This is a genomic window from Fischerella thermalis PCC 7521 (assembly GCF_000317225.1).
GTDB lineage: Bacteria > Cyanobacteriota > Cyanobacteriia > Cyanobacteriales > Nostocaceae > Fischerella > Fischerella thermalis.
In genome coordinates, this window is the sequence record NZ_AJLL01000039.1 from 1 (window position 1) to 57,671 (window position 57,671).

The 57,671-nt window shown below is 41.1% G+C and carries 48 protein-coding genes and 2 pseudogenes (1 of these 50 running past the window's edge); 17 read left to right on the plus strand and 33 right to left on the minus strand.

What is annotated here, in order from left to right; translation table 11 throughout:
• From UYK_RS0109690 to UYK_RS0109700, 3 genes and pseudogenes are all read right to left on the minus strand, one after another.
• Positions 1 to 697 (minus strand): IS701 family transposase (locus UYK_RS0109690; RefSeq protein WP_016871328.1); only part of this gene is annotated, 697 nt, incomplete at its 3' end.
• Between the two features lie 76 nt (positions 698 to 773).
• Positions 774 to 995: pseudogene (cas1, locus tag UYK_RS0109695) on the minus strand (CRISPR-associated endonuclease Cas1); the annotation flags it as partial.
• 398 nt (positions 996 to 1,393) lie between these two features.
• Positions 1,394 to 2,479 (minus strand): YheT family hydrolase, encoded by a 1,086-nt coding sequence (locus UYK_RS0109700; protein WP_009455834.1) that lies wholly within the window; start codon positions 2,477 to 2,479, stop codon positions 1,394 to 1,396.
• Between the two features lie 158 nt (positions 2,480 to 2,637).
• Here UYK_RS0109700 and UYK_RS0109705 point away from each other — a divergent pair, with 158 nt between their 5' ends.
• The gene (locus UYK_RS0109705; RefSeq protein ID WP_009455833.1) at positions 2,638 to 3,381 is read left to right on the plus strand and encodes a response regulator transcription factor; all 744 of its coding nucleotides are present in this window, start codon (positions 2,638 to 2,640) and stop codon (positions 3,379 to 3,381) included.
• 275 nt (positions 3,382 to 3,656) lie between these two features.
• Here the strand turns inward: UYK_RS0109705 and UYK_RS0109710 are convergent, their stop codons facing one another.
• From UYK_RS0109710 to UYK_RS0109745, 8 genes are all read right to left on the minus strand, one after another.
• Positions 3,657 to 4,388 carry an alpha/beta fold hydrolase gene (locus UYK_RS0109710; protein ID WP_009455832.1) on the minus strand — a complete coding sequence of 244 codons (732 nt, stop codon included), beginning with the start codon at positions 4,386 to 4,388 and terminating at the stop codon, positions 3,657 to 3,659.
• Between the two features lie 104 nt (positions 4,389 to 4,492).
• Positions 4,493 to 5,005, minus strand: a complete 513-nt coding sequence (fldA, locus tag UYK_RS0109715) for a flavodoxin FldA (protein ID WP_009455831.1) — start codon at positions 5,003 to 5,005, stop codon at positions 4,493 to 4,495.
• A gap of 122 nt (positions 5,006 to 5,127) precedes the next feature.
• Complete coding sequence (locus UYK_RS0109720; protein WP_016871329.1) at positions 5,128 to 6,636, minus strand: chlorophyll a/b binding light-harvesting protein; 1,509 nt, start codon at positions 6,634 to 6,636, stop codon at positions 5,128 to 5,130.
• Between the two features lie 82 nt (positions 6,637 to 6,718).
• On the minus strand, positions 6,719 to 7,777 hold the full coding sequence (locus UYK_RS0109725) for a chlorophyll a/b binding light-harvesting protein (RefSeq protein ID WP_009455829.1): 1,059 nt from the start codon (positions 7,775 to 7,777) through the stop codon (positions 6,719 to 6,721).
• 626 nt (positions 7,778 to 8,403) lie between these two features.
• Positions 8,404 to 8,898 carry a cupin domain-containing protein gene (locus UYK_RS0109730; RefSeq protein ID WP_009455828.1) on the minus strand — a complete coding sequence of 165 codons (495 nt, stop codon included), beginning with the start codon at positions 8,896 to 8,898 and terminating at the stop codon, positions 8,404 to 8,406.
• A 123-nt stretch (positions 8,899 to 9,021) separates the two neighbouring features.
• Positions 9,022 to 10,611, minus strand: coding sequence for a glucose-6-phosphate isomerase (locus tag UYK_RS0109735; protein ID WP_009455827.1), 1,590 nt, complete (start codon positions 10,609 to 10,611; stop codon positions 9,022 to 9,024).
• A 105-nt stretch (positions 10,612 to 10,716) separates the two neighbouring features.
• Positions 10,717 to 10,968: a hypothetical protein gene (locus tag UYK_RS0109740; RefSeq protein WP_009455826.1), complete on the minus strand. Its 252-nt coding sequence runs from the start codon at positions 10,966 to 10,968 to the stop codon at positions 10,717 to 10,719.
• Positions 10,969 to 11,076: 108 nt separating this feature from the next.
• Positions 11,077 to 11,274 carry a hypothetical protein gene (locus tag UYK_RS0109745; RefSeq protein WP_009455825.1) on the minus strand — a complete coding sequence of 66 codons (198 nt, stop codon included), beginning with the start codon at positions 11,272 to 11,274 and terminating at the stop codon, positions 11,077 to 11,079.
• A gap of 196 nt (positions 11,275 to 11,470) precedes the next feature.
• Between UYK_RS0109745 and UYK_RS0109750 the strand changes: the two genes are divergently transcribed.
• From UYK_RS0109750 to UYK_RS0109760, 3 genes are all read left to right on the plus strand, one after another.
• The gene (locus UYK_RS0109750; RefSeq protein WP_009455824.1) at positions 11,471 to 12,592 is read left to right on the plus strand and encodes a branched-chain amino acid ABC transporter permease; all 1,122 of its coding nucleotides are present in this window, start codon (positions 11,471 to 11,473) and stop codon (positions 12,590 to 12,592) included.
• 40 nt (positions 12,593 to 12,632) lie between these two features.
• Positions 12,633 to 13,364: an ABC transporter ATP-binding protein gene (locus UYK_RS0109755; protein ID WP_373278404.1), complete on the plus strand. Its 732-nt coding sequence runs from the start codon at positions 12,633 to 12,635 to the stop codon at positions 13,362 to 13,364.
• Between the two features lie 71 nt (positions 13,365 to 13,435).
• Positions 13,436 to 14,338 (plus strand): DNA adenine methylase, encoded by a 903-nt coding sequence (locus UYK_RS0109760; RefSeq protein ID WP_009455822.1) that lies wholly within the window; start codon positions 13,436 to 13,438, stop codon positions 14,336 to 14,338.
• Positions 14,339 to 14,392: 54 nt separating this feature from the next.
• Here UYK_RS0109760 and UYK_RS0109765 read toward each other — a convergent pair whose 3' ends face one another.
• The 3 genes from UYK_RS0109765 to UYK_RS0109775 form a co-directional block, all read right to left on the minus strand.
• Positions 14,393 to 14,971, minus strand: coding sequence for a DUF2087 domain-containing protein (locus UYK_RS0109765; RefSeq protein WP_009455821.1), 579 nt, complete (start codon positions 14,969 to 14,971; stop codon positions 14,393 to 14,395).
• Positions 14,972 to 15,545: 574 nt separating this feature from the next.
• Positions 15,546 to 16,580 (minus strand): glutathione S-transferase family protein, encoded by a 1,035-nt coding sequence (locus UYK_RS0109770; RefSeq protein WP_009455819.1) that lies wholly within the window; start codon positions 16,578 to 16,580, stop codon positions 15,546 to 15,548.
• A 4-nt stretch (positions 16,581 to 16,584) separates the two neighbouring features.
• Positions 16,585 to 17,265, minus strand: a complete 681-nt coding sequence (locus UYK_RS0109775) for a Uma2 family endonuclease (RefSeq protein WP_009455818.1) — start codon at positions 17,263 to 17,265, stop codon at positions 16,585 to 16,587.
• Between the two features lie 261 nt (positions 17,266 to 17,526).
• Between UYK_RS0109775 and UYK_RS0109785 the strand changes: the two genes are divergently transcribed.
• Entirely contained in the window at positions 17,527 to 18,768 is a 1,242-nt protein-coding gene (locus UYK_RS0109785) for a class I SAM-dependent methyltransferase (RefSeq protein ID WP_009455817.1), read from the plus strand.
• Between the two features lie 220 nt (positions 18,769 to 18,988).
• On the opposite strand, the gene UYK_RS26960 is transcribed toward UYK_RS0109785, so the two are convergent.
• Positions 18,989 to 19,132 (minus strand): hypothetical protein, encoded by a 144-nt coding sequence (locus UYK_RS26960; protein WP_200860992.1) that lies wholly within the window; start codon positions 19,130 to 19,132, stop codon positions 18,989 to 18,991.
• 59 nt (positions 19,133 to 19,191) lie between these two features.
• Between UYK_RS26960 and UYK_RS0109790 the strand changes: the two genes are divergently transcribed.
• A complete protein-coding gene (locus tag UYK_RS0109790; RefSeq protein ID WP_009455815.1) occupies positions 19,192 to 20,058 on the plus strand; it encodes an NAD(P)-dependent oxidoreductase in 867 nt (288 codons plus the stop codon).
• A 236-nt stretch (positions 20,059 to 20,294) separates the two neighbouring features.
• Here UYK_RS0109790 and UYK_RS0109795 read toward each other — a convergent pair whose 3' ends face one another.
• From UYK_RS0109795 to UYK_RS24125, 6 genes and pseudogenes are all read right to left on the minus strand, one after another.
• A complete protein-coding gene (locus tag UYK_RS0109795; RefSeq protein WP_009455814.1) occupies positions 20,295 to 21,203 on the minus strand; it encodes a DNA-methyltransferase in 909 nt (302 codons plus the stop codon).
• Between the two features lie 44 nt (positions 21,204 to 21,247).
• Positions 21,248 to 23,434: a tetratricopeptide repeat protein gene (locus UYK_RS0109800; RefSeq protein WP_009455813.1), complete on the minus strand. Its 2,187-nt coding sequence runs from the start codon at positions 23,432 to 23,434 to the stop codon at positions 21,248 to 21,250.
• Between the two features lie 295 nt (positions 23,435 to 23,729).
• Positions 23,730 to 23,909 (minus strand): photosystem II assembly protein Psb34, encoded by a 180-nt coding sequence (gene psb34 / locus UYK_RS0109810; RefSeq protein ID WP_009455811.1) that lies wholly within the window; start codon positions 23,907 to 23,909, stop codon positions 23,730 to 23,732.
• Positions 23,910 to 24,049: 140 nt separating this feature from the next.
• A complete protein-coding gene (gene thiO / locus UYK_RS27645) occupies positions 24,050 to 26,068 on the minus strand; it encodes a glycine oxidase ThiO (RefSeq protein WP_009455810.1) in 2,019 nt (672 codons plus the stop codon).
• Positions 26,069 to 26,236: 168 nt separating this feature from the next.
• Complete coding sequence (locus UYK_RS0109820; RefSeq protein WP_009455809.1) at positions 26,237 to 26,581, minus strand: hypothetical protein; 345 nt, start codon at positions 26,579 to 26,581, stop codon at positions 26,237 to 26,239.
• A gap of 14 nt (positions 26,582 to 26,595) precedes the next feature.
• Positions 26,596 to 26,929: pseudogene (locus UYK_RS24125) on the minus strand (hypothetical protein).
• 411 nt (positions 26,930 to 27,340) lie between these two features.
• Between UYK_RS24125 and cimA the strand changes: the two are divergent.
• A complete protein-coding gene (cimA, locus tag UYK_RS0109830; RefSeq protein ID WP_009455807.1) occupies positions 27,341 to 28,957 on the plus strand; it encodes a citramalate synthase in 1,617 nt (538 codons plus the stop codon).
• Between the two features lie 644 nt (positions 28,958 to 29,601).
• Here cimA and UYK_RS0109835 read toward each other — a convergent pair.
• Positions 29,602 to 29,835 carry a hypothetical protein gene (locus UYK_RS0109835; RefSeq protein ID WP_009455806.1) on the minus strand — a complete coding sequence of 78 codons (234 nt, stop codon included), beginning with the start codon at positions 29,833 to 29,835 and terminating at the stop codon, positions 29,602 to 29,604.
• Between the two features lie 162 nt (positions 29,836 to 29,997).
• Between UYK_RS0109835 and UYK_RS0109840 the strand changes: the two genes are divergently transcribed.
• Positions 29,998 to 32,190 carry an NAD(P)/FAD-dependent oxidoreductase gene (locus UYK_RS0109840; protein ID WP_009455805.1) on the plus strand — a complete coding sequence of 731 codons (2,193 nt, stop codon included), beginning with the start codon at positions 29,998 to 30,000 and terminating at the stop codon, positions 32,188 to 32,190.
• A gap of 63 nt (positions 32,191 to 32,253) precedes the next feature.
• On the opposite strand, the gene UYK_RS0109845 is transcribed toward UYK_RS0109840, so the two are convergent.
• The 8 genes from UYK_RS0109845 to UYK_RS0109890 form a co-directional block, all read right to left on the minus strand.
• A complete protein-coding gene (locus tag UYK_RS0109845; protein ID WP_009455804.1) occupies positions 32,254 to 33,786 on the minus strand; it encodes a hypothetical protein in 1,533 nt (510 codons plus the stop codon).
• Positions 33,787 to 34,033: 247 nt separating this feature from the next.
• Positions 34,034 to 35,587, minus strand: a complete 1,554-nt coding sequence (locus UYK_RS0109855) for a TolB-like translocation protein (RefSeq protein ID WP_009455803.1) — start codon at positions 35,585 to 35,587, stop codon at positions 34,034 to 34,036.
• Between the two features lie 79 nt (positions 35,588 to 35,666).
• Entirely contained in the window at positions 35,667 to 36,440 is a 774-nt protein-coding gene (locus UYK_RS0109860; protein ID WP_009455802.1) for a TIGR03943 family putative permease subunit, read from the minus strand.
• 52 nt (positions 36,441 to 36,492) lie between these two features.
• The gene (locus tag UYK_RS0109865) at positions 36,493 to 37,539 is read right to left on the minus strand and encodes a permease (RefSeq protein ID WP_009455801.1); all 1,047 of its coding nucleotides are present in this window, start codon (positions 37,537 to 37,539) and stop codon (positions 36,493 to 36,495) included.
• Positions 37,540 to 38,129: 590 nt separating this feature from the next.
• Entirely contained in the window at positions 38,130 to 39,698 is a 1,569-nt protein-coding gene (gene ndhD1 / locus UYK_RS0109870; protein ID WP_009455800.1) for a photosynthetic/respiratory NAD(P)H-quinone oxidoreductase subunit D1, read from the minus strand.
• Positions 39,699 to 39,944: 246 nt separating this feature from the next.
• Positions 39,945 to 42,041, minus strand: coding sequence for an NAD(P)H-quinone oxidoreductase subunit 5 (locus tag UYK_RS0109875; RefSeq protein WP_016871332.1), 2,097 nt, complete (start codon positions 42,039 to 42,041; stop codon positions 39,945 to 39,947).
• Positions 42,042 to 42,459: 418 nt separating this feature from the next.
• Positions 42,460 to 42,846 carry a thioredoxin family protein gene (locus UYK_RS0109885; RefSeq protein ID WP_009455798.1) on the minus strand — a complete coding sequence of 129 codons (387 nt, stop codon included), beginning with the start codon at positions 42,844 to 42,846 and terminating at the stop codon, positions 42,460 to 42,462.
• A 669-nt stretch (positions 42,847 to 43,515) separates the two neighbouring features.
• A complete protein-coding gene (locus UYK_RS0109890; RefSeq protein ID WP_009455797.1) occupies positions 43,516 to 44,232 on the minus strand; it encodes an NnrU family protein in 717 nt (238 codons plus the stop codon).
• Between the two features lie 213 nt (positions 44,233 to 44,445).
• On the opposite strand from UYK_RS0109890, the gene UYK_RS0109895 reads away from it, so the two are divergent.
• From UYK_RS0109895 to UYK_RS0109915, 5 genes are all read left to right on the plus strand, one after another.
• Complete coding sequence (locus UYK_RS0109895; RefSeq protein WP_009455796.1) at positions 44,446 to 45,465, plus strand: LysR family transcriptional regulator; 1,020 nt, start codon at positions 44,446 to 44,448, stop codon at positions 45,463 to 45,465.
• A gap of 104 nt (positions 45,466 to 45,569) precedes the next feature.
• Entirely contained in the window at positions 45,570 to 46,952 is a 1,383-nt protein-coding gene (locus UYK_RS0109900; protein ID WP_009455795.1) for a serine/threonine-protein kinase, read from the plus strand.
• 379 nt (positions 46,953 to 47,331) lie between these two features.
• The gene (locus UYK_RS0109905) at positions 47,332 to 47,637 is read left to right on the plus strand and encodes a hypothetical protein (protein ID WP_235182317.1); all 306 of its coding nucleotides are present in this window, start codon (positions 47,332 to 47,334) and stop codon (positions 47,635 to 47,637) included.
• A gap of 39 nt (positions 47,638 to 47,676) precedes the next feature.
• Complete coding sequence (locus UYK_RS26055) at positions 47,677 to 47,832, plus strand: hypothetical protein (protein ID WP_016871335.1); 156 nt, start codon at positions 47,677 to 47,679, stop codon at positions 47,830 to 47,832.
• 132 nt (positions 47,833 to 47,964) lie between these two features.
• Entirely contained in the window at positions 47,965 to 49,020 is a 1,056-nt protein-coding gene (locus tag UYK_RS0109915; RefSeq protein ID WP_016871336.1) for a PstS family phosphate ABC transporter substrate-binding protein, read from the plus strand.
• A 184-nt stretch (positions 49,021 to 49,204) separates the two neighbouring features.
• On the opposite strand, the gene UYK_RS0109920 is transcribed toward UYK_RS0109915, so the two are convergent.
• Positions 49,205 to 49,963 carry a Crp/Fnr family transcriptional regulator gene (locus tag UYK_RS0109920; protein WP_009455792.1) on the minus strand — a complete coding sequence of 253 codons (759 nt, stop codon included), beginning with the start codon at positions 49,961 to 49,963 and terminating at the stop codon, positions 49,205 to 49,207.
• A gap of 265 nt (positions 49,964 to 50,228) precedes the next feature.
• On the opposite strand from UYK_RS0109920, the gene UYK_RS0109925 reads away from it, so the two are divergent.
• On the plus strand, positions 50,229 to 51,098 hold the full coding sequence (locus UYK_RS0109925; protein WP_009455791.1) for a DALR anticodon-binding domain-containing protein: 870 nt from the start codon (positions 50,229 to 50,231) through the stop codon (positions 51,096 to 51,098).
• Between the two features lie 230 nt (positions 51,099 to 51,328).
• On the opposite strand, the gene UYK_RS0109930 is transcribed toward UYK_RS0109925, so the two are convergent.
• On the minus strand, positions 51,329 to 52,210 hold the full coding sequence (locus UYK_RS0109930) for a Cof-type HAD-IIB family hydrolase (protein ID WP_009455790.1): 882 nt from the start codon (positions 52,208 to 52,210) through the stop codon (positions 51,329 to 51,331).
• 122 nt (positions 52,211 to 52,332) lie between these two features.
• On the opposite strand from UYK_RS0109930, the gene polA reads away from it, so the two are divergent.
• The 3 genes from polA (at position 52,333) to UYK_RS0109945 (ending at position 57,230) form a co-directional block, all read left to right on the plus strand.
• Complete coding sequence (gene polA / locus UYK_RS0109935; protein ID WP_016871337.1) at positions 52,333 to 55,278, plus strand: DNA polymerase I; 2,946 nt, start codon at positions 52,333 to 52,335, stop codon at positions 55,276 to 55,278.
• Between the two features lie 477 nt (positions 55,279 to 55,755).
• A complete protein-coding gene (locus tag UYK_RS0109940; RefSeq protein WP_009455788.1) occupies positions 55,756 to 56,793 on the plus strand; it encodes an AI-2E family transporter in 1,038 nt (345 codons plus the stop codon).
• A 134-nt stretch (positions 56,794 to 56,927) separates the two neighbouring features.
• Entirely contained in the window at positions 56,928 to 57,230 is a 303-nt protein-coding gene (locus UYK_RS0109945) for a DUF2288 domain-containing protein (RefSeq protein WP_009455787.1), read from the plus strand.
• Positions 57,231 to 57,368: 138 nt separating this feature from the next.
• Here UYK_RS0109945 and UYK_RS0109950 read toward each other — a convergent pair whose 3' ends face one another.
• Positions 57,369 to 57,671, minus strand: the 3' portion of a protein-coding gene (locus UYK_RS0109950) for a WD40 domain-containing protein (RefSeq protein ID WP_016871338.1). Its footprint extends 1,773 nt past the window's final position; the window shows 303 of its 2,076 coding nt (coding positions 1,774-2,076); its start codon lies off the right edge, out of view — the gene reads right to left on this strand; the stop codon is at positions 57,369 to 57,371.

Sequence of the window (57,671 nt, forward strand, 5' to 3'; positions counted from 1 at the left end):
CATCACCTTCAGTACTAATAGTTACTTTTCGATTCTTAGCTAATCCTCCTAAATATTTTAATTGACGCTTCTCTAGTTCTAATAGAAAGGATGTATTGTTGCCATAGCCAGCATCTATAATTACTATTCCCGGTTGATATCCCCTGGCTCGACTTTGGTCTATTAACTTAATAGCTAATTCAGTTTTTTTCTCAAATTCTGGATCTTGTTTTCCTTCTGGTAAGGAATCAGCGTGCTGATATAACTCTATATCTAATGGTAAACTTTTTCGTCCATCATAAAGATGAGTTGTTACCACTACTATGCCATTATCTGTTTTACCTATTTCTCCGATGTACTGTCTTCCCACTCCACTAGTAAAGTTGCCACTTTTTCTATGACCAGAATCATCTATTATCAAGCTGAAACCTCTGCTTATTCTCGTTTGGCTACACTTGTTCATGATATGCAAACGACGTTCATTGATCTTTGAGCTAGACCAAGGTGCTTCGGTTAAAAAATGGTGTAAACGATGGTAAGTTACCCCTACAGCGTTATCAGCCATCTGAGATAGGTTCTTTCTTTCGCTTTCCCCCAATAATCCCCCTAAATAATGCCTAAACTCCCTTTTTTGGGCTTTCGTTTTGAATAGATCGTCAAAACGTTTGCACCATCTATCGAAGCAAGGAGGCATTGCTGCGGGAGTTGTCTCTCTCATTGGTCAATTACCAACCTGAAATATAGACTATTTAATGATTTTAAACATATTTAGCTACTTTTTTCGTTTAAGTCCCGATAAACGAGAAAACATTTTGGCTGAGTAATGTATATCCTAAACTTAAAAGGCTATTAACTGGGTCAGTCGGTGGACGCTTGGTACGCTTCTCAAATTTAAACACACTAGAAAATAGACTTCCCAATGCTTGAAAATAAACTGTCGCTGCTCTTCCTTCATACCCTCGCAATGCATCCATACTTTCTGCAAAAGGTAATTTATCCATCAAAGTATCTAAATCTTTTATTTCTTCTCCCCTTAGCGGGGACGGAAATTTTTGTAGAGACGTAGCATTGCTACGTCTCTACATGTTTTTATTCAATCCCCCCAGGGGGACGAAAACCTTAACCTTGGTTGTCTTTGAAATCTCAACTGATATCTTGCACCTACACCATATCCCGCCAATAAATAAATTCCAAGGCTAATAGCACAAGTCCATTGGAAACGGACTCATATCAAGTTCGGCTAATTGGTTACAATGTTATGCTTCTTTGTTGGGTATTGGGCATTAGGCATCGGGCATGGAAAAATCATCAGTATCTTAATTACCCATTACCCATTACCAATTACCCATTACCCATTACCATGTTTCTCCAAAAGCAAGAAATTGCGTTAGCAATTAACGGTGAGAGTGTCAACCTAACCCACACTACCACTCAGCCATTCTAAAATTCGGTTCCATGCCCACCAAGGATCAGGGTCTTGTGCTTGGCGTTGACACGCTTTGCTGCTGATGTGACCCACATGACCACCAAAACGAGTTAGTAATAAATCTATCATTGGATTAGCCGCACAAGCCAATTGTAAATCTGGTACGATCGCCGGATCAAAAAGAGGATCATCTTCGGCATAAATAATCAAAGTCGGTTTTTGCAGATTTGGTAGTAATTGCAAAGCGCTACTGGCATCGTAATAAGCTTCCACCGAAGAAAAACCCAAGGGTTTAATGACTAATTCTTCATCAAAGCTCCAGATACTATTTACTCGTGCGATCGCTTCTGGGTCAATACTGTTGGGATGAGCTGCATAAATTCGCCACGCCAGTTTTTTGAGATTACGTGTGATCGCCTTTTCCATATAGCGACCAAAGGGTTGCTTAACTAAATAGGCAAGCGATCGCTTAGAATCAAGACTTGGACAAATTACCGCCGCACCACCAATATCTTCCTCCTCTAAACCCAGAACCTCTAATGACGGAGTGATAGTGTCTCCCCACCTCCCCACCTCCCAATCTCCCCACCTTAAACTCACCGCCCACAACGCCAACTGTCCCCCTAAAGAATATCCCGTAAACCAAAATTTCCCTGGACATCCCATAGCCTTAGCCGCCGCGGCGATGCGGATAAAATCTTCACCTTCGTACAAACCATCGCTGGTCAATGTCGGCGATAATTGGGCTGTCCTACCATGACCACGCCAATCAAATAATACGACTGCAAACCCTTGGGCGTAGGCTTTACGTCCTAGCAGTTTGAGAAACCATTGATTATCCAACTCACCTGTAATACCATAAGTTCCTACAATCGTACCGCAAGGATTTTCAGGAATAGCTACCCAACCAAAAATCGGTACACTTTGCCCACCGATAAAAATATGTTCTTGATAGGGAGGTTCTGGGCATTTCGTTGTTCGTTCCCAATTGCGACTGGCCCAAATTGCGGTGTAGAGGGTTATTGCTACACCGTTTCGCAAAAAATGTGGCGGATTGTATGACCAATAACACATTAGTTATAGGATTTAGTATACTTTGAACTTATTTTTTCAATCTTTGAATTTTAATCTTTATGTTAGATTTAAAATATTTTTTATAATCTAATGAAGCAATCTTTGTATTTCCCAAAGGTTCTTATTTATCCTTAATAAGTAGTAATAATTTTTTAATAATGCCGAGGATTCTAGTCATAGACGATGACCCAGCAATTTCAGAGTTAGTTGCCGTCAACTTAGAGATGGCTGGCTACGACGTCAGCCAAGCAGAAGATGGGATCAAGGGACAAGCCCTGGCTCTACAGCTTCAGCCAGACTTAATTATGCTCGATCTGATGTTGCCCAGGGTAGACGGGTTCACTGTTTGTCAGCGCTTGCGCCGAGATGAACGTACAGCTGAAATTCCCGTATTGATGTTAACAGCGCTCTCGCAGACTCAAGATAAAGTAGAAGGCTTTAATGCAGGTGCAGACGACTACCTAACTAAACCATTTGAAGTTGAAGAAATGCTGGCGCGGGTGCGCGCTTTATTGCGGCGTACCGACCGTATTCCCCAAGCTGCTAAACACAGTGAAATTCTCAACTATGGACCTTTGACTCTGGTTCCTGAACGGTTTGAGGCAATATGGTTCAATCAAACAGTTAAACTGACTCATCTAGAGTTTGAGTTACTTCACTGCTTACTCCAGCGACACGGTCAGACCGTTTCCCCTAGTGAAATTCTCCGGGAAGTGTGGGGGTACGATCCAGATGATGATATTGAAACCATTCGAGTCCACATTCGTCACCTACGAACCAAGCTAGAACCAGACCCTCGTCACCCCCGTTACATCAAAACAGTATATGGTGCTGGATACTGTCTAGAGTTGCCCAGTGTTCCCCAATCAAGCGAAGGTATCCCTACATCAAAAGTTGATTGATTTTATTTGGACTGTTGCATAAATGTTGTTAAATTAGTTTTTAAATTGGCACTCGTTATTTTGTCATCAATTCAAGAGTGCCAATAAAGTTTTGTATTTATGATTGCGTACACAAAGCGATCGCTTTTCTTAGTGGGCCATAGCTCGATTTCTATGATATTAAGCTTGGGCATTGGGCATGGGAAAATCATCAGTATCTTAATTACCAATTACCAATTACCCATTACCCATTACCGACCCCAAAGGAAAATATAAGCATTCAAGCGAACATAATATTATTTCACGAGGCTAGAAAAAACTAATTTCGAGTGATGCAGAGATTGCCAAAAGTCAAGAATCTGTTCTGCTAGCAAATTCGGGTAGAAGAAGTGAAAAAAGTGCCGTCCTTTTTGACATTCCCAATAGCGATCGCCCTCCATCAAAAAAGGTCGCCATCCTTGCAAAGACTCAGGTTCTACAATCATGTCATCGGTACTACCACAAACCATAAAGGGTACAGGAACCGGAGCAGGAGGTACACTTAGTCGTTTCATTAAGGAGTGAGGTGAAAGCGAACAATTTTTATCTTCCTCCAAAATCCTCTCTAGAAGCTTGACAGTTTTTTCATTCTGATAGCCAAATAGATTGTATACCATAGCATTGAGAATCTTTTGCCTACTCAAGTAAGGCAGATGAGCATAATAATGAGCTTGCCAGTCAAGCGCAGCATCAGCACCCACAGCTAGTAGAGTCAAAGATTTAACTTTTTCTGGATATCGACGCGTATATAGTAACCCTAGTAAGCCTCCTGTGCTGTGACCAATCAGATGTACAGGTTGATTAATGGATTGGAGATAATTATCTAGCAGCAGTATCGCAACATCTAAGGAACTTGCTTCATCCTGAGTTTGGCTATATTCCCACCGAGCAATAGTTACATCACGTGACAGTTCACGCAAAAGTGGTTGAGCAAAACATAACAAACTAGGGCTTGTATTCAACCAAATAGCATCTGGCTCAGGAGACATAAATTTATCCTACTATGAATTAAAATTTTAAAATTCTAGTTAAAACTGTTAATAGCTAACAGCAATCAAGGCAATTAGCTATTAACTATTAGCGATGATTTAAGCTACACACCAAACTCTTTTTTAAGTTGAGCTACCCAGGCTTTAATACGCTCGTCAGTTAAGTCAGATTGGTTATCTTCATCAAGAGCCAAACCGACAAATTTCCCATTTTTCACAGCTTTAGATTCATTAAAATCATAGCCATCCGTGGGCCAGTAACCCACTGTAGTACCGCCGAGTTCGGTGATTTTCTCTTCTAAAATGCCCATTGCATCTTGAAAGTTATCGGCATAACCAATCTGGTCTCCAGTACCAAAATAGGCGACCTTTTTACCCTTGAAATCAATATTATCTAACTGTGGGAAAAAACCCTCCCAGTCACTTTGTAGCTCACCAATATTCCAGGTAGGACAGCCAATAATCAGATATTGATAATCTGCGAAATCATCCTCGTCTGCATCCATGATGTTGTGCAATGTCACTACATCGTCACCACCAAATTCTTTCTGAATTGTCTCTGTTACCAACTCAGTTTTACCTGTTGTAGAACCGAAAAATAGACCTATTTTTGACATATTTTGCGCTCTTTTTCACTTCATGCTTATTTGTCATCAGAGGTTTGTAGCCAATGACCGCTGGCGGCTACGAACTTTCACAATTCAGCCTTCCTTTTAGGAAGGCTGGGACGTAAAAGACGCTATACAAACGCAGCAAACACAGCAGCACTACTCAAAAGCAAATAGGCGAAGATTGCTCCACCAATTCCACCAATCAGAAAGCCCTCAGTAAATTGGCTCCATCCTTCGGTAGTATTGACAGTCTGTGGCACACTGGGAACTGTTGCAACCATTGCTGGTGGTACGGTTTCTAGTTGTCTTTCAAAGCTGGTGGTGCCGTAAATCGAAAAACCAATCGTCAAGATGACAATCAAACTACCTGTGGCTATTAAACCAACCAAGTTTCCCAGATTAGAATTACCCAATGAACCGAATGAAGCTAAGGTGACAAACGGGCCAACTAACCAGTAACCATGAGCCATGCCAATTTCCAACCCCCGTCCCAGAGGAGATACGCCAGGGCGATAGATTGGCAGATATTTCAGAAACTTCAGCGTCATGTCGGAAGAAGCGATCGCAGTGGCTTGATTAGCTGTTTGGGGGTTTATCTGGGGCGGTTGAACCATGTCACCATTTTTAAAATCAAATCCAGCTGCAATGGCACGGGCGCGCAGTGCGTGCCAAATATGACCTAACAGGAATATGACTGCCAAGACAAAATGGAAACTGACCAACCAACCACGGGCAGAAACTATACCAGCAGAAGTTTCTATAGCTTTCACCGGGCCATAGAAAACTTCCGGATAGACAGTGTTATTGACTGATGCAAAGTATGCCGCCAAAAAGCCCATGTATGCGACACCACCAATGCTGTAAGAAAGATATGCTTCTCCTGAGTAAATCAAAACTCGGCGCGCCCAGGTAAATGGCTTAGTCAAAATATGGAAAATACCACCACCAATTAACATCAATCCAACCCAGATGTGACCGCCAACAACATCTTCCAAGTTATCAACAGCTGCCATTCCTTCTGGGCCCCAAACTCCAAACAGATAGCCAAAAATCCGAAGTGGATTGAGTGTTGGATGATTGATTACCCTGACGTTTCCACCGCCACCTACCCAAGGATCAAACAGTCCACCCCAAAACATTGCCTTCGCAACCAAAAGCCAAGCACCCACGCCTAAAATCACTAGGTGAATGCCTAAGATTGTGGTCATCTTATCTTTGTCTTTCCAGTCATAACCAAAAAAGCCAGCTAATGTAGGATTGTCTTCTAACACCTCTGGCCCTAGTAGGGAATGGTAAATACCACCGGCTGCTAGAATCACCGAAGGTATCAGATGCAAGACACTGATGACGAAGTAGGGATAGGTGCTAACGACTTGCCCACCAGCACCGACACCAAAACCCAGAGTTGCTAGATGAGGCAGCAAGATTAACCCTTGCTCATACATTGGCACATTCGGATTGAAGCGCGACAACTCAAACAGCGTCATCCCGCCAGCCCATAACAAAATCAATGCAGCGTGAGCAACATGAGCGCCCAATAATTTACCTGATAGATTGGTAAGACGAAAATTACCAGCCCACCAGCCAACATTAGGTATTTGTTGCTTGTATGGGCTATCTGCAATTACTGCTGTCATTTCTAATCATCCTTGAGAATTTTTGGCAATTTATTTGAAATATTTGCAGGGATTACTTGCAAACGATTTTCATTAAATTACTCTAGCTAATCGCTTGTGGAATTACTGCCTTTTGACTCACCCTACCTTTACGAAAATCGAACCCACGTGCCCGTAAGGCGTGCCAGATATGGCCTTGGAGAAAGAAGAAAGCTAACCAAAAGTGAGCATTGGCTAACCAAGTTCGGGAGCTAACAAGGTCAGGATCAACTGACGAAAAGTACGGCACGACATTCTGCCTCACCACGAGCGCCGGACCATAAAAAACTTCAGGATAAACAGTCGTGTTCACCGATACGAAGAGAGTGGCAATAAAGCCCATCAGTGCCAAAGCACCCAGACTGTAACAGAGGTAAGCTTCTCCAGACCAAACAAATAATGGATGCGTCCAACTAAAGGGTTTAGTCACAATGTGGAAAATTCCACCGAAAAGTAACATTCCACCAACCCAAATGTGACCACCAACTACGTCTTCTAGATTGTCAACGCCAGCGATCCAGAATTTAGCGATCGCACCAAATAGATAGCCAAAGATAGCACCTGGATTCAGTGTCGGATTTGTAATTACCCTGACATTTTCAATGTTTGGATCGTACAAACCACCAAAGTACATTGCTTTAGCAACTAACAAAAATGCACCACAACCGAGTAACACCAAGTGAATACCAAGGATTGTGGTCATTTTGTCGGTATCCTTCCAGTCGTAGCCAAACAAAGGAAACCTACCTTCTAGGGTTTCTGGACCACGCAGGGAGTGAAAGATTCCTCCCAAACCCAGAAAGGCTGAGGAAATTAAATGCAAAGCACCAATGACGAAATAGGGATAAGTATCCACAACTGCACCTTCTGCACCTATACCCCAACCAAGAGCAGCTAGGTGAGGTAGCAAAATCAAGCCTTGCTCGTACATTGGTTGTGCCGAATTGAAATGGGCTAGCTCAAATAAAGTCATCGCTCCTGCCCAAAAAACAATCAAACCAGCATGAGCGACGTGAGCGCCTAATAATTTCCCTGATAAGTTCGTGAGCCTTGCGTTTCCAGCCCACCAAGGGGAGTCGGCGAGATCCTGCTCCACCGACAGCGGACTTGTAGAGGTTGCCATGTTCCACCTATGAAATTGTTGATAATATTATTCAACAAGTTAAAAAGAAGCTTACACTAAATTTCAAATTAATGCAATTAACTCTCATTTATCTAATATGAGATGCTAAATACGAAAGTAATTATTACGTTTTGTAAAATATCTTGATTATTAAAATATTTTCTCAATAAACTAGATTTGATTTTACAGACCATTTAAATTCAAGAGATTCAGGGTGTAACTTGACTTACGGAATTATGGGTGGCAAAAGTTAGCCATAGGCTGATTTTCCTCTGACAGTGTGCAAGCAATGTCCAAACAACAAACTTGCTTGTAGATAAGATTTACAAGCAAGTATTTTTTACAAGGATTGAAAAGTTTATTGAATATTAATAGCAATAACTAACACAGATGCACATAGATAATCTAAGTACTCAAGCAGAATTAATTACGCACTCTATGAATTCTTGGCGTTCTCGGCGTCTTGGTGAGACCAGCCCCGCAAAAAGGCGGTCTCCGTCACGTAGACGCAACAACGTCTTTCCGTAAGGGTAGCCGGAGGGCGGTTTGATAAAGTAAGCTTTTTGGCAACTTTTGCGTAATTCCCGTTTACTTTAAGCGTAAATTAGGAATCAATTTAACAGTTATCAGTTATTGCTTACTGTGGGTTGATAGCTGTTCACTGATTTCAGTTTACTTGCGGTCGAGTTTTGAATTGTATTTTGTATATTCTTCAATGCCTGATTTGCTGCTTCTAAATCGTAAGGAAATGGTCGTCCACGAGTCACATAATCGCGCTCTTGCACTGGTCGATGACGCAATACAGCATTGACGACAACACAGGTTTCGGAACTCAAATTGATCGCTCCGTGCATGACTCCTGGTGGGATTGTCAGTACTACGGGATAGTCTTCACTTAAAGCAATATATTGATATTTCTTATCAATTAAAGTTACAATGACAAACTCGCCTTTGACTACCAGTAATTGGTCGGTTTGTGATTTGTGAACAAATAAATCATCGATTGTATGAGGTGGAATCTGCACGAGCATTGTTTCGTGACTAGCTTGGGGGGTGAAAAACTCAGCCATTCCCCCTTTAATTGATTCCAACTGCCGAATTTTGATTCCTCTTGCACTCATAAAAATATCCTAAAAAAGCATCCTAAAAATTGAAGTAATAAGCTTCAATTTAAGATGCTTGATTATGAAATATTGTTACAAGTGAACAATATTACACAAATTATGATATGGAAATTACTAAATCTATCCGCCGATAGAAAACTTTAAACTGCTGGGTTGACCAAGATTACCTTGCAATGTTATGCCGCGTCCATTGGCATGAAGGTGTCGCAGAATTAGATAAATTGACTCGATTTTTTCTGTAGCACCTATTTTTTGAGCAACTTCCTCTAAAGTGAGCGGTGTTTTTTCTTTTCGCAAAACTTCTACTACTTGTTTTTGCAATTCCAAAATTTCAGCAGCAGCTTTTTTACCAGCTTCTACCCCTGGTTGATGGTAGGCGTTGATGTTGATTAAGCTGGCATATAAACCAACAGCACGATCATATAAAGCAATTAATGCTCCGACAGTCCGGGAATTAACTTGGGGGATGGTAACTGTAACTGAATCGCGGTGATTTTCATACAGTGCTTGTCTGGTTCCTTGCAGAAAACCGGAAAGATAATCGCCTGATGTGATTCCTGGTTCAATTTCTGGGGATGGATTTTGGCGATCTTCTAAAACTTCGATGAAGGTGGCAAAGAAATTTGGTACACCCTCGCGTAACTGCTGGACGTATGCGTGTTGGTCGGTAGAGCCTTTGTTACCGTAGACAGCAATACCCTGATGAACTATATTGCCTGTCTTATCTTTTTCCTTACCTAAGGATTCCATGACCAACTGTTGTAGGTAACGGCTAAATAAAAGTAGGCTGTCTTTGTATGGTAGGACAACCATGTCTTTTTCGCCTTTGCCGTTGCCAGCATAATACCAAGACAGGGCTAACAAAGCAGCTGGGTTATTTTTGATATCGGGAACGCGGGTAGCATCATCCATTTCTTTTGCACCTTCAAGCATGGCGCGGATATCAATACCCTGTAAAGCAGCTGGCACTAGTCCCACAGCAGAGAATTCCGAAGTGCGTCCGCCTACCCAATCAAACATGGGAAACCTAGCCAACCAGCCTTCAGATTTTGCTTGTTCATCGAGCTTACTACCAGGCATAGTAATAGCGATCGCATAATTAGCAAAATCTAAATTATGTCCAGCGTAAGCTTTTTTCACTTCCGCCATGCCATTACGGGGTTCTGGTGTACCTCCAGATTTGGAAATCACTAAAACCAAAGTGCTGCTCAGACGATTTCGCACTTGAGTCAAAACCCGATCAATACCTGCGGGGTCGGTGTTGTCGATAAAATGAATCGCCAGTGGTGGAAAATCCGGGGCTAATGCTGCTGCAACAAATTGCGGCCCAAGGGCAGAACCACCAATGCCAATCGAGATAATATCGGTGAAACGCGGTGCTTTTGGGGGATGAATCGCACCTGTGTGGACTTTTTCGGCGAATACTTCAATTTGCTCTATGGTGCTGACGATTTCTTGTGTCAGTTCCGGAGTAGGAGCCAAATCAGGATTTCGCAGCCAATAATGTCCAACCATGCGGTTTTCGTCCGGGTTGGCGATCGCTCCCTGCTCAAGTTCCGCCATATCCGCAAAAGCCTGCTCAAACTTTGGCTGCAACCTCTCCACAAAGGCATCATCAAAGCGCATTCGGCTCACGTCTAGGTACAATCCTATTCCTTCATGGAAATATAGCCATTTCTGGTATCGTTGCCAAAGTGCCGTAGCGTCCATAGGGAAATCTCAAGTAAAGTGATTTTCATTCAACAAGTTTAAGCCAAGGATAGAGCCAAGCTTTGTCCCTCTTATACAGTTTTAAGTCTTTACGTGACCCAGACTCTACACATCCGGCATTGGTATGACTCGCAGAAATTTCACAATTTCACCTCTTAATTCAATACCAATTAAGTAATTCTCCAGAGTCAAGCGGTAAAAAATGCCCTCTCTATCTAGTTGTCGTAAATCTGGTAAATAATGCAGTTGTCTTTTATCTGCAAACTCAATAAACACAAAATCATACACCAGCTGATAGGCAGCAGGTTCTAAATTTTTCAGGTCTACTAAAAAAGACCGTGCATAGCGTACTTCCATGGTGAGGATGGGGAGGTGGGGTGGTGGGGAACTCGGGGCCCCCACTGGGAATTAGGGGCAGTGGGGAGTAAACAACTAACTACTAACTACTAATCAACAACCAAAATATTATGAAAAAGTTAACAATTGCACGGCTTCTTCATGGGTTAAGGTATCCCAAGGTTGCTGCGATCGCTTGACTTCTTGTATGGCTTTGTGCATATAAAAATCACAGTGTAAGTCGTAGACGGCGTTCCAAACTTTTTCTAGTTCTTCGTCGGCTAACTGTTCAATTAAATGATGGATTCTGATTCGCAGCAAGTTCATGTACTATCAATCAAAAATAACCAACATCTAGTGTTCCCATAAAATGGGGGAAAAGTTTGATGGGGAGGTGGGGCAATGAATGGGGAGGCAGAGAGATGGGGTGTGAGGGGTGTGAGGGGTGTGAGGAGAATAGATAGTAACCACTAACTTTTGACTATTGACAATTGACCAATGACCAATGACAAATAACTAGCATATGGCTGAATATCTAATTTTTTTAGCAATTTCTACTTCTATTTTTGCTTTGTTCGCTTTAGGGCTAAATTTGCAGTGGGGTTTTACAGGCTTAATTAACTTTGGTCATGTGGCATTCATGACCCTGGGAGCCTATACGACTGTATTATTGAGCCTTAAGGGTGTTCCTGTGCTGCTGGCGGCGGTGATTGGGGCTGTTGTTGCAGCTTTGTTGGGTTTGTTAATCGGTTTTTCGACTCTGCGTTTGCGGGAAGATTACTTAGCGATCGTGACTATCGGTGTGGGGGAACTAGTTCGGCTGATACTCAATAACCAGGATTTACCTGTGGGTGACACCTGGATTTCTGGGGCGTTTGGTGTACAAAGTTACCCTATTCCGTTAGTGAATTTGCAACCGAATTTGTTTGTCAGACTGGTGATGATTGCGGTACTGACTTTAGTCGCTGGTATAACTTTTTATTGGTTGTGGCGCTGGACTCGCCCGACCTATGGGGCTAAACGGGTAGGTACAAAGCAAGAATTTGTATCCCGTTTAGTGGTAGCAAGTTTGCTGGGACTGCTGTCAGCAGCGATTTATATTTCTGGGGTGATTGGCTTATATAATTACAACCCGAAAGCAGGTTTGATGCTGTTGTCGTTGGTGGTACTGGCGTTCGTTTTTTGGCGCTTAGAAGTTTTGGTGCGATCGCCTTGGGGACGAGTCCTCAAAGCTATCCGTGAAGATGAAGAAGTCCCGAAAGCGTTAGGAAAAAACGTTTTTTGGTACAAGTTACAATCTCTGATGTTGGGAGGTGCGATCGCTGGGATTGCTGGTGCTTTCTTTGCTTGGCAACTCAGTGCTATTTATACTGATAATTTCCAACCACAGCTAACATTCGACGCTTGGATTATGGTGATATTAGGAGGTTCTGGTAATAATGTCGGCACGATTTTAGGGGCAGTAATTTACTTTGCTTACGATACCCTGACTCGTGAATTCCTACCCAGAATTTTTACTAACCTTACCTCTGATCAATTGGGCGCATTTCGCATCATGATCATCGGACTGATTTTGATGGTACTGATGATTTGGCGTCCTCAAGGTATCTTAGGTAAAAAGGAGGAACTTACCCTTGGTAAATAATCATTCTTCTTCCCAGGTTCCCTTATTAGCCGCTAGTGGAATGTCTAAAAGCTTTGGCGGGATCAAGGCTGTTGATAATGCCGAAATTCAGGTTGCAACGGGGAGTATCACAGGTTTAATTGGCCCCAATGGTGCTGGTAAAACAACTTTATTTAACTTACTCTCCAACTTTATCCGTCCCGACAAAGGAAAAGTGGTTTTTGACGGCGAACCGATTCACCACTTGCCATCCTATCAAATTGCCCAACAAGGTTTAGTACGGACATTTCAGGTGGCGCGCGCCCTCTCGAAGTTGTCGGTACTAGAAAATATGCTATTGGCGGCGCAAAAGCAAACTGGCGAAAATTTTTGGCAGTTGCAATTTCAACCCCATGTGGTTGCTAAAGAAGAAAAGCAGCTGGAACAACAGGCACTAGCCATACTAGAATCGGTAGGTTTAGCTCATAAAGCTGATGATTACGCTGGTGGTTTATCTGGTGGACAACGCAAGTTGTTAGAAATGGGACGGGCGTTGATGACTAATCCCAAGTTGATTTTGTTAGATGAACCAGCAGCAGGTGTGAATCCGAGACTAATTGATGAGATTTGCGATCGCATTGTCCAATGGAATCGCAAAGGTATGACTTTTTTGATTATTGAACACAATATGGATGTGATTATGTCGTTGTGCGATCGTGTCTGGGTACTTGCTGAAGGTAGAAACTTAGCAGACGGTGTTCCTGAAGAAATTCAGCGCAACCCTAAAGTTTTAGAAGCATATTTGGGAAAATAACGGAATTATGAAGGGTGAAGGGTGAAGGTAAAACTATTATCAAGTAGCAAATGACCAATAACAAATGACAAATGACAAAACCGTTTTTGAAGTGGGCTGGTGGAAAAGGTCAACTTATTGAACAGATTGAAAAATTTTTGCCAGATGAGTTAGGAAGTGGTTCTATCAAAAGATACATTGAACCTTTCATTGGTGGAGGTGCTTTATTTTTATATATCGCGAATACATATGAAATAGAAGAATTTGTCATTTCGGATATTAATTCTGAACTAGTAATAGCATATGAAACTATTCAAAAAAATGTAGAAAAATTAATAGAAACATTACAAGAAATTCAAAAAAAATATTTATCACTAGACAATGACGAAAGAAATTTATATTTTTATCAAATTAGGTCACAATTCAACTGGCGGCGTCACCAGATAAACTTTCAATTTTATAGTCAGGAATGGATAGAGAGAACTGCTCAAATTATCTTTCTGAACCGTACTTGCTTCAATGGATTATTTCGAGTTAATTCTAAAGGAGATTTTAACGTTCCGGTTGGTAGATATAAAAATCCAACTATATGTGACCCAGATAATCTAAGAGTAGTGGCTCAAATTCTACAAAAAACTCAAATTCTCCACGGTGATTTTACTCAGTGTGAAGAATTAGTTGATAATAAAACTCTTGTTTATTTTGATCCTCCCTATAGACCTATCAGCCAAACTGCTAATTTTACTTCTTATTCACAACATACCTTTGATGATGCTGAACAATTAAGATTACGAGATTTTTTCAGAGTACTTGATAAGAAAGGAGCAAAGTTAATATTGAGTAATTCTGATCCAAAAAATGAAGATTTAAATGACAATTTTTTTGAGCTAGCCTATGAAGGTTATAGAATCGAAAGACTGAAGGCAAAAAGAAATATTAATAGTAATGCTTCTAAACGCCAACAAATTAATGAATTACTAATTATGAACTATTAATTGCTCAAATTCTAGAATATTAGAACTATAGACAAGCGTAATTACTAAAAGATATTAATTATTTCCTTTCCTACTATCCACAACATAGTAAAGTCCATCTTTTTTCTGGAGAAGATTGTAACTAATCAACTCACGCCTAAGATTAGCAAAATCAGGATGATAGCGCTTCAAAATTTCATCAATAGCACTTTCTGAATACTGAACACCCACTTCAAATTTATTTGCTAACCATCTGAGAATTACTAAGCGTTTTTTCCGACTAGAAGGAATTTCTTTGAGGCGTTCTCCTTCTGTGTAGGTTTGAATTATCTTTATTTCCCATGCTTCTGTGTCTATGTCTTCAACCCAAGAAGCTATCTTCCCTGGTGTCAAGATTTCTTTGCTGACACTCTCTAAAGTTCCACTCTCTAATTGATAAAGGTGGGTATTACCCTCAGGGCGCATAGTAACTAAATTTACTTCTCTTAATTTAGCTAAATGATGAGATACCGTTGGTTCCTTGAGTTGTAACAATACAGCTAATTCTTCTACACTACATTCTTGGTTAGCTAGAAAACTCAAAATCTTTAGCCGACTTTCGTCCGCTAAAGCTTTGAAAAAACGTAGCACGATCTGAAATTGTTCCGTTTTCATAACCTGTTATAATCTAATTAGATGAAAATCTAATTAGTGTTCCGTCCAAACTGAGTTGTGCAACATCCCTCCTACACAGCCGATATACTGTGTAGGTGAGTTTTGTCTTTATGTGATTTTGTAACGTTTTTGTAAGAAAAGTTAATTTTCTTAAGTAGTTTTTTATATTTCGCCATGCTTAGCCGCTTATCTAATTACAAAAGACAAAGACCCGGTTTTCTGAAGCGAGGTATCTCTCTTGTACAAGCAGCAAAATTTTTAAATGTAAACCAAGCCAACCTTTATATGGCTCTACAAAGAGGAGAAATTCCTATGTGTAGAAGTAACGGAAGGACTATGGTCAGCGCAGGAGCTTTATTAGATTATCAAGCAAGAAAAAGGTCAAATTGATTAGTATTTCCTAATTAACAAATAAGGAAATATTTAGGGTGGTGGGGTGTGAGGAGTGTGTAGACGCGCAAGCGGCTTTCCGTAGGGTGGAGTGTGAGGAGTGTGAGGAGTGTGGGGGGAATTAATACTAAACAAATGACCAATGACAAATGACAAAAAACTACTAACTACCAACAAACAACAATCAACAACCAACTCTTTGACGATTATGTGGTTTTAACAGATAACTTACATCGGGTCCACAGGGGATGATACCACCAGGATTGAGTGGAAAGAGGTTGCCGTAGTAGTCTCGCTTGACGCTATCTAAATCACAGGTGTCAGAAACTCCTGGTAGCTGATATAAATCGCGTAGGTAAGGTCCTAAATTTTCATAGTCTTGAATTCTGTGGCGATCGCACTTAAATAATCCGTAGTAGACTACATCAAAACGGAACAAGGTAGTGAACAAACGCACATCTGCCAGCGTTACTTTATTTCCACACAGGTAACGACTGTTTGCCAATGCGACGTCAATTTCGTCGAGAGTGGTGAACAACTCGTGACAGGCTTTGTCGTAGGCTTGTTGAGTTTGGGCAAAACCACAGCGATAGACACCATTGTTTACCGCATGATAAATTTTCTCGTTCCAACGGTCAATTTGCTCACGCAGTTCTTCTGGATAAAGATCAAGTTGGGGATTTTTGGCAAACTCGTTAAACTGGGAATTCAACATCACGATAATCTCTGCACTTTCATTATTAACTATCGTCTTGGTTTGCGTATCCCAGAGTACGGGAACAGTACAACGTCCTTGATAACCAGGTACAGCTAAATTGTAGAGTTGGGGAAGGGTGCGACAACCTTCTTGTTGTTGGTTAAGAACCCAGATACCTTCGTTTGGTGAGGGAGATACAATCGAAACTAGTATGGCATCTTCTAAACCTTTGAGCGATCGCACAACTAAAGTTCTATGGGCCCAAGGACATCCTAAACCCACAAAAAGGCGATAGCGTCCCGCTTGGGGTTGATAAGGATTGTCTGCTTGTGTACCAATAAAATTGCGAAACTGACTAGCTGGACGGATGTATTCTCCTGACTGGTTACGAGGAGCCAAATTCGACATCATCAAATGCCACATAGTTGTCCAGACAAACTTTCCCAACCGGATGATAATACCAGAAGGCAGTGACTTACCTTGCTTTTTGATTTTTTCGTTGTTTGGCTTCTTGTCCTGCACAACACTAACTCCTTAGTCTCTCCACAAATGCTTGATGTTCGGCTGTTTGCAACCCCTGTTGAAGAACTGCTAAAACCTCAGCCATACTACCTTCTCGCAAAGCATTAACCGCCAACCATAATCCAGGAAAAATCTGACTGCGAATTATTCCATCTGTATCTGGTTCTCGCAAAACATATCGTCCTTGTTCTAAGTTGAACCAATCTAGGCGATTCTCGTAACTTTGCCAGACAATATACTCTTGTACTCCATTGCGACGATAGGCATTAAGCTTGTCATTCAGATCATAAGCAGCACTACTAGCAGCAATTTCTACGATTAATTCTGGTGTACCTTCAATATAATCATCATCACTAATACGGGAATTGCCACCTACTTCTGGTTCAATTCGTAATAGGGCGTCGGGTTGAGGTTCATTGTCAGCATCTAGGCGGACTGTGGCGTTATCTTGTAAATCAACTCCGGGTGTTGCAGCAGCGTAGGTTCCCAACCAAGTCATAATTTTCGCATGAGGTCTGCCATGACCTCTTGCACGCACAGGTGAAGCCAAATATACAACTCCTTCGATTAATTCTGCTTTTATATTCTGCGGCATTGCTTGATAGCGGCGTTCAAATTCGTAACGAGTCAGGCGATCGCCACTTTCTAAAGGAGGAAGGTTAGTACTAGTAGATATAGCTGACATAGGAGGCAACAAACCTTTATTTTTACATAGATATGCACATGCATATTAATATTAAAATCTATTAGGTAGTAACTTGGTAAATACTATTAATCAAAAGCAGAAACATAATCATCCATATAACTAATGAAATGCCAATTATTTTCTGAAAAATTATCGATTCTAGAAGAAGAAAAATACCAAGATAAGGGGTTGCAGCGGGATATTTTCTAGCGAAAGGTAATACAATTGAGGCTGAAGTTTTAATTTGAAATTTCCAAGTTTATGGATTCTCATCCAGTGCTGTGTGCTGCCATAGCCGATCGCATTGCTAATAGTCCTAATCAGCGAATTACTTTTGCCACCTACATGGATATGGCATTGTATCACCCTGACTACGGTTACTATTCTACCCAAGCTGTAAATATCGGTAAGCGGGGTGACTTTTTTACCTCTGTCCATCTTGGCCCAGATTTTGGTGAATTGCTAGCTGAACAATTTGTCCAGATGTGGGAAATTTTAGGACAACCAGTGCCTTTTTCCCTAGTAGAAATGGGTGCAGGACAAGGGCATTTAGCACTCGATATTTTAAATTACTTAAAATTGCGCTATCCAAATTTTTTTGCTGCCCTAGAATATATGATTGTAGAAAAGTCCCCGATTCTCAGGCAAGAACAACAGCAACGCTTACAAGAATTTACAGTTCAAATCAAGAGTAGTTTAGAAGAAATACTTAGTAATTCCATTATTGGCTGCTTTTTTTCAAACGAATTGGTGGATGCTCTACCAGTGCATCAATTTATTTTAGAACAAGGGCAACTGCGAGAAATTTATGTAACTCTACAGCAAGAGTCTATCGTCAATCATCAAGAGCTACTCACTTCCCCCACACCCCCATCTCCCCTCATCCCCACTCCCTTTACAGAAATCACAGCCGAACCTTCCACACCAAAACTAGCTGAATATTTTGATTTAGTTAGCATTCAGTTCCCAGAAAATGTTTATCCAGAAGGGTATCGCAGTGAGGTAAATCTAGCAGCGCTGGATTGGTTAAGTGTAGTAGCAGACCGTTTGCAGCGGGGGTATGTGTTAACTATAGATTATGGCTATCCAGCAAGTCGTTACTATAATCCCAGGCGATCGCAAGGCACACTACAGTGTTACTGGCGTCATCAGCGCCATAATAACCCCTACATCAATATCGGGCGACAAGACATCACAGCCCATGTTGACTTTACCGCTTTAGAACGATGGGGTGAACGCTGCGGATTAGCTAAAGTTGGTTTGACGCAGCAAGAATTATTTTTGATGGCATTGGGATTAGGCGATCGCATTGCTGCGCTATCTTATACAAATCAACCCATCTCTGATTTACTGCGTCGCCGGGATGCATTACGTCAGCTTTTAGATCCCTTTGGATTAGGTGGATTTAGTATCTTGGCACAAAGTAAAGGACTCAAGGAAACAGAAACATTTCAACCACTCAAAGGATTTACTGTACCAGAACTAGCACCAACGTCCATTTAAAAAGTTAAAACTATATTAATCTCACTTGGGTGATAGGTAATTTATGATTAAAGGCTGAAGTATAGAAGTATAAAGGCTAAAGTAAATATTTTTAACCTTTATTCTTTTTTAGTCAAAAGGTAATAATTATGACCACCCATGACTTATTAATGCTAATCGTACTACTCGTTCCTGGCATTTTACTGTCAGTAATGATTATGGTTACTTTTGCCGCAGGTGGCTAAAAAAAGTAGTTAGTGGTTGGTAGATGGTAGTTGGTAGGGGAGGTGGGGAGATGAGGAGTATGAGGAGTATGAGGAGTGTGAGGAGTGTGAGGAGTGTGAGGAGTGTGAGGAGTGTGAGGAGTATTAAAACAACTAACCACTAACTACTAACCACTAACTACTAACTACTAACTTAACGCTCTACCAGAGGAACGTAAAAATGAAAGTAGCATTTCTGGGGACTGGATTAATGGGACTGCCAATGGCGCAAAAATTGTTAGAAGCAAGAGTCCAGCTAATAGCATATAACCGCACCCCAGAAAAGTTAGAACCGTTAAAAGAAATTGGTGCGGAAATAGCAGAAAAACCTTACCAAGCAATTAATGCAGCTGACTGTGTAATTCTCATGCTGACGAATGCAGCAGCAATCTATAGTGTCCTACTTTCAGATCGATCCTCACAAGCTGTAGCAGGAAAAAGCGTCATCCAAATGGGAACTATTACCCCTACCGAAAGCAGAGAAATTAGAGATGCAGTAGTTGCCGCAGGTGGAGAGTATTTAGAAGCACCCGTACTAGGTAGCATCCCAGAAGCACAAGCTGGTAATTTAATTGTGATGGTAGGCGCGCATCAAGAACAATACAAACGTCACTTAGAGTTATTAAAACACTTTGGCCCAGAACCTATCTTAGTTGGATCAGTGGGAACAGCTGCGGCACTGAAACTCGCTTTAAATCAATTAATTGCTTCCCTAACAGCAAGCTTTGCTTTGAGTCTTAGTTTTGTCCAGCGTTATGGCATTGACGAAGACTTGTTTATGTACATTCTACGCCAAAGCGCCCTTTACGCCCCAACTTTCGATAAAAAATTGCCAAGAATGTTGGATAGTAATTATACTAATCCCAACTTCCCCACCAAACACTTGATGAAAGATACTGATTTCTTTATTGAAGAAGCAAAAGCCGCAAGTTTAAATGTTAGCAGTATTGAAGGTGTAAGGAAAATCTTGGAAATGGCAATGAAGATGTCATTTGCTCACGAAGACTATTCATCTATATTTTCTGTAATTAAATCAGGAGAAAATTAAGATAACTATTCAAAATTCATCTCACTACTGAGTACAAAATTAAATAAACTCATAGCGAAACTCCTCTCACAAAACTCTGCGTCCCTTTGCGTTATCCTTAGCACTCCTGTGCGTTTAAATAATATTAAGTTTGACTAATTGCTTACGATATAAAGCTTGGTTATTGGCTTTTTCCAATTACCGATTACCCATTACCGACCTCAACGAATCATACAAGTGTTCAGGGGGATATTATATTACCTAAATTTCTTCCTACGTTCTTCATTCTTGCGATCGCACCAAAACCATTCCTCGTCTGACATATACTTTACAGATTTGATACGTTCCACCGCCCATACTGCATATTCAGGAATAATCTCACAGCCTAGCCATCTTCTACCAAGTTGTTCAGCAACAACCAGCGTTGTTCCTGAACCAAAAAATGGATCAAGCACAATATCTCCTCTTGAAGATGAAGAAAGTATAAACTTTCTCACCAACTCCTCTGGCTTTTGAGTTGGATGTTTAGTTTTTTCATCCATCCCATTACATATAGTTGGTATTTCTATCACATCTCTGGGTTTTGCACCCTGGGGATGGGGACGCCAAATTCTCCTATCATTTTTACCATTGTTGCCATATTGACTTGTTTTTGCTTGGGGATGTTGTGGATATTTTAAAGTGTGTTCGCCATAAGGTATGCGTATATTATCTGGATTAAAATAAAAATTGTTGGTCTTTCTAAAATGTAATATACTCTCATGAGAACGTCCCCAATCATTTGAGAGATTGGCTTTATTTTTATAATGCCAAATCAACCACCTACACCCACTAAAAAATTTCAATGCAGGCAGTTTTATATCAGCAATAATTTCTGAAAAACCACAAATATATAGTGAACCTGTTGATTTTAATATCCGAGAAACTTCTTCAATCCATGTTAAAGACCAATTCACATAAGCTGCTTGAGATTCAAAATTGTCCCAAGCAGCTTTTTTTATATTATAAGGAGGATCTGCAAATACTAAATCTACAGATTCAGAAGCCAGATTTTTGAGCCATTGAATTGAATCACCAATCCATAATTCTCCATGAGGATGGCAATAAAAAGCTTGAGGTTTTTGTGAATCATATTTTTTGATGTTGAAATTTTTTTCTGGAATCACAAAACATAACTGAGTAATTACTAAAAAAAATTTATACCTGCTAATTACAACTTCGGCAGAATTTCTGGTAGTAATTGTCCAGGCACTTTAGATAGAGCTAAATTTTGTCCTTGTATTCCTAATTCATTGTGAAAAGCGCGAATCGTTTTTACTAAATAATTAAATGTAGTTTGGTAAGCTTCAGGTTTATTGCTTAATCCATTTAATGCTTGCAGATGGTTATCCAATGCTAATTCTAAATGTTGAGAACGTGCGGTTTTATCGCCATTTAAATACTGATCTGTTGCTAGTTGATAGTGCGCTAATCCTAAGTTGTTGTGAGTGGCAAAAATATCAAAACTTAAATTAGTATTCTTCAGTGAGTGAGCAAGATTTAGAGATTCTTGATAAGCATTGATGCACATTTTTAGAAAATTCTGTTGTTCTTCTTTGTTGATTTGTGATTGGTTGGCTAAGTGCCAATAAGCAGTACCAAGATTATTTTGTGTGGCAGCACAAGCGGCCGGAACATGTGCTGGTGTACGATATTTTAAAGCTTCCCCATAGGCTTCCACAGCAAGTCGCAGATTCTCTGCTGGATTTTCGTACTGTGCTAGATTCCAATGAGCAGTACCAATATTGTTTTGAATCATGCCATATTTCAGTGGTTCCTGCTCGGGGTTGTAGTAGGCTAAGGCAAGACTGTAAGCTACGATCGCATTCTTTAAATGCTCCATCGGTTGACTGTACTGGGCTAAATGCCAGTAAGCAGTACCCAAGTTATTCTGAGTTGCAGCATACTTCAATGGTTCCATCTCGGCGGTACGGAAGCAGAGTGCTTCTCGATAAGCTGCAACCGCTTTTTGCCAGTTTTCGGCTGGATTAGAAAAACGTGCTAAGTCCCCATAAGCAGTCCCCAGATTATTCTGCACCCGTGCATAAGTTTCTGGATGGGTTTCAAGTGAAATTAGTTTTAAAGCTAACTGATAAAACTCTATTCCCTGTTCTATATAAGATTGTCCTTCTTCCGAATTGGGCGGTGTGCGGTATAGCATCCAATAAAGTGTACCTAAGTCATTCAAAATATCTGGCACTTGCGGCGAAGTTTCATCGTAGGTAATAGCCTCTTGGTATGCCAAAATAGCCACCATCAAGTTTTCTAAGTTAGCTTGTCCTTGTTCAATGCGGAGGCGATATAAGTTACCCAGGCGATGATAAGCTGCTGCTAGTGTTTCTGGTGAAGCTTTTGTGGCATGTAGAGAGTCAATTTCTTCTAGAAGTTGTTGTACTTGTATACTCTCATCTTGATCATGAGCGATCGCAGTGTTAATGGTTGCTAGTACTAATTCTGTTAACTCTTTACTAATGTGCGATAAACGCGGTGGCGATGAAGTCTCGCTGATACGGACTTTTTCGTTAGTTTCTTGCTGAAATGTTTCTGGAACAAATAATTCTGACTTGATTGGTGAAGGTTCTTGCGGTTTGTGTCCACGATTGACAGGTGTATTGATTGCAAAATCAACATCTTCCACAGGAAAATCGTCACCAGAGACAGTTTCTTCCCAGATTACCTGTTCAATATTTCCTAAATCTAAGCTTCTAGAACCAGAAAAGCGTTCTGGTGAGTTTTTAGTACGAGTTGTCGGTGTCGGTTCTCCAGCAAACACAAACACACCAGTACGACAACGCCAAAACTGTGGTGCTGACTGCTGTATGGCGTACAACCAAGGACGTGGCGTCCACAGTAATAAACTTGATTCCAGAAAACGACTGGATTCTGGACTTGATAAATGCTGTTCAGTTAAACGGAGATAGTGCAAAAATAAACGCTGTATCGCCACTGGTTGTTTAGTCAGCTGCTCAACACCTACAATCTGAAAAGCTGGTATTGGCAATGACCGTCCAGGATTATCTTTAGATACGCCAACAATTGGTGGTGGATAATTCACCAACCATTGATTTATCTGTGCGATGGGGTTAGGGTCACTTAAATTCAACCTCAAGGTAACTAGCCGTGGATAGGCTGGTGTACTAGCTTCCTGTGTATTTGATGGTTGATACAGCACTTGACCAACTGGATAAGCCAAAGTTGAATGCAAACGTGCTGCTACCTGATTTCTCAAGTTTAAATCATCACATACCGCTACAAAAATTTGTCGCCGCAAACCAAGACTAAGTGCAAGTTTTAGACGGTGGTATACTTGGCGATTCCACGCAAATTTATCCGAATGTGCAGTATCATTCACGCTCATGGTGGCTAAGGAGCCAAAACGCAGTGTACATCCCTTTTAAGGGCATATGCAAGCAATCTGTAAATTATGATTATGACTTCGATTTTCAAGTACTGATTGCTCTGCTCAGGATAAATCAAGGTTTCAAATAAGAATAGAGGAAGCGTATATTATTATACTTATATTTTGCACTTATTTTCTTGCACGATAGAGATCTTCTGTCTTATCTTCAGAGTAGACAAAAAAACCAGGTTCCCATAAAGTGTAGAAACCTGAATAAATATCAAATAAAATTGATTTATTAAAGTAATTTTGATTAACTGACATTAGAAACAGAGAAGGCCACAAAAATCAAACCACTGACCAAAATTATTGCCACAACTCCCAAAATCACATAATTGCGCTTTTGCTGGGCTGTCGGAGGTTCTGCTTGATAAACTTTGGGTTCACGGGCAAAATTATTGAGGCGACCGCCTTCTTCTGTCGTGTAGGGCATGGACTAATTCCTTACTCTGCTTTTTGATTTCATGTTACATAAATGCAATAGACTACTTTTGTAATTAGAGATAATTCGTTACAAATGACATAGTGTTGATAGTTGATTGTTGCAAACAACCATCAACAACCAACAAACATCTAACTTGTAATTGTTCCAGTCACTGGTGAAGAGGCGCTGGCATAGTCTTTAATGGGCATTCTACCAGCCAGATAGGCTATGCGACCAGCAACAGCAGCCATATTCATGGCACGTGCCATCAGGGGTGGGTTTTTTGCTAAAGCGATCGCGCTGTTAATTAACAAAGCATCAGCACCCATTTCCATCGCCTGTGCTGCTTCGGATGGTGAACCAATGCCAGCATCTACTACTACGGGTACATTGGCATTTTCGATGATAATTTGAATGTTAGCAGTTGTTTTCAAACCCTGGCCAGAGCCAATCGGTGAAGCTAAAGGCATGACTGTGGCACAGCCTACTTCTTCCAAACGCTTAGCTAGCATCGGATCAGCATTAATATAGGGTAAAACAGCAAAGCCTTCTTTGACCAATTGTTCTGCTGCTTGGAGAGTGCCAATCGGATCTGGAAGTAAATATTTCGGATCAGGAATTACTTCTAACTTAACAAAATTATTATCTTCCTGTCCCAGGAGTTTTGCCATTTCCCTTCCCAAACGGGCAACCCGAATCGCTTCTTCGGCGGTTTGACAGCCAGCAGTATTCGGTAGCATCCAAATTTTTGTCCAGTCTAGCGCTTCGGCTAAACCTTCGTGTCCGGGGGCTTTAGTTTGTACTCGTCGCACAGCCACAGTCACAATTTGACAACCACTCTCCACCACACTTTGCTGCATTTCCTCGATGCTGCGATATTTACCAGTTCCCGTCATCAAGCGGGAGGTAAAAGTTTTGCCAGCAATGATAAGTGGTGTGTCTGGATTGGGTGCAAAGCTTTTTTCCGGAAATGCTTCACTTTTAAGGGTAAGGGAATTGACTTGCCCCTGATCTGGAAAAGCGGGGAGAGGATGAGTCAGCATAACAGAGGAGGTAGATGATTTGTTCTGGAAGCGCGAGTAATGAAAATGGGACAGGAGGGGGTCAGATTTTTGCTCCCAAATCAAATCAGCAATTAGTGTTGCTGTTACGGGTGCAAGCAGAATCCCATTGCGGTAGTGTCCAGTAGCCAAGGTGAGATTTTGACAGGGACTATTCCCCAGAATTGGTAATTCATCGGGGGTCGCAGGACGGAATCCCCACCACAATTCTTCTATGGGATAATCTTGGATTTGAGGATATAGACGGATGGCTGCTTGTAGTAAAGTTTGAACGCCTGCTGGGGTGTTTTGCGGAGTAAAGCCAACATCTTCGATTGTAGCGCCAATGATAATTCGCCGATTGCGTTTTGGCACAATGTAAACATCCTGCCCAAATAAAATTCGTGTTAAGGGCAATTGTGTGATCGCTTCTGGTACACGCACGCTCAACATTTGTCCTTTGGCGGGACGTACGGGTAAGGGAAACAATTGATTTGTCCAAGCACCTGTGGCTAAAACATAGTGTTCGGCGCGTAAAATTCCAGCATTGGTTTGTACACCTACAACTTGCCTTTGCTGCTGCAAAATGCCTTCTACTGCGATTCCTTCTTTGAGTTCCACACCCAATGATTGCGCCGCACTCAGTAGCGCTTTTGCTAAAGCTCGATTGTCTACTTGGGCGTCTTCAGGGTACCACCAACCGCCAGTTACCTCTTGTCCTAAACTTGGTTGATATTGGTGAATAGTTTCTTTGTCTAACCAGTAGGTAGTAGAAGAGGATGGAGTGATGGGGTGGTGGGGAGAAATATTTCTCCCTATTTCCCTCTCTTCTTCAGAAAAGACTGGCGCTAAAATTCCACAAGGCCAGTAACCAGTGTTGCAGCCAGTGAGTTGTTCTAATTTGTGTGTCCAGTCAGCATAAATAGAACGCGATCGCCAACACAAATCTTGCATTGCTTGATTTGAGATGTTTTCCGCATCTGGAGCCAACATCCCAGCAGCAGCATGTGTAGCGGCGGCGTGGAAATCACGACTAGTTACAATAACTTTCGCACCACGCAGTTTCAGTTCAACAGCGATCGCCAAACCGATGACGCCGCCACCGATAATCAAAACATCGTTAGTCATTAGTCAAGAGTCCAAAATTCATAGTCAAGAGTCAATAGTCAAGAGTCCTTAGTCAAGAGTTCATAGTCAAGAGTAATGACTATCAACAATTGACAATTGACAATCGACTATATAACTCCTAACTCATAATTAAGTAACTCATAACTGTTAACCGCTGATAGGCAAGCACTACCACAAAGCTCGAATTGGTTCGTTATCCTGATTAGTATCACTTGATTGAGTATCGTCTGTGGTGCCTGTATCCTGAGCAGTTGTTGTTGTGTCAGTCATGGTTTCAGTCAAAGTGTCATCAGCAGCGTTATTCTGGGCAACATTAGTTCTGTTGGTTCTAGTGTTATTTGTGCCAGCCGCAGTGCTATTGACATTAATATTGGCAGGGAGAACTTTTGATGTTTTTCCTCCTGGGGCTTGAGCAGTATTTTGTCGGCCCATCGGAAAGCTAATCCCCAGCAATGTACCTAGTAAAATAGCCAAACCTCCAGCCATCAAAATGAGTGGTGTCCATCTACCCATGTTTTTTCTCCTTTTTAACCTTTTGGTGTCCAGACTACTTGAGAACCTTCTCCCCAAAATCCATCAAAATTGGTGACTTTTACATCTCCCATAAGCTGAGTTTGACAAGCCGAAACCCAGATTTTTTATCGGAGAATGAGGAGGTAGTGAGAGCTGCCCTTCACGCCAATTAGCCTTTGAAGCTTTACCTTCTGCTTGCAATTGCACAGAACAGCTGCCGATTAAGCGACAGTTTATTACCTTAGCACCGCTATTGTAGAGGTCAATACCATTTTGCAGCAAAATTTTCTGCCGATTTGCTCTACGCATACACTCACTTGTTTTATCTTGAGCTAACACCTTGGGCATTGCAGATCACTACACAAGTTTTAGGTTGTATTGTAACAATTTATTTTTGGTATAAAAACTATTTCATAATTGGATTTAAGTTATGAAACAATCACAGGAACATCCTTAAGGATTAGTTCATAAATCATTTAATCTTGTCATATTATTATGGTCTTGAAAAATAGTGAAGCGGTGTTAATGCTGGCAATACAGACCCTATTAATGTCTATATTTTCTAGAATTTGAAAATGGTATAAACTCACTATTTATCAGCAGATTTTCATCAGTGTAGTGTTGTCACAAACCACCTTGAAATGTAGTTGTTATGAATTCCAAGCAAAACCAAGGGTATAAACTCTTGACTCCGATTACAATTTTATATCCTGACAGATCTTTTTTTATTCTCTATAGTTCTGACCAATTGCTCATCTTATGACTGTTAACAGTTCACCTCAACTTTGGATATATGACACTACACTTCGAGATGGTACTCAGCGCGAAGGGCTATCTGTTTCCATAGAAGATAAGTTACGCATTGCCAGAAGGCTGGATCAACTGGGTATTCCCTTCATTGAAGGTGGTTGGCCTGGAGCTAATCCCAAAGATGTGCAGTTTTTCTGGCAGTTGCAGGAAGAACCCCTCAAACAAGCTGAAGTTGTGGCTTTTTGTTCAACTCGACGCCCAAATACAAATGTGGCCTCTGAGCCAATACTACAAGCTATTCTTGCTGCTGGAACCCGTTGGGTGACTATTTTTGGTAAGTCTTGGGATTTGCATGTGACTGAAGGACTCAAGACCACTTTGCCTGAAAATTTGGCGATGATCCGCGATACGATTGAGTACTTACGCACTCAAGGGCGTCGCGTTATCTACGATGCTGAACATTGGTTTGATGGCTATAAGCACAATCGGGATTATGCTTTACAAACATTAGAGACTGCGATCGCTGCTGGTGCTGAATGGTTAGTGTTTTGTGATACTAATGGCGGCACGTTACCCCATGAAATTACGCAAATTATTACTGAAATAGTTAAAGTTATTCCTAGCGACACTAAATTAGGCATTCACACTCATAACGATTCAGATACAGCAGTTGCCAATGCTCTCGCTGCCGTCATGACGGGCGTCAGGATGGTACAAGGCACAATCAATGGTTACGGCGAACGTTGTGGTAATGCCAATCTTTGTTCGTTAATTCCTAATTTACAACTCAAGCTAGGATTTAAATGTATAGAAGAGAACCAACTCTCGCAATTGACGGACACCAGTCGCTTTGTCAGCGAAGTAGTTAATCTTGCTCCAGATGAACATGCACCATTTGTAGGTAGGTCAGCATTTGCTCACAAAGGCGGGATTCATGTATCAGCAGTAGAACGTAATCCCCTGACTTACGAACACATTCAACCAGAACAAATTGGCAACCGTCGTCGAATCGTCATTTCCGAACAATCAGGAGTCAGTAATGTTCTAGCAAAAGCCCGTTCATTTGGGATTGAATTAGATAAACATGACCCCACAACCCGAAAAATTCTCGAACGCTTGAAAGATTTGGAGAGTGATGGATATCAATTTGAAGCAGCAGAAGCAAGTTTTGAATTGTTGATGCGCCAAGCTTTAGGAAGTCGCCAACAATTTTTTGAAATCAGGGGTTTCCAGGTTCACTGTGACTTGGGACAGGGAGAAGCCAATACTAGCGCCTTAGCCACAGTCAAACTTGCCGTCAATGGTAAAGATATTTTGGAAGCAGCAGAAGGAAACGGCCCTGTTGCAGCTTTGGATGCAGCATTACGTAAAGCTTTAGTGAATTTTTATCCCCACATAGCAGCTTTTGAGTTGACAGACTACAAAGTACGAATTCTCAACGGACATACAGGTACAGCAGCCAAAACGCGCGTCATGGTAGAGTCGGGAAGTGGTCATCAACGCTGGACAACGGTAGGAGTTTCTACAAATATTTTGGAAGCTTCCTATCAAGCAGTAGTAGAAGGATTAGAATATGGCTTATTGTTACACTCCCAAGCAGAAGCGGCAGTCGTAGGTAATAGATAATTGGTAATTGGTAATAGGTAATTGGTAATTGGTAATTGACCTATTACTGCAATCTGTATTGAAAATAGCGATCAGGGATTAACTTAACAGCAAACCCATAATCCATCAGTGTTCATCGGTGTACCCTCCACCGAAGCCACGCAAAGCGCGTTTGCATCTGTGTACCTTACGGAAGCCGAAGAAGGCGCGTCTACGTTAATTTTTCATCGGATCTGTTGCACCTAGTTCTGGCGATTAGAAATCGCGGCTATACAAACAAAGTCCGTCGACGCGGACTTTTCAGCCCACAGAGGTGGGTTTTGTATGTGTAACTGCTACTTCTAGTCACCTGATGCTTTTTATAACTAAACTATTTAGCTGTAATTGCGGATCATTTCACTGTTTAAGGAATTATTGAAGCGTAATCCTCAATTTGTCCGCGCCAAAACTTAAATCAAGATATCACCTTGAAAGTTAGTAACTTGTTACTCACCAGTTTATTTCTTACTTTTAATTTGCCTATCACTTTTGACATGCCAGTTGCCAATCTCACACTACATAATTTATACTCCCACACCACACAAAATGATTGGCAATGATTTTTTTGTTGTTTGTTGTTTGTTGATTATTCCGAACAACTACCAACCAAAAACTACCAACAAAATCTAAGAGAAACTTTCCCAGGCTTGGGCAACTACTTGACTCAGCCAACGTCGCTGCTGTTTATCTAGTAGAGTGTCTTCAGCTAGCAATTGCGCTGTTAATTCTTCTAGGGATTGACCTTGAGCGCGGACAACTTTGATTACACCTGCGATCGCAGCAGCAACGATTTCTTCATCAACTGGCTTTTGCCTTAGGGCAATGATTTCTTGAGGGTTATCTGGAATGGGATAATTCATGGCGTAAGTTTAATGAAACAGAGAATGAACAAAAACTTTGACAAACTTTTAAAATTTCTTTATTGAATTTTTATTCAACAAGATAGGGCGGATCTTACCGTAAATAACCCCAGTTTTGAATCTGTCTTAGTGCATATTATTAGTTGGAGATTTGAAAAACGAATGAAAGAGATACTTTACATAGAAATCCCCACTGCGGACACAACAGCAGTCTGTAAATGGTTACAAACTGAGTTTGAACCAGGAAATGGGAAAAAAATGCTGACACCGGATGGTTTTCGCTTGAGAATGATTGAAAATACAGATGATAACAGAAATATTCCGGAAAAATTGCCAGTTGAACTCTCTATCTTTGTTTGGTCCGTACAACGGACTACTTACTTGAAAGTTTTTCGCTGGTCAGAGCAAGCTTTTCCCCAGGAAAAACAAATTCTTAAAATGCTCACAACTGCGATTAGAAGCCGCTTTCCCCATCAATATCCAGAACCACCAACAATTGATTTATCCCAGGAATCGATTTTTGAAGCATTAGCTCCCTATTATCCCCTCACCGTCAAATATTTTCAAAAAATGCCCAACGGCGAATATGACCTCCAGCGGGTGTACTGGTGGGAGCAACGCTGGCGTCAAGGAGTGCGGAATCCACAGAAACCGCGTCAGGTAGTTTTCTCCCATAAAGGAGATTGGGAGATGGGGAACTCGAGGCCCCCACGACCCCAGGGAGTGGGGATTAGGGGTAAATGGGGAGATAGGGGGATAAGAGAAAATAGTTTCCCCACCACCCCACCACCCCACCACCCCACCTACGATTTAATCTACATCGGCGGTGCGCTTGGTGTGATTCATGCAGCTGTGATGGCAAAATTAGGCTACAAAGTGCTGTTAGTGGAACGCTTGCCTTTTGGGCGCATGAACCGAGAATGGAATATTTCTCGTGATGAAATTCAAAGCTTGATTAATTTAGGTTTGCTGACACCCAGCGAAGTTGAATCTATTATTGCCCGAGAGTATAAAGACGGATTTAATAAATTTTTTGATGCTTATGTTCCCAAGCAACTAAAAGCACCCATTTTACACACTCCCACAGTCCTAAATTTGGGACTAGATTCCGAGAAATTGCTCCAACTGTGTGGACAAAAGCTGCGGTTGGCAGGTGGTGAAATCTGGGATGAATCAGAGTTTATTAAAGCTGATATTTACACATCAGGAGTTGTTATTACAGTTAAAGACTTAAAAAACCAAATAGACAAGCAAGCAAGCGGACGAGTGCTAGTAGATGCGATGGGAACAGCATCACCAATCGCTTGGCAGTTAAATGGTGGTCGTGCTTTTGACAGTGTTTGTCCAACAGTAGGAGCAGTAATAGAACGGGGATTTGAACCAGGAGTCTGGGATTCCCAATATGGGGATGTGCTAAATAGTCACGGCGATATTTCGCGCGGAAGACAATTAATTTGGGAATTATTTCCTGGTGCAGACGAAGAACTAACAATTTATTTATTTCATTACCACGAAGTCAATTCTCAAAATCCCGGTTCCTTGCTGGAAATGTATGAGGACTTTTTCACAATACTGCCAGAGTATCGGCGCTGCGACATGGACAAACTAGTCTGGAAAAAGCCGACCTTTGGGTATATACCGGGTCACTTTAGTGTGGGGAGTAGCGATCGCACAGTAGCATTTGATCGATTAATAGCCATTGGTGATGCTGCATCCCTTCAGTCACCCTTAGTTTTCACAGGATTCGGTTCCTTGGTTCGGAACCTAGAACGTCTCACTACTCTCTTAGATATTGCCCTCAAACACGACTTACTTTCTTGCCAACACTTGAACCGAATTCGTGCCTTTCAAAATAATATTGCTGTGACTTGGATGTTTTCCAAAGGCATGATGGTTCCTACCGGTAAATTCTTACCACCAGAACGCATAAACACTATGCTGAATAACTTCTTTGGTTTGTTGGCGGATGAACCCCTCGAAGTAGCAGAAGATTTTATCAAAGATAGATTCAACTTGCTTACTTTTAATCGCTTAGCACTAAAAGCAGCCAAGAAGAACCCAGCATTGCTAATGTGGATTTGGGAACTAGCTGGTGCTAAAGATTTATTGCGTTGGTTAGGGAACTATTTTGACTTTATTCGTCATAGCCTCATTAGTGCTTTACTCAGTGGATGGCTACCGCATTTTCTGCACCGCAATAGTCAGTGGCTGGAAAATCGCTCTCCAGCATTGTGGTTGCACCTATTAGCAATCAGCTATGCCTTGACCACAGGTAAAGGAAAACCAGAAATGAAAAAAGTTCAGAGTCAACAGTCAACAGTCCATAGTCAAGAGTCAATTGTCAAGAGTCCATAGTGTGAAGTATGAACTATAAAATCTAAATTCTTCTTATTTTCATCCTTCATCCTTCAGCCTTATTCATTGAGTATTAGGGCGAAAATTTGGCAATTCTACAGATGCTAGAGACTTTCGCCCTTTAGGTGGTCGTTCTGGATAAAGCAGTGGTGAGGGTGATTTAAAAGTCTCAGTAGACTCTGACAATGACGGGGGTAATGGTGACACGTCTAACCAGAAATCCTCATTTTCTTCAGAATCTGTATCAGCACTCGGTGAAATGACAATTATTGGTTCTTTTTTATCTTCAACGGGTGTAGCAACTGTTTCCCAAATGGGTGTGACAACTTCATCATCACTTTTTGCATCTTCCATATCTTCTACATTTTTTTCAACAGAGGTTAGTGATGCAGATGTGTTTTGGGCTGCAAAAAATAGCTGAATTAAGTTTTCTACTTGCTCGTCCAAACTTAAGGAATCAGAAGATGAAACTACCTTTGGTTCAGTTGCATCATCAATTTCTGGCTTGGTAGTTGATTGCTCTGATGTCAATATACTTGCTGGAGATGGAGTGTCAGCAGTCGATAATTGATCAGAAGTGGAGTTATCCCAAGTATTTGGGGTTGATGAAGAAGATTCTAGCCAGAAACTACTTATATCCTCACAAGGAGAATCTAGTTCTGCTGACCAAGGTTGAATTGGTTGTTGGTTGGGAACTAAAGAATGAGTCCGCCGATAATTTCTAAGTTGTCTGTCATTTACATCGTTGGCATCAGCATGATTATTTATAGAATCATAACTATGAACTGGTGGTGTTTCTAGACATTTTTCTAGAGCTGCTTTGAATTGTAATGTCTGGCGTTGTTGCCGCATTAATCGAGTACGCAATTCTCGACAAGAATTTTCTGATTGTAATAGCTGGTGGGATTGTTCATTATATTTAGTTTGAATTAAGGTACATTCTCGTTCCAGCAGAGCAAGACGTTGTTGGGTAATTTCTAGCTGTGCTTTATAGTTCTCTATGGCAGTTTCTTGATTTTGAACTGTTTGGAGTGCAGTTTCCAATTGTTGAAATAGGGATTGTATTTGTTCTTGAGCAGCAGTGAGTTCTTGAGTTTGTTGGTTAAGCATAGCCTCTGCGACAGCAGAACGCTTTTTCTGCCATTGCAAAGCTGCTTCTGACTCAGACAGAGCAGTTGTTAAACCTTCTACTTGTTCATATAAATTATTGTTGGCAGAACGCAATTCTTCATTTAATGCCAAAAGTTGTTTAAATTCAGAATCAATCTGTAGTTCCTTTTCTTTTTCAGGCTCCGCAACCCAATCTAGTTCAGGCTCTAACTCCTCTAGCTGCTGCTGATTTAACTCTAATACGCATTGAGAATTACTAATTACCTCTATTTGTTGATTCGTTTCGGTCATTGAGTCTTGACAAGATGCATTTTCCTGACACTGCTTATCTTCTGCTGGTGCAAACAACGGCAATTGCGAAATTGTTCTGTTTTCAACAGGCAAAACAGAATAAAAAGGACAACTTGCTTGTTGCGGTTGCGACGCATTAGCAGGATCTACGGGTTCAATAAAAGCCCCGTTATTTGGGGTGTCTGCTTCATTCATGACTTTTCACCCACCAGCTTAAACTTATTGATTGGTGACTGCGGTACTATTACATATAAATGCTGTCTTATCAAAAATCTACTCCATAAGGCAAGTTTGTCACCTCCCCAAGGAAAGTCATTTATCATTATTTTGTTATAACTTTTCGCTACCCAAGAATGGGAAGATTGTCAAACATCAACGAGAAAAAATTTTTCTCCTCACACCCCTGACACTCCTCCACCCCCTCTACTTCACCATCTCCTCATCATGGCAACCAACGAGGATAAAACCCTGTTAAAGGTAGTTGTTCTGGTTTCAGATCTGCGCTGGTCTGAGCATCGGCTATTGGTAATAAAGGCATTAACCACAGGTTGCTAGTGGCAATTGTCTCTCCATCATCAGTTGTCAAAAAAGGTGCGTTTGGTGTTGTGGTTGGGTTGGTTTGGGTCTGAATCTGGTCAAACAATAAACCTAAGCCATCGGGAGATAAACTCATCTGGACGTTTCTTTGGTCGGGAGGTAGCACTAATAATGGTTTCTGTTCCCCCGTTTTGATATCAATTGCAATTAAATATGGTTGTTCTTGATAATACTCTCCTGGTAGTAGCTGTGTTAGCAAACAATAGAGTGTGGGAGAGGCAGTATCAAATTGACAATTAACTATAGAACCTGTGGTGGATAACAGTTTTTTCTGAACCCCCTGGTTAGTGACTAAAAACAAATCCCGCGTATAATCTGTATTAAATTTAACCATTGCCGCTTGGGAACCATCCCCGGAGAAGGCTTGTACCAAGCCAAATTGTGGGAAAAAATCTAAGGGCTTAGTGCCATCTTTTTGTAGAGGTAAGATAGCTGTTCCCTGACCTTGGGCGAGGGCGACAGCTTTACTGTCCGGTGTAATCATAAAGTCTCCCCCCGGTTGACTTTGCAAGCGTTGAGGAGTCGGTTTTTTATCAGAACCATCACTGGTAACTGGCATAAACCACAACCCAAAGTCACCAGGATTGTCCTTCTTCCCCCTTTGAACAACAATCGTTTGCCCATCAGGTGATACATCAAATTTCAAGTTTTGATATTCTTTATTGTCTAAAAGCAAGTCTACTTTAGCTGCTGGTTCTGCTGTGGTTTCATGGGGTGCATTATAGCCAGTGGTGACTGTGTACAACTGTGCTGATAGTAAATCTTGACTATCGGCGGGGCGAGCCGAGAATAATATTTTCTGCCCATCTGGAAATGGCTTAAAGTCGGTAACGATTAAATCTTTGGGGGTAAGTATCTTTTTTTGTTCTTGGGTTAAGTTGTAAAGAACTAACCTTCCTTGATCTTCTTCGCTAGCCCCGATATAAAGAATCACGCGATCGCGTGTGCTAAATGTTGTTTGAAATGGTTGTATGGTTTTATTAATTTTTTCCTGGGTAGCGAATTTGTCTTTTGCTCCTTCTAAGCTCACTTTATAAGTTGTTCCATAGGGTGCTGGGGTGATGAAGCTATAACCCATGCGCCGCCCCGCCCAACTGAATGTACCTGCTAAGGGAGGCTCTATTTTCAAATTTTCCTCTACGCTTTTTGTATCCATAGGACGGCTAAAGGTGAGGACAAAGGCTCTATACTCTGAACCAATTTTTTGTTTTTGGATGGTGAAATTAGTCACAGATATATCTTTTTCTTCACTTTGTAAGTGCTTCCAAGTGAATTCGCGCACACGAACTCTGACTACATCACCTTGGGATATGATTAGCCCAATTACCAAAATCAGCAGTAACATTAATGCGATCGCAACGCGATCTAAGGGTTGGAAAAAAGATTTTTTAGTAGTCATTTGTAATTTGTTGATTGTTGATTGTTGGTTGTTGGTTGTGATTACAAACAACTGACAACTAACAACTAATAACTAACAACTAATAACTATAGGGATTTTTTGGTTGGGGAATTTTTTTCAGGGAACTGGCAGCTATGGTAAGTTGACGTTTGTCTGCAATTGTTGCTGTGGTCATTTCTCCCTCTACTTCTAGCCAGGTATCAGGTGGATACTGATCGCGGGTTTCTTTCAATTTCACTGGTAATCCTACAGGATAAGCATCAGCGGCGCAGCAAGTCAGAACAAATCGCGCTAAAAAGAGATATTCTTTTCCTAAATCTGGTGGATGGATGACAAATCCTTGTACCTTGACTTTATTACCTTGATATCTATCTGGTTCTGGGTAGATGTTAAGCATACGTACCCAGTCTACGAGCGATCGCTGCTCAGGAGCAACAGAGGCACGGAACGCTTGCGGTTTGACGCGTGTAGAACCTAATAATTCACTGAAATCTCGTTGCAGTGCTTTATCGCTGGCAAATACTTGTGGTGTAATAATAAATCCCAACACTGCTGTTACTAACAGCAAAGCGCTACCCCATCCAGGAGGAAATAAGTTGATGTGTTGAAAGTTAGCAGTTACTTCATAGCGACGTCGCTGCCAAGTTTCTTTAATTTTGAAAAAACTGATAATTAGTAAGCCGAATGCGGCTGTAACTACTAATCCAAAATAATTGGGATGAATTAGCAAATTCAGTTTGTTAGTGAGCCAGTACTTTAATAGCAAAATACCCCAAGCAGTAATTGCTAGAATATCAAGCCACGAAAGTAACAAATTTTTAAGTTTAGATTTGGGATTCGCGATTCTTGTCATTGCTCTAGAGCCAAGAGTTTATTCATTCACAATTAATCTTGAGTCAAGTTTTTTAAATAAAGTGTAAATTCAGTATCAAAGTGAACAAAAAAGTTAATAGTGCTGCTAAACCAAACAGGTAAAAAATAGCTCTGGGTTGAAATATTGTTAACATCAACCCCACACCTTTAAGGTCAACCATCGGTCCAAATACCAAAAATGCTAATAAGGAACCACTGGTAAAAACAGAGGCAAAAGACAGAGCAAAAAAAGAATCAACAGTAGAACAAATTGACACTACTGCCGCCAATACTAACATGGCGGTAATTGAACTAATGGGGCCTGAACCCAAACTAAGAATTAATTCGCGAGGGGCGAGGACTTGAATCGCAGCTGCGATCGCACTACCAATTACTAGTACTGCTCCCAATTCCCGCAGTTCTTGCACGGTATTTTCTAACACTAATCGGAGTTTCGCTCCTAAGGGTTTACTCTGAGGAGAATTTGCAGATGTGGCTTCCGCAGCAGTTTCCAACCGTGTAGTTTGCCCTGCTCCTAACAAAAACGTTCCAGACTGTAATAAAGTCGGTACACTTGCTTGCTGCTGTGCTGGGGAAAGTTTCGCACGGCGTTTTGTTTGTGCAGTGGGGGGTGGGTTAAATTTCAAGTAACGAGCAAGCGCCGGCTGAACTATGGGAGTCAGGTCTTTTTGAAAACTAAAGACGAAGCCAATAATAGTTGCAATTGATAGGGAAAACACTACTCGTAATACTACTATTTCTGGCTGATCGCGAAATGCTGTCCAAGTTGCCCAAATCACAATCGGATTAATTGTTGGTGCTGCAAGCAAAAAGCCAATTGCTACTGATGTAGGTACTCCCTGCATCAATAAGCGTCGTGCTACTGGCACGTTACCACACTCACAGACCGGAAACAAAAACCCTACCATACTACCAACCAAAGCCCCTAACAGGGGATTTTTAGGCATTTTGTCTACCAATTTGCGCTCATCGACAAAAAATAGCAGCAAGCTGGAGAATAATACTCCCAACAGCAAAAAAGGCATCGCCTCGACTAGCAGACTCAGAAATAGAGTAAAACCATTGTTAAGTTTATTCATGGGCGTCGCTGTCAAAAGCGGTTTTCAGTTATAAGGTTCTGCCAAGTCATTTTATCGAAATGGGGATCAAAAACAGATAAAGACTGTATAAGCGCTCATCAAACATTTAGTTCATGATGAGTTTCTATGATTTGTTTTGAAAGCTGGCAAACCATTACTGGTGATAAATAATTATTTCGATTTGGGTTTGTCTACTGGTGATGAATCCTATTCCTAGATAGCTGAACTACAAAAATGGTTCCAATTTTAGAACTTAAATACTTGCCAGCACAATTTTTGATTACATTTTTTTATAATTAAATTCAGTTTGCTTGATATGATGCTGTATTTTATGCTTTTTTATCAACCTTCATCAACGAAGCACTGAACTTCCAGGCTCAGAAAGCCATCAGGGACAATAGTAGGTTAATTCGGGTCATACCCAAAAAACCAATCCCAACGATCTGACTACAGCAAAGTGTAGAGACGTTGTACTGCAACGTTTCTAATATTCCAAATAGTTTTGATTCCCGAATTAGCACACAAAAAAGAGCAGGTATAGAACCCGCCCCTACATCATCACTAAAGGTAAAAACTTTATTTGTTTTACCTCACTCAATCTCTGGCGCACTTAACGATACTTCCGGCGTAATTTGCTGTGCTAATGAAGGTACTGCATCACGCAATCTTTCTGTGAGCTGTACTGTTGTAGCATCGTAAACCTGAGTCAAAATCTTGGGATATAAACCAATGCCAACAATTGGTACTAACAAGCAAGCAATGATAAAGATTTCGCGGGGTTCGGCATCGATAAGTTTTTGATGAGAAACTAATTCCTTGTTTTCTTCACCATAGAAAATTTCCCGCAGCATGGACAGCAGATAAATCGGCGTTAAAATCACACCAACTGCCATCAAGAAGACCACGATTATTTTGAAAGTGGAACTATAGGCGTCGCTAGTGGCAAAACCCACAAAGACCATCAATTCTGCCACAAAACCACTCATTCCCGGTAATGCCAAAGACGCCAAGGAACAAGTCGTCCACATAGCGAAAATCTTACCCATTTTCTTACCGACACCGCCCATCTCATCCAACATCAAAGTGTGTGTGCGGTCGTAAGTTGCTCCCACTAAAAAGAATAAACTCGCCCCAATCAACCCGTGGGAAACCATTTGTAGCATAGCCCCATTCAAACCTAAATCTGTGAAGGAAGCAATACCAATGGTGACAAAGCCCATGTGGGAAATCGAAGAGTAGGCAATTTTCCGCTTGAGGTTACGCTGGGCAAAAGATGTCAAAGCAGCGTAAATAATATTAACTACCCCCAAAATGACCAATACAGGCGCAAAATAAGCATGGGCATCAGGGAGCATCTGGGCATTCATACGAATTAAAGCGTAACCACCCATTTTCAGCAGAATACCAGCTAGCAACATATGCACAGGGGCTGTAGCTTCACCATGGGCATCTGGTAGCCAGGTGTGGAGTGGGAATATGGGTAACTTGACGGCGTAAGCAATCAAGAAAGCAGCATACAGCCATAATTGTAAGTTCAAAGCGAAGTTTTTCGCCGCGAGCGATCGCATATCAAAGGTGACTGTATCGCCGTAAAATGCCATTGCTAGGGCAGCTATCAAAATAAACAGTGAACCACCCGCAGTGTACAAAATAAATTTGGTCGCTGCGTATTGGCGTTTTTTACCTCCCCAAATTGCCAGCAGCAAGTAAACCGGAATCAATTCCAGTTCCCACACTAGGAAAAACAACAGCATATCCTGAACGGCGAACACAGCAATTTGTCCGCCGTACATCGCCAACATTAAAAAGTAAAACAACTTCGGCTTCAGTGTTACAGGCCAAGCTGCCAAAATCGCCAGTGTGGTAATGAATCCAGTCAAAATAATTAGGGGCATAGACAAACCATCCGCCCCTACTGACCAATTCAAATCCAGTTGTGGAACCCAAGGATAACTCTCAAACAATTGCAAATTGGGATTAGAGAAGTCATACCCAAGGTAAAAAGCAGTAACAATTAGTGCAAAATCTATCAGCCCAACGATGAGGGCATACCAACGTACCGTTTTGCCGTCTTTATCTGGCAAGACGGGAATGAGCAGCGATGCTGCTATCGGTAACAGGATAATTGTAGTCAGCCAGGGAAAATTAGCTGTATTCATTGAAGTCGCTCTCAAGGTTCGGCTATCTGCTACTAGCTATTAACTAGCAGTTTTTTCGTGATCTGGTTGTTATTTGTTAGGTTGATTTAACAAAAGTCAAAAAATATGAAGGCAGGTGAACTGATTGCCCTGCCTTCATCTAAGTTACACAAACTTGTTGGTGAGTTTGTTATCGGTTACGAGTAAACAGTTATCAAAACTCCACACTAGAAACCGATAACTGATAACTTATAACTGACCACTGTATTAAGTGACACCAAAGAAAATCACTAAACCCAATACGGCAGCGAAAACAATCAAAGCGTAGAATTGGGCACGACCGTTTTCTAGGTATTTCAAACCTTCACCACTAACCAGGGTGAAAAAGCCTGTGAGGTTAACAGCACCATCAACAACGCGGAAGTCAACTTCCATGACTTGTCTAGCTAGGCGACGCAAGCCGAGGACAAACACTTGGTGGTAAATGTCATCAAAGTACCACTTGTTGAGGGATAGTTCGTAAAGTGGCTTAATTTTGGCAGCGATCGCCACCGGATTGATTTTACCCCACAAGTACATCAAGGAAGCAACAGTAATGCCAATCAGGGAAATTCCGACTGAACCACCTGCCATAATGTAAAACTCATGCAGGTCAACTTCAGCAGCTTTGACCAAAACTTCTTCGAGGGTTTCGTTGGGAGAGTAAATAAACTCCTCAAAGTAGTTAGCAAAGGGTGTCCCCACCAACCCAATGAGCATCGAAGGAACTGCCAATAACACCAAAGGTAGGGTCATTGTCCAGGGTGACTCGTGGGGATACTCACTGTGACCGTGACTATGACCGTGGTCGTTGTGGTGTCCAGCGTGGGCTTCTAGTTCTCCCTTGGTCATTGCACCAGGACCAAAAGCTGGAGTTCTTTCAAAGCCTGTAACAATGGCCATGCCCATCGGAGACTTGAGTTTTTCCCACAACTGGGTTTTGTTGCCCCGGAAGTTACCTTCAAAGGTGGTGAAATACATCCGGAGCATATAAAAGGCGGTAATTCCAGCCGTTAGCCAGCCAACACCCCACAGCAATGGGTTTGATGCAAACGCCGCACTGAGGATTTCGTCTTTTGACCAAAAACCAGCAAAGGGCGGAATTCCGGATATTGCTAAACAACCGATAAAGAAGGTAATGGCTGTAATTGGCATATATTTCCGCAGTCCACCCATTAAGCGCATATCCTGCGCTAAGTCGGGGTCGTGACCGACAACTGCTTCCATGCCGTGAATTACCGAACCAGAACCTAAAAACAGCATCGCCTTAAAGTAGGCGTGGGTCATCAGGTGGAATAGTCCAGCACTGTATGCACCTACTCCCATGGCCATCACCATGTAACCGAGTTGGGAAATGGTGGAGTAAGCCAAGCCCTTTTTGATGTCGTTTTGGGTAATGGCAATGGTTGCCCCTAAAAAGGCGGTGAATGCTCCAGTGTAGGCGATTGTGTTCATTGCCGCTGGGACGTGTTCAAATACGGGGTACATCCGGGCAATGAGGAAAACGCCTGCTGCCACCATGGTTGCTGCATGGATTAAGGCAGAAATGGGCGTGGGGCCTTCCATCGCATCTGGTAGCCAGACATGGAGGGGAAACTGGGCGGATTTGGCTACGGGACCTAGGAAGACTAAAATCGCAAATAGGGCTGCCAGTATATTGCTGAGAGAACCCGTGTGGACGAGTTCAGCAAGGCGATCGCCCATGATTTGAAAATCAAAGCTACCTGTTGCCCAGAATAGTCCCAGAATTCCCAATAACAAACCAAAGTCACCCACGCGGTTAGTGACAAAGGCTTTTTGGGCTGCGTCTGCTGCGGATTTGCGATCGTACCAGAAGCCGACCAGCAAGTAGGAACACATCCCTACCAGCTCCCAGAAGATATAAATCTGCACCAAGTTCGGGCTGACTACCAGACCCAACATTGACGAGCCAAATAAGCTGAGATAGGCATAAAACCTGACATAGCCAGGATCATGAGCCATGTAGCCATCAGTGTAAACCATGACCAGGAAGGCTACCGTCGTCACAATCACCAGCATTAAAGCTGTCAAGTGGTCAATGGTGTAGCCCATGCTCAAGTGAAAATTGCCAGCCGCTGCCCATTCTAGGGTGCGGGTGTAAGGTGCGTGTCCTTGCAGTTGGCTCCACAATATGGCAAACGACAGCCCCATAGCCGCTCCCATCAAGGAAATAATCAACGCGGCATTGAACTGTCGTAGGCGGTTCGTCACCTGATTTAAAGAGATTAATCCCAGCCCTACCAGCGTTGCCCCGATAAGGGGCAATACCGGAATGAGCCAGGCATATTGATAGATTACTTCCATCACTGACGCCTACTTATAGAATTCTTCATGAGAAAGGACAAAGGATGAAAGAATGCACTAGTTGCAAATGGCTGTTGAGAGTGCCAATAAGGAGGAACTTTCACGCCTTATGTTATGGCTAAGTCTGGTCTTTTGGGAACAGTACAAGTCTCTACATAAACAAGCAACCAAACATCTTTTCATACTTCAACTTACCCTGCAAAAAGCCGCCCTAATGGGCGTCTACATAACTTCAACCTTTAGTTGACTAACTTGTCGGATCTGTTAATAATTGTGACACACACCCTTTAGGATAAAATACCCCACCTGATACTGATTAGGTAGGGTAATTTAAATATGGTTTTAGATTTTGTCGTTGGTTATTGGTCATTTGTCAATTGTTCTTTGTTGAAATTCAATGACGATTGACCCTTGACTATTATGCTGAACGGCATCCTAAATCCGCTGTTGTGGGGGTGTTGTATGGATGGGAAGACTTGTCATAGCTGAGTTTGATTTCTTCCAATGCTTGCAGCAAATCTTCACGGCCACGAAAACCTTCCAAACGACGTCTGACAATACCGTTTTCGATCAACAGTAAAGTTGGTAGTGATTTGAGCCGATATCTGGTAGACAACTTAAAATTGTCGTCGGCATTTATATCAACCAATTTGATTTTCTCGTTGCATTGAGCTTTGAATTGCAACAGTAATGGGTGTATGATGCGGCACAAACCACACCAAGGAGCTTCAAAATTTACTAAAACAGGAATAGGGGATTCTAAAACTTCTTGAGTAAATGTCCGCTCACTAACCGACAACACCATGATGCCTCTAATACTATAGGGTTTTTATATCTAACTTGCTATCAGCACAAGGGTAGCGTAAGCTCAGTAACTGCTGATAGATGCCCTGGTAGGCATAAAAGAAGGTACGCAATCTTTCCAGCCTTGATTTTGGTGAGTTTGCTGCTGGCAAATAAGCTAATGTAGCATTCACAGTGGCATTTAGGGGTCTGGAACTCCAACGGCTGCCTCTGTTGGGGAGGGAAAGTTAGTAGGCCAGAAGCTACAACGCTTTGCTTGGGGATTCCCACAGTAGTGGGTTTGGAGAGGATAGTAGTGTACCATGAGCAGCACTAATTTGGGGGTTTGCCCAGTTGTAGCAACTGCGTAGACCCCGCACCCAACCTCTGCCTCTCTTACACAGTAAGGCGTTTCCGTAAGGGTAAGAGTAAGCATAGGGGCGTTTTCCCGCTTTTGCAACCTGTCCGTAGGGAAAACCTCTAACGCACTGGCTCTGTTCGATATCACTTAACTTCCAATAATGACTATTGACCAGCAACTAGAAGGACAAAATCTCAAATTAATTTAACCCACCCCCTCCACTGAACAGCTATTTCCATTCATCCTACATTGATTTGGTAATAAACAGATGAGCCTAAATCCTTATCGGTTCTCTATCTTGTGCTGTTGTAAATAGGGTTTGAGTCCAGACTACCATTGTACCTTACTAGTCGCCACCAATAAAAGTGGATGCGACCACCACAATAGCAGCACAAATATAGCAACTCCAATATAAGCAGGACGAAGGAATTCTTGCCACCGTAGAGATTGACGTCCATCTAAAATCGCTGCAAAGGGAATAATGCTAGTGCGCTGTTTTACTGCCATAAAAGCCTCGCCATAACGCCAACCAAGACGGCGATCGCCATGCCATACCCCAAAGGCGTGATGTAAAATCAAACCCAAAGAAGTAACTAGAGTAAAAGTTGTACCTAACCACAGAGTATGAGCAATACACCAAATTATCTGTCCGACCATTTGGGGATGGCGAGTAATGCGAATAATTCCTGTTTCATAGAGGTGGACTTGGGGCTTTTGAATGGCAGCAATTTCTAGTAGATTGAAAGTAGCAGGATACAAAAATAAAAAAGAAATTGCCGACAGTACCCAAACCAATGGTTTGATCCAAGGTATACTTTGGACTTGCCAAAGTTGTAAACCATCATAACGATGGTTAAAAAAGTAAATAATCAAAGTAACAGCCAAAGGTAAACTGACTAAGGCAAAGATAATCCGGTAAACTCGTGGGCCAATATATTTTTCTGCCCAAGGTCGCAAGGCGGCTCCGCCGCTATGAGCAATTGCAAAACCAAATTGTAATCCCAACATTATAAAATGACTGGGGGTCAACCACGGTGGCAGCATCATAATACACAGGTGAAGTAATTTAAAGAAAACTTAATTCAGTACAATCAATACCACAAAGTATTCAAAGGGGGACTTAAGTCAAGATGTTGTGTTAATGTCTTTTTCGGATAAAGTCTCCGATTTTAATATTCAACAATTAATGTCCAGCCAGAATACTATGAATCGCTGGTTTTTTGCTAATGCTGCTCCTTTCTTGTCTGTGGGTTGAGCCTTATGTCTGACCTTCCATTCACACTAGATCAGTTACGGATTCTGAAAGCGATCGCACAAGAAGGGAGCTTCAAGCGCGCCGCTGATAGTCTCTATGTTTCCCAACCTGCCGTAAGTTTGCAAGTGCAAAACTTAGAACGGCAATTAGATGTTCCCTTATTTGACCGTGGAGGACGTCGTGCTCAATTAACCGAAGCAGGACATTTACTCCTCAATTACGGAGAAAAAATCCTCAGTCTGTGTCAGGAAACCTGTCGCGCTATTGAGGATTTACAAAATCTCCAAGGCGGTACATTAATTGTTGGTGCTTCCCAAACTACCGGCACTTATCTTTTGCCCCGGATGATTGGGTTGTTCCGACAAAAATATCCTGATGTGGCAGTACAATTACACGTCCACTCTACCCGCCGCACTGCTTGGAGTGTAGTCAACGGACAAGTTGATTTGGCAATAATCGGTGGTGAAATTCCCGCGGAATTGGCGGAATCTTTAGAAATTATTCCTTACTCAGAGGATGAATTGGCACTGATTTTACCTGTATTCCATCCTTTTAGCAAACTGGAAACCATCCAAAAAGAAGACTTATATAAATTACAATTCATTGCCCTTGATTCTCAATCAACAATCCGTAAAGTCATAGACCAAGTGTTAGCACGTCATGATATTGATACACGGCGTTTAAAAGTAGAAATGGAACTCAATTCGATTGAAGCAATTAAAAATGCTGTGCAATCCGGTTTGGGAGCGGCTTTTGTTTCTACTTCCGCCATTGCTAAAGAATTGCAAATGGACGTGTTACATTGCGCTCCCATTGAGGGTGTTGTTGTCAAGCGGACACTGTGGTTGATTTTTAATCCCAATCGCTATAGATCCAAGGCCGCAGAAGCTTTCAGCCGGGAAATTTTACCCCAGTTTGCTGCACCTGGATGGAATATCGATGTGTTAAAATCATCACAAAATCATCGGAGCTTAGCTATCAATACCACACTGGAATTAGACACATCCCACTCAGATGAAAGTTAAGATTTAGTCATCTGTCATTAGTCATTTGTGCTTTGTCATTTGTCATTTGTGAAGAAGCTAATGACCGATGGCTAGTGCCCAATGACTAATGACTATTAACAAAAATGGAAATTTACTGCACTCGTCCCGGTTGTCCTCGCCCACGCAACTATTTTTCAGATTTAGATGACCATTCCATTTTAAGAACCGTGCAGCAAAAATACTGTACAGCTTGTGGAATGCCTCTAATTCTGGTTGGGCGATACTTACCGACAAAATTACTGGGACGAGGCGGTTTTGGAGCAGCGTTTTTAGCCTGCGATCGCTATACTCCAGGAATGCGCCAGTGCGTGGTTAAGCAATTCCAACCAGCAGGTAATCTCAGTGAAACTCAACTAAAGTTAGCACAAGATTTATTTGAGAGAGAAGCCATAGTTTTGGAAGAGATCGGCACTCAACACGAGCAAATACCTGACTTGTTTGCTTATTTTCCTATTATAGTTTCTAGCTTTTCTCAACCGGGACAACAAGAGCAATTTTTTTATCTTGTTCAAGAATATATTGATGGACAGAACCTAGAAGAAGAACTAAATCACAAAGGTCAATTCTCTGAACAAGAAGTATTAGATATGCTGCAAGATATTCTCAAAATCTTGCAGTTTGTCCATAACAAGGGCATCATTCACCGAGATATTAAACCCTCCAATATTATGCGCCATCGTAACGGTAAGCTTTACCTATTAGATTTTGGCGCTGTTAAGCAGGTAGCAAACACACCCCCTGGAGGAGTTGGTTCTTCTACTGGCATTTTTTCTCTGGGTTTTGCACCACTCGAACAAATGTCTGGTGGACAAGTCTTTCCGTCCACAGACTTATATGCACTGGCTGTGACAGCTGTAATGCTATTAACAGGCGAAAAGGACGTAACCAAGCTACTTGATGTTTATAGTAACCAGTGGAAATGGCAAGAGCGTGTTTCTGTCAGTCCTTTAGTGGCTAATACTCTCGATAGAATGCTTTTACCTGCTGCTAATCAACGCTTCCAGTCAGCACAAGAAGTTTTAGATGCTCTTAACTTAAATGTTCAGCCTGTAATACCCACCCAAATCAAGTCGCAACCACAGCCTACGCCTACTCAACCTGCACAGCAAATACCATTGTCTACTTTAGAGTTATTGATGGGGGCTGGATTCAGCGGTTTTGAAGGCGGATTGATTGCGATCGCTTTATATAGTGTGCTTCGTTCTCCAAATATTACTTTTGTTGCTTGTGCTGTAATACTGGCAATATTAATTTTTGGGCAAAAGCAGCGCTGGATTGAAAAAACCGAGATGTTAGTCTTAGCAGCAGCTACATGGGGAGTGATATTTTTTTTTCCTGTGTTGCGGGCTGGTTTAAGTATTAAGCAAGTAATTATTTTATCTGTGGCTGCGGGTTTAGTCGCGATCGCTGTTACAGCTTTATTCCGTCTGATTTATAAACTATTAACTCTATTTTTTTCCAATTAACATCTAATGTGAATTAAAACTATGGCAATAATCTTGTTTTTCATCGTAGACGCGCTTTGCGCGGCTTCCGTAAGGTACACAGTGCAAGGCGATGAACACAGATAGATTATCGCCTTGCACTGTGTTCCATGAGTGTTCGTTAATCAAAACCAAACTCTGGACAATTGCTAAAAAATCTTATATTGCTTCTTCAATTTAGACTAGACGTAAGTAACTATACAAAGGAATTGATGCAAATTTTATTTACATTCATATCTGTTATAATTTTGACCGATATAATTTTATTGAAATTTATAAATTTCTAACTTTTTATTTTCTATGTCCCCAAAAAAACGAAACTGCTGTTCTATTCCTAGCTTTATTAATTACTGTGGGACTGGTGGGTGGTGGACCATGGTTTTTAAAAGAAAACATCTGGCTACAGAACTCTCAAGAAGGTGGCAATTCAATACAACCTAAAAACAAGCTAATTACTAGTTTAGAAGCAGCCCTCAAGTTGAATAAAAATGACCCAGAGACGTTAATCTTTCTAAATAATGCTCGCATAGTAACGGCTAAAAATTATACGATTGTTGCGAGCGTACCACTAGGAACCGATCCCAATGGTTCTTTAGAAATTTTACGCGGAATTGCCCAAGCTCAACATGAAATTAATGCTGGGGAGGAGTTAAGGGAGTACCACTGAAAGTAGGGATAGCAAACGACGACAATAAAAGAAATTCCAGTGGCAATTGATGGTATTGCGATCGCAGTAAATACCCATCTCAAAGTTCCTGATTTAAGTGTTGCCCAAATCAAAGATATATACACTGGTAAGATTTCCAGCCGCTTGGAAAAAGAAAGCTGGATTTATCAGAATAAGATAATTTATTTTTTTTGATTGTTGATTGGTGTTGGGCTAAATTTACTCTTCTACTAACTATCAACAGCTAAACTTTTAATTTGTTGGTTGTGGGTGTTGTTTTTTGTTGGAAATAACCAATAACTAACTACTAACAATAGGTAAATTACTATGTCACAAAAAAATGAAACGCCAATTCTAATATTATCTTTATTAATAACTGCTGGGCTAATTGGTGGCGGCTTTTGGTGGTTTACCAGAAAAAATAGCTTTAACTTGAATCAAGTTACCACACCTCAACCGATTAATTCTACTAGTCCTAATGTTACTCAGCCAGAATCAAGTGGTAATAACTTTGCCTCTATTCAAAGTGTCCCCACAGGATTATTCAACTATGGAGGTAGTACTTCTTGGGCACCGATTCGACTCACAGTCGATTCGGCAATTCAAGCAGCACGACCAGAATTTCGTCTGCGTTATGTAGAACCCAGTAGTGGTACTCCTGGTTCTGGTACGGGCATTCAGGCGCTAATTGACGGTCAACTTGCATTTGCCCAATCATCCCGGCCAATCTTAGACGAGGAGTTAAATCGTGCCAAGCAGCGCGGGTTTGCTCTGCAACAAATTGCTGTAGCAATTGATGGCTTAGCAGTAGCAGTAAATCCTAATATTAATATTCCAGGACTAACAGTAGACCAATTAAGGTCTATTTACACAGGCAAAATCACGAATTGGAACCAGGTGGGTGGCCCTAATATCCCTATAAAGCCATACTCGCGTCGCATCAGTGATGGTGGGACTGTAGAACTATTTGTCCAAGACATCTTGAGTGGTCAAGCTTTTAGCTCCAATGTGGAGTTTGTTTCCACAACCACCCAAGCCTTACAAAAAGTGGCTGGTAGTATTGGTGGCATATACTACGCTTCTGCCCCAGAAGTTGTTCCCCAATGTTCAATTAAACCCTTGCCTTTGGGGCGAATGCAAGGGCAGTATATTGCTCCTTACCAAGAACCACTTGTCCTCCCTTCTGAGTGTCCTGGTAAACGAAATAAATTGAACATTGAGGCTTTCCAATCTGGAAAGTACCCAATTACCCGAAATCTGTTTGTGGTGGTCAAACAGAATAACCAAATTGAGCAGCAAGCGGGTGTCGCTTATGCCAACTTGCTACTGACCAAGCAGGGACAGGAATTGATTTCCCAAGCTGGGTTTGTCAAAATTCGTTGACATTTGTCATAAGACTAAAAAGTGACAGATTGCCAATAGACACCCCTATGAACCTCTATAAACATGCAAGAAATCATTGGGGGATGATTTTTATGAGATTTTACGCCTTCCCGTAAGGATAGCGGTGGTGGGCGCTATTCCTGATGGTAGGCGACTTCTCGTCTCAAAATTTGGCAAATGTGCTTTAGCCGGCTCTATTAATCGACTCTGCTGGCAAGCAAATCAAATTATCTCCCTGGGTGAGGATTAAGCCACGTTGACGCAACTTACCCATCAAACGGGTGACGGTAACACGAGTAGAACCAATAGCACTGCCAATTTGGGCATGAGTGAGAGGGAAAGGTAGGCAATAGCCACGAATCACTTCAGGATCTGTTTCACTCGTTGCCGGCTCTCCATATTCCTCAATCAACAATGTGAGGAATCCTAAGAGTCGGTCAATAGTGCGGCGTTGTCCTAAGGCACTCAGCCACAGCAATTTGCGCTGGTGCTGATATCTAAAAAGATCCATGATTTCGCGGCGGAAGTGAGGCCAGTTATCTAAATCGTGCCAATACATCCACAACACTGCTGTTTGGTCAACGTGGGCATAAGCCTGGAGTGTGAATGGTGACTGGGCAACAATTTCAAACGGGTTTCCCGCGCCAACAAATCCTAAGAAGGCTTCTTCTGGGGTTCTGTTAATACGTCGAGACGTTAGCTGATTTGCTGTTGCACTCACTTGGGCGGTTCCTACCATGCGGATAGCACCCCTTTGCACCAAATACAGCAATCCAGGACGGGCTGGAATGCGCTCATCTTTGCTAAAGGTGCGGCAGCGGTAGTGTTCTTGAGCCCAATCAAGAATTCGTTGCCAAGTTAAGAAAGGCCGTGATGCCTCAGAAAAGGAGGATGGAGATTGCATAGGTAACAAAGAGCGTTCGGCTGAAGACAAAGACGTCATAACAAGGTGCAAGGAGTGTCTTCTTGTTGGCAGGTCAGGCTTAACACCTAACAGTGCCAGCCATGTAAAGAGAGGAATTTGAGTTCCTACTCTTTTGTTATACTACCTACTGTACAATGATGGTAGTAAAATTTACTCAGTTTCAAAAAAAATTTGCATAATTCTAATTTTTCTTTGCTTAAATTAAAGTTCTGTCTTAAGACAGATGACACAAAATCAATAGTTTTAATAAAGGAGCCTTTTATCAGTAAAATATGTGCATAAAATGCTACTAGTAAGTAAATACACGGCAATTAAACAGTTAGTACACAGTTATTTTATAATCGCTTTAAGTATTTATACGTATTATTCAAAAATAGAAACCCTAGCAAATAAAAAAATTCCTCTATCTAAAGGTAGAAATAGTAATCAAGTTTTTTACATCACAGGGTTAGCATTACAGCTATCAAAATATGAGAAAATTCCAGCGATGGAGATTGCTGAAGCGATCGCTTCTCATTTATCGGCAAACTCCGCTGGAGTTTTTAGTATTCAGATAGTTCCACCTGGTTGGATTCATCTAGAATTGGCACACCCTGTTTTGGCTAGCTGGTTGCAGAGGCTGGTTGAAGGACGGGGGAATAGTGTGGTTCAAGAACGCGGGGTAACGGAGAACAAGGAAGACAAGGAGGAATTGGTTACTGTATTATTCTCCTCACACTCCCCATCACCCCAATCCCCACTCCCTAATCACCTATTTCCAATTCAATATGCTCATGCACGCTGTTGTTCCCTTGTGCGGCTAGGTGAACGAGAGGGATTAATTACCTCTGAGGGCGCTATACCTTGGCTGAACAAACAACAAGAACTACATTTTCATCACCCAAGTGAGTTGTGTTTGCTAAGTGAGTTAGTACAAGTAGTTGATGAATTAGAGTGTTCTGACTCCAGTGATTCGGTGAAATGGCAAAAGCTAGCGCTTGGTTTAAGTCGATTGTTTGACGACTTCTGGCGCGACTGTCAGATTTGGGGTGAGGTAAAAGTCAAGTCACCAGAAATAGCTTTAGCTAGACTGGGATTGGTTATGGCCACTCAATCGGTTTTAAGAACACTGTTAGAAGAAAAGCTTGGTATTTTGGCTGTTTTGGAATTGTGAGGAAATCTTCATTTAACGAGGTAGAAAGATGAGGGTTTAATGAAAGAAACCAAAACTTTTGTAACAAGTATTGACTGCTCTAATCACCCAAGATATATTAGCTGGTGTGTGAGGAGCGAACCAGCAAGGGTGCCGAGACGAAACACGGCCAGTCGTCGGCGCCCTTTCTGATTTTTTATAAATTGTTGATCGATGGTTGTTGACTGTTGGTCGTTTCAAACAACAAACAACTACTGTGATAGCAACAACTTTTCGATTGCCACTGCTGCTCCATCTTGCTCAACACTGGGAGCTATCCAGTTGGCGATCGCTTGCACTTGTGATGGGGCGTTACCCATAGCGACACCAATACCAGCATACTCTAGCATTTCTAAATCATTAAAGTTATCGCCAATAGTCATGACGTTATTAGGTTGTAGTCCTAGCAGTTCTTCAGCAAGGTAACGCACAGCCACACCTTTATTAGCAAAAGGATTAGTCGCTTCAAAAAATGTGGCAACGGATTTTGTCAAATACAACTCAGCAGGGGTGTATTGACGGCTTAAAGAACCGAGTAAATTATCAATAATGTCTGTGTCATCGCACAAAGCTAGTATTTTTGTAGGTTCATAAGTGGTTAAAACTTGGCGTAAGTCACCGACTGCAATAGGTTTAATCCCAGAACGTTCTGCATAAAGTTGAGTTTCGGTTGTGATTTCGCGGACGTAGAGTTGATCGTTGATGTAAAAATGAACAGATAAAAGCGATCGCAATTCTGGTTGTTCAAAATAGTCTAATAGCTGCTGAGCCATTTCCCTGGAAACAGGTAAATGTTGGTAAATTTGTTCAGAGACTGGGTCTTGTATCCAGGCTCCTTGATAAGCTATTAAAGGTAGAGTAGAGCCAATGTCTTGATGGAAGCGCAAAGCAGAACGGAACATCCTACCAGTGGCGATCGCGACTTTAATTCCTTGTGCTTTTGCCGCAGTAATTGCTTCTTTGACAGGTTCGCTGATATTGTTAGATTCGCCGGCGATAGTTCCATCTATATCTAGAACCAGCAGTTTAATTTCTTTTGTAGCCATACCCGCAACAGCAGCTGATTCTATTTGAGTAGCAGATGCTTCGTGCATAATTTGATGATCAATATACTTTAAAGTCCCAGTTCGAGGTTATCAGTCTCTGGTTAAGAAATCACCTGAAATCCTCCTCCTGGTCAGATAAAGCAACCAAAGCTGCTGGCTAAAATATGTGTATGTCCCAAAAAACACCCTCTAATTCAACCGCAACACGTCCCACCTTCATTTTAATAGATGGACACTCCTTGGCATTTCGTTCTTACTTCGCCTTCGCCAGAGGAAGAGACGGCGGACTGCGAACCAAAACAGGAATTCCTACCAGCGTCTGTTTTGGCTTTTTAAAGTGTCTGCTAGAAGTGATGACAGAACAACAGCCACAAGCGATTGCAGTAGCTTTTGATTTAGGTTTACCCACATTCCGCCACGAAGCAGATGATACTTATAAAGCCGATCGCCCAGGTACACCAGAGGATTTTGTTCCGGATTTGAAAAACTTACATCAGTTGCTGGATGCATTCAATCTCAAAATTCTTACCGCCCCTGGTTACGAAGCGGATGATGTGCTGGGAACCTTAGCACAAAAGGCTAGTGCTGCGGGGTATCAAGTCAAGATTCTCACAGGCGATCGCGATTTATTTCAACTCATTGATCCTAAAAAAGAAATTAGCGTTTTATATTTTAGTCCAGATGCACTCAAACGTGCCACAAATACAAATGGTATCAGCGAATTTGGAGAGGCAGAAGTTAAAGAAAAACTAGGAATATTACCATCCCAAGTGATTGATTTTAAAGCTCTTTGTGGTGATAAATCAGATAATATTCCCGGTGTCAAAGGAATAGGTGAAAAAACAGCAGTCCAGTTGCTAAATACCTATGGTTCTCTTGAGCAAATTTATGCATCATTAAGTGAAATCAAAGGCGCAACTCAGAAAAAATTAGAAGCTGGTAAAGAAGACGCGGAAAAATCTCGATACTTAGCAGCGATCGTCCTTGATGTTCCCCTCAATGTTGATCTAGAAGATTGTAAATTAAAAGGCTTTGATAGTAGCGTTCTGACACCTATTTTAGAAAACTTAGAATTTAAAACTTTTTTAGGTAAAATTAACCAACTCCAGCAAAAGTTTGGTGGTACTGTTGCAGAAACTTCAGCTACAGACACAGAAGGTAGAAATGCGAAAAATCACGTCTCCACAGAAGATGAAGATTTGTGGTTTTTCAGCGCAACAGATACAGAACAAATTCAACAGCAAAAAAATACTTCTACAATTCAACCACGTATTATTGATACAGAAGCCAAACTGACTGAGTTAGTGAAGATATTACAAGAATTTACTAACCCCAATTTACCCGTAGCTTGGGATACTGAAACCAACGACTTAGAACCACGAGATGCGGAATTAGTAGGAATTGGTTGTTGCTGGGGAACAAACCCAAATGAAATAGCTTACATTCCCTTGAATCATCAAAATGGGAAAAATTTAAATAAAGAAATTGCACTACAAGCCCTACGCCCTATTTTGGAAAGTGCTAGCTATCCTAAGACTTTCCAAAATGCTAAATTTGATCGCTTAGTTTTCAAGTGCCAAGGAATTAATTTAACTGGGGTAGTCTTTGATCCCATGTTAGCAAGTTATGTCCTCAACCCTGATAGTAGTCATAATTTGAGCGACTTAGCTCAAAAACATTTAGGGTTAATAATTCAAAATTATCTAGATTTAGTTCCCAAAGGTAAAACTATCGCTGATATTGAAATTCCTCAAGTAGCTGACTATTGTGGTTTGCAAGTTTGGGCTACGTTCCAACTCGTGACAAAATTGCGTACGGAACTGGAGAAAATACCAACTTTATATCGGCTACTAGTGGAAGTGGAACAACCCCTAGAACCTGTTTTGGCAGAAATGGAATACAACGGTATTCACATCGATACAGCTTATTTAAAAGAACTTTCACAACAATTAGAAACAGATTTAGCAAAACTGGAACAACAAGCTTACGAAATAGCTGGAGAAAAGTTTAGTTTGGGTTCTCCCAAACAACTAAGTCAAATCTTATTTGAAAAATTAGGGTTAAGTACTAAACATTCTCGCAAAATTCAAACAGGATATTCTACAGACGCAGCTACCTTAGAAAGATTACGAGAGGTAGATACAACTGGCATAATTGATGCCATCATTGAATATCGGACATTAGCAAAATTAAAATCTACTTACGTAGATGCTTTACCAGCCTTGGTACGTGCAGATACAAAGCGAGTTCATACCGATTTTAATCAAACAGCGACATCAACAGGAAGGCTATCTTCTTCTAATCCAAATTTACAGAATATCCCAATTCGGACTGCCTTTAGTCGGCAAATTCGTAAGGCATTTCTACCAGAATCTGGTTGGTTAATGGTTGCTGCTGATTACTCCCAAATTGAGTTAAGAATTCTCACTCATTTGAGTCAAGAACCAGTACTAGTAGAAGCTTATCAAAACAACGAAGATATTCACACCGTGACCGCAAGACTGATGTTTGAAAAACAAGATATTACATCAGATGAAAGGCGGGTGGCGAAAACAATTAACTTTGGCGTGATCTATGGAATGGGTTCGTTGAAATTTTCCCGTTCAACAGGTGTAGATCGAAACTTGGCGAACGAATTTATCAAGCGATTTAACAAACGTTATCCGAAAATATTTGAATATTTAGAGGGATTAAAAAAACAAGCGATCGCTCAAGGTTATGTCGAAACAATTCTCGGTAGGCGTCGTTATTTTGAGTTTACCACCAATAGCCTACGTCAATTAAAAGGCAGCAATCCGGAAGATATTGATTTAAGTAAGCTGAAAAATTTAGGTAATTACGACACTGGTTTATTACGTTCTGCTGCAAATGCCCCAATTCAAGGTTCTAGCGCTGATATTATCAAAATTGCGATGGTGAGGCTGCATGAAATTTTGCAAAATTACCAAGCACGATTATTGCTACAAGTTCACGACGAATTAGTATTTGAGGTTCCTCCGCAAGAATGGGAAGAATTACAAATGCAAATTAAGTCGACGATGGAAAATGCAGTGCAATTAAGTGTCCCCTTAGTAGTAGATGTACGTGCTGGTGAAAATTGGATGGAAACGAAGTAATAAGTGGCTGTCTAGAAAATAGAAAAACAGGAATCAACAGCCAACCCATAATCTATCGGTGTTCATCTGTGTACTATGAGCCTTGAACTTCAGTTCAAGGTCTACTCAGGGCGAGGTGCAACAATCTGTGTACTCTACAGCAAGACCGACTCGATATAAAACTCTTGATTTTTCTGGATTATCCCTGAAGCGTGATGAAACGCACCAAGCTAAAAAAAGACATACCTTTAGATAGTTGTCTTGTCAGAATCCTTCCTTCTTGGGGAATTGAGATTATTAGCTAGAAAAACAGAAAAATATACTTTAGGAAAGTTGTTGTTAGTACCTAAAGACTATAAGGTAAATGTCATTGGTTAATAGGGTTGAGACATTTTATTGGCTGTGTCGCTTTGCGTTAAATGCAGTGTTTTGAAACGCAAAGTAGCCGCAGAAGGGTTAAGAATTATTAACCTTTAATATACTTATCTTTAATAATTCATGAATAGCTTGGAAAATAATAATTTTTGGTCTAGACTAAATAATTTTGTTTTAGTCAGATTTTTACTTTTGGTTGCTTCTGGGTGGGCAATTGTAATGCTTTTGGCTTATTTTGAACCAGTGATTGTAATTTTTACTTTTGCTGCTATATTAGCTTTTTTGCTAAGTTATCCTGTCAAATGGCTAAAACGTTTTTTGCCCCATAGTTTAGCAGTAATTGTAATTTTTTTGCTGAGTATTGTGATTATTGGTAGTCTCACAATTACTGTTGGCTTAACTGTTGTATCCCAAGGACAACAATTAATTGATAGCCTCACAGATTTTCTCAACTCATTAGTACCTTTATTAGAGCGAATAGAATCACTTTTCCGTTCACGCAATATTCAGCTAGATTTAACTGTTATTGAAGAAGAAATCCGCGTCCAAGCTATATCTAGCCTTGTTGCTAGCTTGGTTATTTTACAAACTTTTTTAACTAATTTTGTGACTTTTATATTAATCGCAGTTATTGCTTTTTTTATGCTCCTAGATGGGGGAAAATTGTGGTATTTAATTCTCAAACTATTACCAAAGCACCGCCGTAACAGATTTAATAATATAGTGAAACGCAATTTTTTAGGATTTTTTCAAGGTCAATTGATATTAACTTTATTTCTGACTAGTTCTACTTTTATTGCATTCTTGTTATTAAAAGTTCCCTTTGCTTTAATATTGTCAGTAATAGTCGGTTTACTAGACATTATTCCTGGTATCGGTGCAACCTTAGGAATTGGCACAATCACTTTGATTATATTATCTCAAGGTGTTTGGTTGGCTCTCAAGGTATTGGTAGTTTGCATTATACTTCAGCAAATACAAGATAATCTGATTGCACCTAGAATTATGCAAGGTGCGCTAAATCTTAATCCTGTAGTGGTATTTTTTGCTTTACTAGTAGGTGCAAGAGTAGCTGGTTTATTAGGAATTTTTATTGCAATTCCTATTGCGGGAGTTATAGTTTCTATGTTTGAAATTGATGAAATGAAGTCAGAAGTTTAGTTGATTATGAGTGTTAACACATTTAGCTTTTGAATATTTATATTCATAAAGTACTGACTAGAAACTAATCTAAACTATGGAATTTTGTGTAAATTTTATTTAATATAGTAAAAAGATCCTTTAACTAATGACTAATGACTAATCCAAATTTAAGAGCAGAATTAACAGAAAACTTAGATGAGGCGGAGTGGGATTGGCTAATTCCCCACGCGCAAAGAGATGCAGTAATTGTGGTAGCAGTAGGATTAGATATATTGGATGTAGGTGTAGCTATTGCTAGTGATAATGTTTTAGAAGTCCAAAACTGGATTGATGAAGCATTGATTGCTAAACCATCTTTAGAGCAATTAGGTGAATGGAATAGCGATCGCACTAAGCGGTTTAATACTTTAATAGTCCAACCATTTGTATTAGTGCAAGAAAAATTGGCTGCATAAATCTAGTGCTAGAACTAAAGTTCAAGGCTAATAGCTAAAGTCTACTTTAGTAGACTGAAAGATTTTATATTCAAATTTTGAGCAGGTTAGCACAGCTAGTTGTGCTAATCTACTCATTAGTAATTACCAATTATCCCATTAATCAAACCCTTTCTCTATTTCTATGTCTTTGTATCGCTGTGTTGTTCTAGATTCAAGATTTACTAACGTCACTGTTTTGTCTCCATTGGCAGTTGCTAATATTTTGCCATCTGGGCTATAAGCAACACAATAAATTGCACCTTCACCAATTGTAATATGATTAAGTTCTTCACCCGTATCTACCTGCCAAATTTTAAGATTTCCGTCGTAACTTCCACTAGCTAATTTTTTACCATCAGGGCTAAAAGCAACAGCATAAACTTCGTCATTATGTCCTGTGATATTACTAATTTCTCTACC

Coding starts and splice junctions, on each gene's coding strand:
- UYK_RS0109700 (WP_009455834.1), bottom strand. CDS start 2,479: ATGTGTTATTGGTCATACAATCCGCCACATTTTTTGCGAAACGGTGTA.
- UYK_RS0109705 (WP_009455833.1), top strand. CDS start 2,638: ATGCCGAGGATTCTAGTCATAGACGATGACCCAGCAATTTCAGAGTTA.
- UYK_RS0109710 (WP_009455832.1), bottom strand. CDS start 4,388: ATGTCTCCTGAGCCAGATGCTATTTGGTTGAATACAAGCCCTAGTTTG.
- fldA (WP_009455831.1), bottom strand. CDS start 5,005: ATGTCAAAAATAGGTCTATTTTTCGGTTCTACAACAGGTAAAACTGAG.
- UYK_RS0109720 (WP_016871329.1), bottom strand. CDS start 6,636: ATGACAGCAGTAATTGCAGATAGCCCATACAAGCAACAAATACCTAAT.
- UYK_RS0109725 (WP_009455829.1), bottom strand. CDS start 7,777: ATGGCAACCTCTACAAGTCCGCTGTCGGTGGAGCAGGATCTCGCCGAC.
- UYK_RS0109730 (WP_009455828.1), bottom strand. CDS start 8,898: ATGAGTGCAAGAGGAATCAAAATTCGGCAGTTGGAATCAATTAAAGGG.
- UYK_RS0109735 (WP_009455827.1), bottom strand. CDS start 10,611: ATGGACGCTACGGCACTTTGGCAACGATACCAGAAATGGCTATATTTC.
- UYK_RS0109740 (WP_009455826.1), bottom strand. CDS start 10,968: ATGGAAGTACGCTATGCACGGTCTTTTTTAGTAGACCTGAAAAATTTA.
- UYK_RS0109745 (WP_009455825.1), bottom strand. CDS start 11,274: ATGAACTTGCTGCGAATCAGAATCCATCATTTAATTGAACAGTTAGCC.
- UYK_RS0109750 (WP_009455824.1), top strand. CDS start 11,471: ATGGCTGAATATCTAATTTTTTTAGCAATTTCTACTTCTATTTTTGCT.
- UYK_RS0109755 (WP_373278404.1), top strand. CDS start 12,633: ATGTCTAAAAGCTTTGGCGGGATCAAGGCTGTTGATAATGCCGAAATT.
- UYK_RS0109760 (WP_009455822.1), top strand. CDS start 13,436: ATGACAAAACCGTTTTTGAAGTGGGCTGGTGGAAAAGGTCAACTTATT.
- UYK_RS0109765 (WP_009455821.1), bottom strand. CDS start 14,971: ATGAAAACGGAACAATTTCAGATCGTGCTACGTTTTTTCAAAGCTTTA.
- UYK_RS0109775 (WP_009455818.1), bottom strand. CDS start 17,265: ATGTCAGCTATATCTACTAGTACTAACCTTCCTCCTTTAGAAAGTGGC.
- UYK_RS0109785 (WP_009455817.1), top strand. CDS start 17,527: ATGGATTCTCATCCAGTGCTGTGTGCTGCCATAGCCGATCGCATTGCT.
- UYK_RS0109790 (WP_009455815.1), top strand. CDS start 19,192: ATGAAAGTAGCATTTCTGGGGACTGGATTAATGGGACTGCCAATGGCG.
- UYK_RS0109800 (WP_009455813.1), bottom strand. CDS start 23,434: ATGAGCGTGAATGATACTGCACATTCGGATAAATTTGCGTGGAATCGC.
- psb34 (WP_009455811.1), bottom strand. CDS start 23,909: ATGCCCTACACGACAGAAGAAGGCGGTCGCCTCAATAATTTTGCCCGT.
- thiO (WP_009455810.1), bottom strand. CDS start 26,068: ATGACTAACGATGTTTTGATTATCGGTGGCGGCGTCATCGGTTTGGCG.
- UYK_RS0109820 (WP_009455809.1), bottom strand. CDS start 26,581: ATGGGTAGATGGACACCACTCATTTTGATGGCTGGAGGTTTGGCTATT.
- cimA (WP_009455807.1), top strand. CDS start 27,341: ATGACTGTTAACAGTTCACCTCAACTTTGGATATATGACACTACACTT.
- UYK_RS0109835 (WP_009455806.1), bottom strand. CDS start 29,835: ATGAATTATCCCATTCCAGATAACCCTCAAGAAATCATTGCCCTAAGG.
- UYK_RS0109840 (WP_009455805.1), top strand. CDS start 29,998: ATGAAAGAGATACTTTACATAGAAATCCCCACTGCGGACACAACAGCA.
- UYK_RS0109845 (WP_009455804.1), bottom strand. CDS start 33,786: ATGAATGAAGCAGACACCCCAAATAACGGGGCTTTTATTGAACCCGTA.
- UYK_RS0109855 (WP_009455803.1), bottom strand. CDS start 35,587: ATGACTACTAAAAAATCTTTTTTCCAACCCTTAGATCGCGTTGCGATC.
- UYK_RS0109860 (WP_009455802.1), bottom strand. CDS start 36,440: ATGACAAGAATCGCGAATCCCAAATCTAAACTTAAAAATTTGTTACTT.
- UYK_RS0109865 (WP_009455801.1), bottom strand. CDS start 37,539: ATGAATAAACTTAACAATGGTTTTACTCTATTTCTGAGTCTGCTAGTC.
- ndhD1 (WP_009455800.1), bottom strand. CDS start 39,698: ATGAATACAGCTAATTTTCCCTGGCTGACTACAATTATCCTGTTACCG.
- UYK_RS0109875 (WP_016871332.1), bottom strand. CDS start 42,041: ATGGAAGTAATCTATCAATATGCCTGGCTCATTCCGGTATTGCCCCTT.
- UYK_RS0109885 (WP_009455798.1), bottom strand. CDS start 42,846: ATGGTGTTGTCGGTTAGTGAGCGGACATTTACTCAAGAAGTTTTAGAA.
- UYK_RS0109890 (WP_009455797.1), bottom strand. CDS start 44,232: ATGATGCTGCCACCGTGGTTGACCCCCAGTCATTTTATAATGTTGGGA.
- UYK_RS0109895 (WP_009455796.1), top strand. CDS start 44,446: ATGTCTGACCTTCCATTCACACTAGATCAGTTACGGATTCTGAAAGCG.
- UYK_RS0109900 (WP_009455795.1), top strand. CDS start 45,570: ATGGAAATTTACTGCACTCGTCCCGGTTGTCCTCGCCCACGCAACTAT.
- UYK_RS0109915 (WP_016871336.1), top strand. CDS start 47,965: ATGTCACAAAAAAATGAAACGCCAATTCTAATATTATCTTTATTAATA.
- UYK_RS0109920 (WP_009455792.1), bottom strand. CDS start 49,963: ATGACGTCTTTGTCTTCAGCCGAACGCTCTTTGTTACCTATGCAATCT.
- UYK_RS0109925 (WP_009455791.1), top strand. CDS start 50,229: ATGCTACTAGTAAGTAAATACACGGCAATTAAACAGTTAGTACACAGT.
- UYK_RS0109930 (WP_009455790.1), bottom strand. CDS start 52,210: ATGCACGAAGCATCTGCTACTCAAATAGAATCAGCTGCTGTTGCGGGT.
- polA (WP_016871337.1), top strand. CDS start 52,333: ATGTCCCAAAAAACACCCTCTAATTCAACCGCAACACGTCCCACCTTC.
- UYK_RS0109940 (WP_009455788.1), top strand. CDS start 55,756: ATGAATAGCTTGGAAAATAATAATTTTTGGTCTAGACTAAATAATTTT.
- UYK_RS0109945 (WP_009455787.1), top strand. CDS start 56,928: ATGACTAATCCAAATTTAAGAGCAGAATTAACAGAAAACTTAGATGAG.